This window comes from Mycobacterium sp. SMC-13 (assembly GCF_045311035.1).
In the GTDB taxonomy this organism is placed as follows: domain Bacteria; phylum Actinomycetota; class Actinomycetes; order Mycobacteriales; family Mycobacteriaceae; genus Mycobacterium.
In genome coordinates this window covers 171521-228050 of the sequence record NZ_JBJIAI010000005.1, presented here as the reverse complement: position 1 = coordinate 228050, position 56530 = coordinate 171521, and the positions used below count along the sequence as shown (strand labels likewise).

54 protein-coding genes and 1 tRNA gene (2 of these 55 cut by a window edge) are annotated in these 56530 nt (G+C 69.5%); 22 read left to right on the top strand and 33 right to left on the bottom strand.

Features of this window, described 5'->3' with window-relative positions:
• From ACJH6I_RS10120 to ftsH, 8 genes are all read right to left on the bottom strand, one after another.
• Window positions 1-304, bottom strand: partial view of a DUF2520 domain-containing protein gene (locus ACJH6I_RS10120; RefSeq protein WP_318985405.1) — the beginning only. Its footprint begins 623 nt before the window's first position; the window shows 304 of its 927 coding nt (coding positions 1-304); it begins with the start codon at window positions 302-304; its stop codon lies off the left edge, out of view.
• A gap of 80 nt (window positions 305-384) precedes the next feature.
• Entirely contained in the window at window positions 385-1464 is a 1080-nt protein-coding gene (locus tag ACJH6I_RS10115; protein ID WP_318985404.1) for a DUF6779 domain-containing protein, read from the bottom strand.
• Between the two features lie 67 nt (window positions 1465-1531).
• Window positions 1532-2008 (bottom strand): DUF3180 domain-containing protein, encoded by a 477-nt coding sequence (locus ACJH6I_RS10110; RefSeq protein WP_318985403.1) that lies wholly within the window; start codon window positions 2006-2008, stop codon window positions 1532-1534.
• Window positions 2008-2511: a 2-amino-4-hydroxy-6-hydroxymethyldihydropteridine diphosphokinase gene (gene folK, locus ACJH6I_RS10105; RefSeq protein ID WP_318985402.1), complete on the bottom strand. Its 504-nt coding sequence runs from the start codon at window positions 2509-2511 to the stop codon at window positions 2008-2010. Before folK ends, ACJH6I_RS10110 begins: the two co-directional genes overlap by 1 nt.
• Window positions 2508-2882, bottom strand: coding sequence for a dihydroneopterin aldolase (folB, locus tag ACJH6I_RS10100; RefSeq protein WP_135356456.1), 375 nt, complete (start codon window positions 2880-2882; stop codon window positions 2508-2510). The genes folK and folB overlap by 4 nt, the downstream gene beginning before the upstream one ends.
• Entirely contained in the window at window positions 2875-3669 is a 795-nt protein-coding gene (gene folP / locus ACJH6I_RS10095) for a dihydropteroate synthase (protein ID WP_406784047.1), read from the bottom strand. Before folP ends, folB begins: the two co-directional genes overlap by 8 nt.
• A gap of 20 nt (window positions 3670-3689) precedes the next feature.
• Window positions 3690-4298 carry a GTP cyclohydrolase I FolE gene (gene folE / locus ACJH6I_RS10090; protein WP_318985400.1) on the bottom strand — a complete coding sequence of 203 codons (609 nt, stop codon included), beginning with the start codon at window positions 4296-4298 and terminating at the stop codon, window positions 3690-3692.
• A gap of 8 nt (window positions 4299-4306) precedes the next feature.
• Window positions 4307-6565: an ATP-dependent zinc metalloprotease FtsH gene (gene ftsH / locus ACJH6I_RS10085; RefSeq protein WP_318985399.1), complete on the bottom strand. Its 2259-nt coding sequence runs from the start codon at window positions 6563-6565 to the stop codon at window positions 4307-4309.
• Window positions 6566-6697: 132 nt separating this feature from the next.
• Between ftsH and ACJH6I_RS10080 the strand changes: the two genes are divergently transcribed.
• The 3 genes from ACJH6I_RS10080 to ACJH6I_RS10070 are packed head-to-tail and all read left to right on the top strand — an operon-like array spanning window position 6698 to window position 9515.
• Window positions 6698-7618: an alpha/beta hydrolase gene (locus ACJH6I_RS10080; RefSeq protein WP_318985398.1), complete on the top strand. Its 921-nt coding sequence runs from the start codon at window positions 6698-6700 to the stop codon at window positions 7616-7618.
• Entirely contained in the window at window positions 7615-8799 is a 1185-nt protein-coding gene (locus ACJH6I_RS10075; protein ID WP_212807296.1) for an LLM class flavin-dependent oxidoreductase, read from the top strand. Before ACJH6I_RS10080 ends, ACJH6I_RS10075 begins: the two co-directional genes overlap by 4 nt.
• Window positions 8800-8804: 5 nt before the next feature.
• On the top strand, window positions 8805-9515 hold the full coding sequence (locus ACJH6I_RS10070; protein WP_318985397.1) for an SIMPL domain-containing protein: 711 nt from the start codon (window positions 8805-8807) through the stop codon (window positions 9513-9515).
• Here ACJH6I_RS10070 and ACJH6I_RS10065 read toward each other — a convergent pair.
• Genes ACJH6I_RS10065 through dacB form a run of 5 tightly spaced genes read right to left on the bottom strand, consistent with a single transcriptional unit; the run spans window position 9512 to window position 15721 of the window.
• Window positions 9512-11728, bottom strand: a complete 2217-nt coding sequence (locus ACJH6I_RS10065) for a molybdopterin-dependent oxidoreductase (protein ID WP_346415064.1) — start codon at window positions 11726-11728, stop codon at window positions 9512-9514. The two genes, ACJH6I_RS10070 and ACJH6I_RS10065, sit on opposite strands and share 4 nt — an antisense overlap.
• 19 nt (window positions 11729-11747) lie before the next feature.
• Window positions 11748-12347 carry a hypoxanthine phosphoribosyltransferase gene (gene hpt / locus ACJH6I_RS10060; protein WP_346415065.1) on the bottom strand — a complete coding sequence of 200 codons (600 nt, stop codon included), beginning with the start codon at window positions 12345-12347 and terminating at the stop codon, window positions 11748-11750.
• 22 nt (window positions 12348-12369) lie between these two features.
• Window positions 12370-13326, bottom strand: coding sequence for a tRNA lysidine(34) synthetase TilS (tilS, locus tag ACJH6I_RS10055; RefSeq protein ID WP_346415066.1), 957 nt, complete (start codon window positions 13324-13326; stop codon window positions 12370-12372).
• Entirely contained in the window at window positions 13305-14354 is a 1050-nt protein-coding gene (locus ACJH6I_RS10050) for a zinc-dependent metalloprotease (RefSeq protein WP_346415067.1), read from the bottom strand. Before ACJH6I_RS10050 ends, tilS begins: the two co-directional genes overlap by 22 nt.
• Window positions 14351-15721: a D-alanyl-D-alanine carboxypeptidase/D-alanyl-D-alanine-endopeptidase gene (dacB, locus tag ACJH6I_RS10045; RefSeq protein WP_346415068.1), complete on the bottom strand. Its 1371-nt coding sequence runs from the start codon at window positions 15719-15721 to the stop codon at window positions 14351-14353. The genes ACJH6I_RS10050 and dacB overlap by 4 nt, the downstream gene beginning before the upstream one ends.
• 89 nt (window positions 15722-15810) lie before the next feature.
• On the opposite strand from dacB, the gene ACJH6I_RS10040 reads away from it, so the two are divergent.
• Together ACJH6I_RS10040 and ACJH6I_RS10035 are read left to right on the top strand one after the other, a co-directional pair.
• A complete protein-coding gene (locus ACJH6I_RS10040) occupies window positions 15811-16299 on the top strand; it encodes an inorganic diphosphatase (RefSeq protein ID WP_135356445.1) in 489 nt (162 codons plus the stop codon).
• Between the two features lie 65 nt (window positions 16300-16364).
• On the top strand, window positions 16365-17771 hold the full coding sequence (locus ACJH6I_RS10035; RefSeq protein ID WP_346415069.1) for a lipase maturation factor family protein: 1407 nt from the start codon (window positions 16365-16367) through the stop codon (window positions 17769-17771).
• On the opposite strand, the gene ACJH6I_RS10030 is transcribed toward ACJH6I_RS10035, so the two are convergent.
• Window positions 17768-18322 (bottom strand): TetR/AcrR family transcriptional regulator, encoded by a 555-nt coding sequence (locus ACJH6I_RS10030; RefSeq protein WP_135356525.1) that lies wholly within the window; start codon window positions 18320-18322, stop codon window positions 17768-17770. The two genes, ACJH6I_RS10035 and ACJH6I_RS10030, sit on opposite strands and share 4 nt — an antisense overlap.
• Window positions 18323-18453: 131 nt before the next feature.
• On the opposite strand from ACJH6I_RS10030, the gene ACJH6I_RS10025 reads away from it, so the two are divergent.
• Genes ACJH6I_RS10025 through ACJH6I_RS10015 form a run of 3 tightly spaced genes read left to right on the top strand, consistent with a single transcriptional unit; the run spans window position 18454 to window position 21918 of the window.
• The gene (locus ACJH6I_RS10025; protein WP_346415070.1) at window positions 18454-19872 is read left to right on the top strand and encodes an AarF/ABC1/UbiB kinase family protein; all 1419 of its coding nucleotides are present in this window, start codon (window positions 18454-18456) and stop codon (window positions 19870-19872) included.
• A complete protein-coding gene (locus ACJH6I_RS10020; protein ID WP_346415071.1) occupies window positions 19859-21010 on the top strand; it encodes a cytochrome P450 in 1152 nt (383 codons plus the stop codon). Before ACJH6I_RS10025 ends, ACJH6I_RS10020 begins: the two co-directional genes overlap by 14 nt.
• Window positions 21010-21918, top strand: coding sequence for an NAD(P)-dependent oxidoreductase (locus ACJH6I_RS10015; protein WP_346415072.1), 909 nt, complete (start codon window positions 21010-21012; stop codon window positions 21916-21918). The genes ACJH6I_RS10020 and ACJH6I_RS10015 overlap by 1 nt, the downstream gene beginning before the upstream one ends.
• Here ACJH6I_RS10015 and ACJH6I_RS10010 read toward each other — a convergent pair.
• On the bottom strand, window positions 21910-22296 hold the full coding sequence (locus ACJH6I_RS10010) for a DUF393 domain-containing protein (RefSeq protein WP_346415073.1): 387 nt from the start codon (window positions 22294-22296) through the stop codon (window positions 21910-21912). The two genes, ACJH6I_RS10015 and ACJH6I_RS10010, sit on opposite strands and share 9 nt — an antisense overlap.
• A gap of 57 nt (window positions 22297-22353) precedes the next feature.
• Window positions 22354-23673 (bottom strand): DUF222 domain-containing protein, encoded by a 1320-nt coding sequence (locus tag ACJH6I_RS10005; RefSeq protein ID WP_406784035.1) that lies wholly within the window; start codon window positions 23671-23673, stop codon window positions 22354-22356.
• Between the two features lie 112 nt (window positions 23674-23785).
• On the opposite strand from ACJH6I_RS10005, the gene ACJH6I_RS10000 reads away from it, so the two are divergent.
• The 6 genes from ACJH6I_RS10000 (at window position 23786) to ACJH6I_RS09975 (ending at window position 31863) form a co-directional block, all read left to right on the top strand.
• On the top strand, window positions 23786-24307 hold the full coding sequence (locus tag ACJH6I_RS10000; protein ID WP_346415075.1) for a 2-oxo-4-hydroxy-4-carboxy-5-ureidoimidazoline decarboxylase: 522 nt from the start codon (window positions 23786-23788) through the stop codon (window positions 24305-24307).
• 62 nt (window positions 24308-24369) lie between these two features.
• Window positions 24370-28263, top strand: coding sequence for a Pls/PosA family non-ribosomal peptide synthetase (locus ACJH6I_RS09995; RefSeq protein WP_406784034.1), 3894 nt, complete (start codon window positions 24370-24372; stop codon window positions 28261-28263).
• Window positions 28260-29594 (top strand): M1 family metallopeptidase, encoded by a 1335-nt coding sequence (locus tag ACJH6I_RS09990; RefSeq protein WP_226519897.1) that lies wholly within the window; start codon window positions 28260-28262, stop codon window positions 29592-29594. The genes ACJH6I_RS09995 and ACJH6I_RS09990 overlap by 4 nt, the downstream gene beginning before the upstream one ends.
• Entirely contained in the window at window positions 29591-30799 is a 1209-nt protein-coding gene (locus ACJH6I_RS09985) for a hypothetical protein (protein ID WP_226519898.1), read from the top strand. The genes ACJH6I_RS09990 and ACJH6I_RS09985 overlap by 4 nt, the downstream gene beginning before the upstream one ends.
• Before the next feature lie 21 nt (window positions 30800-30820).
• Window positions 30821-31513: a glycosyltransferase family 2 protein gene (locus tag ACJH6I_RS09980; protein ID WP_133426347.1), complete on the top strand. Its 693-nt coding sequence runs from the start codon at window positions 30821-30823 to the stop codon at window positions 31511-31513.
• On the top strand, window positions 31510-31863 hold the full coding sequence (locus tag ACJH6I_RS09975; protein ID WP_133426346.1) for a DUF2304 domain-containing protein: 354 nt from the start codon (window positions 31510-31512) through the stop codon (window positions 31861-31863). The genes ACJH6I_RS09980 and ACJH6I_RS09975 overlap by 4 nt, the downstream gene beginning before the upstream one ends.
• On the opposite strand, the gene ACJH6I_RS09970 is transcribed toward ACJH6I_RS09975, so the two are convergent.
• The 3 genes from ACJH6I_RS09970 to ACJH6I_RS09960 are packed head-to-tail and all read right to left on the bottom strand — an operon-like array spanning window position 31854 to window position 35226.
• A complete protein-coding gene (locus ACJH6I_RS09970; protein WP_133426345.1) occupies window positions 31854-32450 on the bottom strand; it encodes a TetR/AcrR family transcriptional regulator in 597 nt (198 codons plus the stop codon). The two genes, ACJH6I_RS09975 and ACJH6I_RS09970, sit on opposite strands and share 10 nt — an antisense overlap.
• A 1-nt stretch (window position 32451) precedes the next feature.
• On the bottom strand, window positions 32452-34236 hold the full coding sequence (locus ACJH6I_RS09965) for an amidohydrolase family protein (RefSeq protein WP_135356437.1): 1785 nt from the start codon (window positions 34234-34236) through the stop codon (window positions 32452-32454).
• A gap of 57 nt (window positions 34237-34293) precedes the next feature.
• Entirely contained in the window at window positions 34294-35226 is a 933-nt protein-coding gene (locus tag ACJH6I_RS09960; RefSeq protein WP_226519899.1) for an NAD-dependent epimerase/dehydratase family protein, read from the bottom strand.
• Window positions 35227-35277: 51 nt separating this feature from the next.
• Here ACJH6I_RS09960 and ACJH6I_RS09955 point away from each other — a divergent pair, with 51 nt between their 5' ends.
• The 3 genes from ACJH6I_RS09955 (at window position 35278) to ACJH6I_RS09945 (ending at window position 37866) form a co-directional block, all read left to right on the top strand.
• Entirely contained in the window at window positions 35278-37023 is a 1746-nt protein-coding gene (locus ACJH6I_RS09955) for a hypothetical protein (protein WP_406784033.1), read from the top strand.
• Window positions 37024-37122: 99 nt separating this feature from the next.
• Complete coding sequence (locus ACJH6I_RS09950) at window positions 37123-37464, top strand: hypothetical protein (protein ID WP_318985389.1); 342 nt, start codon at window positions 37123-37125, stop codon at window positions 37462-37464.
• Window positions 37465-37509: 45 nt separating this feature from the next.
• A complete protein-coding gene (locus ACJH6I_RS09945; RefSeq protein ID WP_406784032.1) occupies window positions 37510-37866 on the top strand; it encodes a hypothetical protein in 357 nt (118 codons plus the stop codon).
• An 11-nt stretch (window positions 37867-37877) separates the two neighbouring features.
• Here the strand turns inward: ACJH6I_RS09945 and ACJH6I_RS09940 are convergent.
• Window positions 37878-37953, bottom strand: a tRNA-Thr gene (locus tag ACJH6I_RS09940).
• A 57-nt stretch (window positions 37954-38010) separates the two neighbouring features.
• On the bottom strand, window positions 38011-39243 hold the full coding sequence (locus tag ACJH6I_RS09935; RefSeq protein WP_406784031.1) for a DNA polymerase III subunit delta': 1233 nt from the start codon (window positions 39241-39243) through the stop codon (window positions 38011-38013).
• Window positions 39244-39326: 83 nt separating this feature from the next.
• On the opposite strand from ACJH6I_RS09935, the gene ACJH6I_RS09930 reads away from it, so the two are divergent.
• Window positions 39327-40922, top strand: coding sequence for an adenylate/guanylate cyclase domain-containing protein (locus tag ACJH6I_RS09930; RefSeq protein WP_318985386.1), 1596 nt, complete (start codon window positions 39327-39329; stop codon window positions 40920-40922).
• A gap of 58 nt (window positions 40923-40980) precedes the next feature.
• Here the strand turns inward: ACJH6I_RS09930 and topA are convergent, their stop codons facing one another.
• The 3 genes from topA to ACJH6I_RS09915 form a co-directional block, all read right to left on the bottom strand.
• Window positions 40981-43815 carry a type I DNA topoisomerase gene (gene topA, locus ACJH6I_RS09925; RefSeq protein ID WP_406784046.1) on the bottom strand — a complete coding sequence of 945 codons (2835 nt, stop codon included), beginning with the start codon at window positions 43813-43815 and terminating at the stop codon, window positions 40981-40983.
• A gap of 136 nt (window positions 43816-43951) precedes the next feature.
• Window positions 43952-44530 (bottom strand): hypothetical protein, encoded by a 579-nt coding sequence (locus tag ACJH6I_RS09920; protein ID WP_061000103.1) that lies wholly within the window; start codon window positions 44528-44530, stop codon window positions 43952-43954.
• Window positions 44531-44652: 122 nt separating this feature from the next.
• Window positions 44653-44856, bottom strand: a complete 204-nt coding sequence (locus ACJH6I_RS09915; RefSeq protein WP_020100960.1) for a cold-shock protein — start codon at window positions 44854-44856, stop codon at window positions 44653-44655.
• 181 nt (window positions 44857-45037) lie between these two features.
• Between ACJH6I_RS09915 and ACJH6I_RS09910 the strand changes: the two genes are divergently transcribed.
• Both ACJH6I_RS09910 and ACJH6I_RS09905 read left to right on the top strand, forming a co-directional pair.
• The gene (locus tag ACJH6I_RS09910) at window positions 45038-47380 is read left to right on the top strand and encodes a DEAD/DEAH box helicase (RefSeq protein WP_318985384.1); all 2343 of its coding nucleotides are present in this window, start codon (window positions 45038-45040) and stop codon (window positions 47378-47380) included.
• 57 nt (window positions 47381-47437) lie between these two features.
• Window positions 47438-48478 (top strand): PAS domain-containing protein, encoded by a 1041-nt coding sequence (locus ACJH6I_RS09905; protein WP_318985383.1) that lies wholly within the window; start codon window positions 47438-47440, stop codon window positions 48476-48478.
• A gap of 12 nt (window positions 48479-48490) precedes the next feature.
• On the opposite strand, the gene soxR is transcribed toward ACJH6I_RS09905, so the two are convergent.
• The 8 genes from soxR to ssd all read right to left on the bottom strand — a co-directional run bounded on the left by soxR (window position 48491) and on the right by ssd (window position 53545).
• A complete protein-coding gene (gene soxR / locus ACJH6I_RS09900; protein ID WP_082761821.1) occupies window positions 48491-48979 on the bottom strand; it encodes a redox-sensitive transcriptional activator SoxR in 489 nt (162 codons plus the stop codon).
• A 110-nt stretch (window positions 48980-49089) separates the two neighbouring features.
• Window positions 49090-49431, bottom strand: coding sequence for an Rv3654c family TadE-like protein (locus ACJH6I_RS09895; RefSeq protein ID WP_082761820.1), 342 nt, complete (start codon window positions 49429-49431; stop codon window positions 49090-49092).
• Window positions 49424-49765, bottom strand: coding sequence for a TadE family type IV pilus minor pilin (locus ACJH6I_RS09890; protein ID WP_061009668.1), 342 nt, complete (start codon window positions 49763-49765; stop codon window positions 49424-49426). The genes ACJH6I_RS09895 and ACJH6I_RS09890 overlap by 8 nt, the downstream gene beginning before the upstream one ends.
• Window positions 49743-49946, bottom strand: coding sequence for a DUF4244 domain-containing protein (locus tag ACJH6I_RS09885; protein ID WP_061009666.1), 204 nt, complete (start codon window positions 49944-49946; stop codon window positions 49743-49745). Before ACJH6I_RS09885 ends, ACJH6I_RS09890 begins: the two co-directional genes overlap by 23 nt.
• A 23-nt stretch (window positions 49947-49969) precedes the next feature.
• Window positions 49970-50539 carry a type II secretion system F family protein gene (locus ACJH6I_RS09880; protein ID WP_061009678.1) on the bottom strand — a complete coding sequence of 190 codons (570 nt, stop codon included), beginning with the start codon at window positions 50537-50539 and terminating at the stop codon, window positions 49970-49972.
• Entirely contained in the window at window positions 50536-51312 is a 777-nt protein-coding gene (locus ACJH6I_RS09875) for a type II secretion system F family protein (RefSeq protein WP_318985382.1), read from the bottom strand. The genes ACJH6I_RS09880 and ACJH6I_RS09875 overlap by 4 nt, the downstream gene beginning before the upstream one ends.
• Entirely contained in the window at window positions 51309-52475 is a 1167-nt protein-coding gene (locus ACJH6I_RS09870) for a TadA family conjugal transfer-associated ATPase (protein WP_267324260.1), read from the bottom strand. Before ACJH6I_RS09870 ends, ACJH6I_RS09875 begins: the two co-directional genes overlap by 4 nt.
• Entirely contained in the window at window positions 52472-53545 is a 1074-nt protein-coding gene (gene ssd, locus ACJH6I_RS09865) for a septum site-determining protein Ssd (protein ID WP_406784030.1), read from the bottom strand. The genes ACJH6I_RS09870 and ssd overlap by 4 nt, the downstream gene beginning before the upstream one ends.
• Before the next feature lie 506 nt (window positions 53546-54051).
• On the opposite strand from ssd, the gene ACJH6I_RS09860 reads away from it, so the two are divergent.
• The gene (locus ACJH6I_RS09860) at window positions 54052-54909 is read left to right on the top strand and encodes an HAD-IB family hydrolase (RefSeq protein WP_191260197.1); all 858 of its coding nucleotides are present in this window, start codon (window positions 54052-54054) and stop codon (window positions 54907-54909) included.
• Between the two features lie 448 nt (window positions 54910-55357).
• Here the strand turns inward: ACJH6I_RS09860 and ACJH6I_RS09855 are convergent, their stop codons facing one another.
• Entirely contained in the window at window positions 55358-56128 is a 771-nt protein-coding gene (locus ACJH6I_RS09855) for an oxidoreductase (RefSeq protein WP_133426327.1), read from the bottom strand.
• Window positions 56129-56227: 99 nt separating this feature from the next.
• On the opposite strand from ACJH6I_RS09855, the gene acs reads away from it, so the two are divergent.
• Window positions 56228-56530 carry the beginning of an acetate--CoA ligase gene (gene acs / locus ACJH6I_RS09850; protein ID WP_318985380.1) on the top strand. It continues 1644 nt past the right edge of the window, so only the first 303 of its 1947 coding nucleotides appear in the window; its start codon is at window positions 56228-56230; its stop codon lies beyond the right edge, outside the window.

Below are 56530 nucleotides of genomic sequence, written 5' to 3'. Positions count from 1 at the left end.
CGACGATGGTGCCGGGACGGACCGATCCGGTGGCCGCCAGGCCGGCGACGACGGACGTCAGCTCGGCGTCCGGCACGGCCAGCAGCAGGAGTTCGGCCTTGGCAGCGACGTCGTGCGCGGGCAGCACCTGGGTGTCGGGCAGCCGGCGCTCGGCACGACCGCGCGACGCATGGGAGATCGCGCTACACGCGACGACGACGTGGTCGGCGCGCTCCAGCGCAACACCCAGCGCACTGCCGACCCGCCCTGCGGAAATGATTCCGACAGTGAGCCGGGCCGGACGCAGTCCGTCGAGCTGCTTCATTGCAGCGACCTCACAATTGGTGGTTTCTCCTCGTTCCAGTCCTGCTCGGCAGGTACCGGACGGTCACCGCAGAGCGTAGCTCAGTCCTCGCGGCGACGTCGACGGCCGCCGCCGCTGGGATTGGCCTGCAGGCGCGCCAGCAATTCGGCCGCCGGCTGCCCGCCAACGTGCTGACCTGCGGGTTCGTCGTCCGGCTCGGCTCGGCGCCGACGGCCGGATGTGACAGGGGTCTCTGTCGCGGGCGGCGCAGTGGCCGGTTCCGCGGGGGCCCCGTGGCGGCCCCGGCGCGGCGGTTCGGGAGCCGGCTCGGGAGCGGGTGGGACGACCGGCAGCGTCATGGTCGGTTCGGGTCCGCGGTCCTGGACCGGCGGCGGCGGGGGCGGCGGCGGGGGCGGCGCCGGTTCCGGCGTCGCGGCGGCCCAGTTGCTGCCGGGCTGACCGGCCGGAATCCACTGGCCTTCGGCCGGCGTCGGCTGCCAGTCGGATGGGCCCGGCTCCGGCGGACGACGGTGCGCGCCACCGAACGGCGGCTGCGGCGGCGGGGGTGGTGGCGCCCACGGGTCCGGCGGCACATGCGGCTCGGCCGCCACGTCGATGATGGGGCTCTCTTCGGTGTTCGGCTCCGACATCAGGTCGGGCCGGTCCTCGGTGTCGATCCGGCTGGCGACGACGCGGCCGACCGGCGCGGCCTGCCCGGTGCGGTCGGTCTCGAGCGCCGGGCGGTGCGCGAGATCGGTGTCGAAGTAGAACTCGAGGTTGGCGCGCAGCGCGGCCAGCTCGGCACGCAGCGCCGCAACCTCGTCGGCCGACTGGGCGCGCAGTTCGGAGGCCAGCTCACGGCGCAGATGCGATTCCAGCGACAGTTCGTATTCGCGCCGCGCCGCGATCTCGCGGTCGAGCTGCAGGTCGTAGACGAGCTTGAGGTCGCGGGCCCGGGCCTGGTCCAGATCAGCCTGGCGCCGGTAGATGAACGAGGCGAACGCCGCCGCCACCGCGGCCCACAGGGCGATGACCACAGCGAGTTTCAGCAACTCGACCTGATCGGTGAACACCAGTGCGGAACTGGCGATGATCGCGAGCACCAGCAACGCCGTCAGCAGCAACCAACCCGGCCTGCGGTTCGCACGCCTGCCACGCGCAGCCCGGGTCGGATCGATCATGGGCTGACTGTACCGTTTTGCCTTCCCATCGCAGGTCGACCGACACCCCGTCCGGACGGATCGTTACCTATTCGGTTGCGCCGTCGGACTTCTCCGGCGGGTCCAGCGGCGCGCGGCAGCAATGCTGCAACCACAGACCCGCCACCACCAGGGCCAGCGCGCTCACCGCGGCGACCGTCACACCCGGGAAATCGGCCGCCGCGACGCGCAGGACGCCGCGCCGCGGGAGCACGTAACCGAGGACGCCGAGCCACCAGCCGAGGGCCAGCGCCCCGACCCAGGCCGACGCCTTGGCCACCACGACCGACCGCGCGACCGCCAGCGGGTGGATCCGGCCGGACCCCACACCGATGTCACCGCCCGAGATCTTGGCGCGCAGGAAGAATGCCCAGCCCGCCTCCGCGGCGGCAAAAACCAACAGCGACAACCCCGTCCACACCGTGATCGGCGGGAACCAGCGGTACACCAGGATCACCAGCAGGTACGCGACGACCGTGGCCAGCGCCGTGCCGATCGCCAGGTCCCGCTTCCGGGTCGGTCCCATCAGGGCACCAGCGCCAGGTCGGTGCGGCGCACGCCGTCGCGTTCGACGGCATCGAGCGCGGCCAGCAGCTCGGCGACCGGAACACCTCGCAGTTGGGCGCCGGGGTCGGCCGCCAGCCACGGCACCAGCACGAAGGCGCGTTGATGCGCCAGCGGGTGCGGCAGTGTCAGGACCGGATCGTCGGAGCGCACTTCGACGTCGCCGTCGTGGCAGCTGACGATATCGACATCGAGAGTGCGTGGCCCCCAACGCTGTTCGCGCACGCGGTCCGCCGCGTTCTCGAACTCATGGGCCCGCCGCAGCCACCCCGGGCCGTCGAGGCCGGGATCGTCGGCCAGCAGCACGGCATTCAGGAACGGCCCCTGCTCGACACCGCCCCAGGCCGCCGTCTCGTAAACCGGTGAGACCGCGCGGACCACAGCGCGCAGCCCCGAGACCACCGACTGCAGGTGAGCGAGCCGGTCACCCAGGTTGGAGCCGATGGACAGGACCACGGACGTCACCCTCGGCCGCCCCGCCTCGACCGGCGCGCCACGACCGCAACGTCCTTGAACGTCAACGGGATCGGCGCGCTGGGCTTGTGCAGCACCACCTCGACGGCGTGGACACGCTGGTCGGTCATCACCGAGTCGGCGATCTCGGCCGACACCGTCTCGATCAGATTGCGCGGCGGCCCGGCGATGATGTCGGCGGCCTGCTGCGCCAGCTTGCCGTAGTCCAGGGTGTCCGACAGCTCGTCGCTCAGCGCGGCGGCCGCCAGGTCGATCCACACCGTGATGTCGACGACGAAGTCCTGGCCGTCCTCGCGTTCATGGTCGAAGACGCCGTGATTCCCGCGAACGGTCAAGCCGCGCAATTCGATTCGATCAGCCATGCCAGGCCTGCACCACCTTCACCGCATCCACCGACGCCTGCACATCATGCACCCGCACTCCCCACGCGCCCTGCTGCGCCGCCAGCGCCGAGATCACCGCGGTGGCCGTCTCCCGGCCGTCGGGCTCGCGCGGCGTGCCGTCGGCATCCGCCAGCAGGGTGCCGAGGAACCGCTTGCGCGACGCCCCGACCAGCACCGGGACACCGGTGGCCACGAACTCGGGCAGCGCCCGCAGCAGCGCCCAATTGTGCTGCGCGGACTTGGCGAAGCCCAGGCCCGGATCGATGATCAGGTTGCCCGGCTCCACGCCGGCCGCCACCGCGTCGTCGACGGCGGTGAGCAGTTCGGCCCGGACATCGGCCACGACGTCGGGGTACTCCGGAATCCGGTGCGGCTGCGCGGCGTCGACCTCGCGCCAGTGCATCAGCACCCACGGCACCCGCGCGCCGGCCAGCAGCGGGGCCATGTTCGGGTCGGCCCGGCCCCCCGACACGTCGTTGACGATGTGCACGCCGCATTCCAGCGCGGCCTCGGCCACGTCGGCGTGCATGGTGTCGACGCTGACCGTGATGTCTTGTGCCACAAGCTCTCTGATCACCGGCAGGACGCGGCCGCGTTCGACCTCGGGATCCAGCCGCGCCGCGCCGGGCCGGGTGGATTCCCCGCCGACGTCGATGATCTGAGCTCCCTGCGCCGCCAGCTCCAGACCGTGCTCGATGGCGCGGTCGTGGTCGAGGAAGCGGCCGCCGTCGGAGAACGAGTCGGCGGTGACGTTGACCACGCCCATCACGCGCGTGCGGACGGGGTTCACTTCCGCAGGATCAGATCCAGCGCCTCGGCTCGCGACGACGCGCAGGTCTTGAACTGGCCGCGCACCGCCGAGGTGGTGGTCACCGCACCGGGCTTGCGGACGCCGCGCATCGCCATGCACAGGTGCTCCGCCTCGACCACCACGATGGCGCCCTGCGGGTTCAGCTTGCGCATCAGCGCGTCGGCGATCTGGCCGGTCAGCCGTTCCTGCACCTGGGGCCGCTTGGCGTACAGGTCGACGAGGCGGGCGATCTTGGACAGTCCCGTCACCCGGCCGTCCTCACCCGGGATGTAGCCGACATGCGCGACGCCGTGGAACGACACCAGGTGGTGCTCGCAGGTCGAATACATCGGGATGTCCTTGACCAGCACCAGCTCGTCGTGCCCCTCGTCGAACGTGGTGTCGAGCACCGAGTCGGGGTCGGTGTACAGCCCGCCGAAAATCTCCTCGAAGGCGCGCGCGACGCGGCCGGGAGTGTCCCGGAGCCCTTCCCGGTCCGGGTCCTCGCCCACGGCGAGCAGCAGCTCACGCACTGCTGCCTCGGCTCGATCGTGATCGAACTTCGGCGGGGTGAGCCTGGCCGAATGGATCTGCGACCGCGTCATCTATGCGCCTACTCGTCGTTGGGTTTGGCAGGCGGCGGCGCCGGCTGCTGCGGGTACGGCTGGTAGCCCTGCGACGGACCGGGTTGTCCCCAGCCCGGCTGCGGGTACCACTGGCCCGGCTGGGCGTGGTGGCCGTGGCCGTGCTGCGGCGGTCCCTGGGGCGGCCAGCCCGGGGCCTGCCAGCCCGCGGGTGCGCCGTAGTTCGGCTGGGTCTGTCCGTGCTGGGGCTGACCGTTCGGCGCGGCGTGCGCGCCGTTGGTGCCGTTCACGCCGGATCCGGCGGCGGCCTGGCTGGCCGCGGCGATGGCCGCCTTGAAGGCCGGCTCCTTGACGGGCGGGGGCCACGGCTCGCCGCGCTCGATGGCCAGCTCGCCCGGCGTCTTGATGGGCGGCTTCTCCGACGGAATCCGGCCACCGAAGTCGTCGAACAGCGTCAGGCGGGGCCGCTTCTCGACGTCGGCCAGGATGCGCTCCAGGTCGGGGCGGTGCAGCGTCTCCTTCTCGAGCAGCTCGCCGGCCAGGGCGTCCAGCTGGTCGCGGTACTGCGTCAGCACGTCCCACGCCTCGGTGTGCGCGGCCTCGATGAGCTTGCGCACCTCGTCGTCGATGTCGCGGGCGACCTCGTGGCCGAAGTCGGCCTGGGTGCCCATGGTGCGGCCCAGGAAGGGATCACCGTGCTCGGTGCCGTACCGGACGGCGCCCAGCTTGGCGCTCATGCCGAACTCGGTGACCATGGCGCGGGCGATCTTGGTGGCGTTCTCGATGTCGGAGACCGCGCCGGTCGTGGGCTCGCGGAAGATCAGCTCTTCGGCGGCACGGCCGCCGATCGCCATGACCAGGCGCGCGATCAACTCGGAGCGGGTCTGCATGCCCTTGTCGTCCTCGGGGACGGCGACGGCGTGCCCACCGGTGCGGCCGCGGGCCAGGATCGTCACCTTGTACACCGGGTCCAGGTGCGGCATGGCCCAGCCGGCCAGCGTGTGCCCGGCCTCGTGGTACGCGGTGATCTTCTTTTCCAGCTCGCTGATGATGCGGCCCTTGCGGCGCGGACCACCGACGACACGGTCGACGGCTTCCTCCAGCGCCGGGCCGGTGATCACGGTGGCGTTCTCGCGGGCGGTCAGCAGCGCGGCCTCGTTGATGACGTTGGCCAGGTCGGCGCCGGACATGCCGACGGTGCGCTTGGCCAGGCCGTCGAGGTCGGCGTCGGGGGCGATGGGCTTGCCGGCCGAGTGCACCCGCAGCACGGCCTTGCGGCCGGCCAGGTCGGGTGCCGAGACCGGGATCTGCCGGTCGAAGCGGCCGGGGCGCAGCAGGGCCGGGTCGAGGATGTCGGGCCGGTTGGTGGCGGCGATCAGGATGACGCCCTGGCGGTCACCGAAGCCGTCCATCTCGACCAGCAGCTGGTTCAGCGTCTGCTCGCGCTCGTCGTGGCCACCGCCCAGGCCGGCGCCGCGCTGACGGCCGACGGCGTCGATCTCGTCGACGAAGATGATGCACGGGCTGTTCTGCTTGGCCTGCTCGAACAGGTCACGCACGCGGGAGGCGCCGACACCGACGAACATCTCGACGAAGTCCGAACCGGAAATCGTGAAGAACGGAACCCCGGCCTCACCGGCGACCGCGCGGGCCAGCAGCGTCTTACCCGTTCCCGGCGGGCCGTACAGCAGCACGCCCTTGGGGATCTTGGCGCCGAGGGCCTGGTAACGGCTCGGGTTCTGCAGGAAGTCCTTGATCTCGTAGAGCTCTTCGACGGCCTCGTCCACGCCGGCGACGTCGGCGAACGTCGTCTTCGGCATGTCCTTGCCGAGCATCTTGGCGCGCGACTTGCCGAAGCCGAAGCCCATGCGGCCGCCGCCCTGCATGCGGGAGAACATGAAGAACAGGCCGACGAGCAGCAGCAGCGGCAGCAGGTAGATCAGCAGCGAGCTGAGGATGCTGCCCTGGTTGACGACGGTCTTGGTCTTGACGTTCTTGCCGTTGAGCGCATCGAACAGCGGCACCGCATAGCCCGTCGGGAACGACGTGATGATCTTGTTGCTGTTGTCGGTGTCGGCGCTGACGCTCTTCAGATCCAGCCGGACCTGCTGTTCGCGATCGTCGATCTGGGCGCCGGTGACGTTCCCGGCGTTGATCTGGGCGACCGCGACAGACGTGTCGACCTGGTGATAACCGCGCGTGTCATCACTGAAATAGAAGAAAGACCAACCCAGCAGCAACACGACCGCGACGACGGTCAGGGTGCGGATGACGTTTTTTCGCTTCATCGACATATTTCGGCCGGCGAATACTCGTCGGCCAGGTCCTTCCGATACACAGATGCGGGATAGTTCACAGGTTACCGCTATGCAAACGATCGGCAGTTCCCGGAGGGAAACCTGTGCTTTGGTGAAACGGTGATGACGTCCACCAAACGGTTAGTCGAGACCAATGGCGTGCAGCTGCAGGTCACCGAAGCCGGCGACCGCGGCGCACCAGTGGTGGTGCTGGCGCACGGCTTCCCCGAGCTCGCGCACTCCTGGCGGCACCAGATCCCGGCGCTCGCCGCGGCCGGCTACCACGTACTGGCCCCCGACCAACGCGGCTACGGCTGTTCGTCGCGCCCGGCAGCCATCGAGGACTACGACATCATCCACCTCACCGGGGACCTGGCCGGACTGCTCGACGAAGTCGGCGCCGAGCGCGCGGTGGTCGTCGGGCACGACTGGGGCTCGCCCGTGGTGTGCAACTTCGCGCTGCTGCACCCCGACCGGGTGCGGGCGGTCGCCGCGCTGAGTGTGCCGCCGGTGCCGCGGGCATCGGCGCCGCCGACCGAAATCTGGCGCCGGCGGGTCGGCGACAACTACTTCTACATCCTGTACTTCCAGGAGCCGGGCGTGGCCGACTCGGCACTGGGCCGCGATCCGCGCAGCACGATGCGCCGGATGGTCGCGGAGGAAGGCTTCGCCGCGCCGCCGGACTCGCTGGCGGACACCCCGCTGCCGCCGCTGCCGGACTGGCTCCCCGAAGACGAATTCGAGACGTACGTCAGGGCTTTCACCGAGAGCGGTTTCACCGGTCCGCTGAACTGGTACCGCAACTTCGACCGGAACTGGAAGCTGACGGAGACCACCCCCGCCGCGACCATCACGGTGCCGACACTGTTCGTGGGCGGCACTGCCGATCCGGTCCTGAGCTTCACGCCGCGCGACCGGGTGCGGGACGTCGTCACCGGCGACTACCGCGAGGTCATGATCGACGGCGCCGGGCACTGGCTGCAGCAGGAACGGCCCGACGAGGTCAACGCCATCCTCATCGACTTCATCGGAGGAGTGAAATGACGGGTCGCCCACTGGATTTCGGGGCCTTCATCACACCGTTCCACCCGGTCGGCCAATCTCCCACCACCGCACTGGAATACGACCTGGAACGCACCGTCCGGCTGGACCGGCTGGGCTACGACGAGGTCTGGTACGGCGAACACCATTCCGGCGGGTACGAATTGATCGCCTGCCCCGAGGTTTTCATCGCCACGGCCGCCGAACGCACCAAGAACATCCGATTCGGCACCGGCGTGGTGTCGCTGCCGTACCACCACCCGCTGATGGTCGCCGACCGCTGGGTACTGCTCGACCATCTGACCCGCGGCCGGGTGATGTTCGGGACCGGTCCGGGCGCGCTGCCGTCGGACGCCTACATGATGGGCATCGACCCCGTCGACCAGCGCCGCATGCAGCAGGAATCCCTCGAGGCCATCCTGGCCCTGTTCCGCGCCGCACCCGACGAGCGCATCACGCGGGAGACCGACTGGTTCACGCTGCGCGACGCCGCGCTGCACATCCGGCCGTACACTTGGCCGTATCCCGAGATATCCACGGCGGCAATGGTTTCCCCTTCCGGTCCGCGACTGGCCGGGCAGCTGGGCACGTCGCTGCTGTCGCTGTCGATGTCGGTGCCCGGCGGCTACGCCGCCCTCGAGACCACGTGGGACCTGGTGTGCGACCAGGCCGCGAAAGCCGGTCGGCCCGAGCCCGACCGGCGCAGCTGGCGGGTGCTGGGCGTCGTGCACCTGGCCGACACCCGGGAGCAGGCCATCGAGGACTGCACCTACGGTCTGGAGGATTTCTCGAACTACTTCGGCGCGGCCGGCTTCGTCCCGCTGGGCAGCCAGACCGGACCGGCGCCGACGTCCCGGCAGTTCGTCGAAGACTATGCGGCCAAAGGCAATTGCTGTATCGGCACGCCCGCCGACTGCATCGGCTACATCCAGGACATGCTGGACCGGTCCGGCGGCTTCGGCACGTTCCTGATGCTGGGCCACGACTGGGCGCCGCCTGCCGCCACCATGCACTCTTACGAACTGTTCGCCCGCGAGGTGATCCCCCATTTCAAGGGCCAGCTCACCGCGCCACGCGCCTCGCACGAATGGGCAAAAGGCCTGCGCGACCAGCTGTTCGGCCGGGTTGGCGAGGCCGTCGGCAACGCGATCGCCGAGCACAACAAAGACGCGTCGGTACGCTGACAACCATGCCATTTGCGACCCGACGTACTGCCGCCCTGACCCTCGCCGGACTTGCGATCGCCACCACCGTCGGCGTCGCCGGCTGCGGTTCCGACGACGCCAAGCCGGAGAGCCGCCAGGTCACAGTCGTCGGCAACGGCAAGGTCCAGGGCACGCCGGACACCCTGAACGTCACCGCGTCCATCGAGGCGACGGCGCCCGACGTCACCGCCGCCATGAACCAGACCAGCAGCCGTCAGCAGGCCGTGATCGATGCGCTGTCCGGGGCGGGCATCGACAACAAGGACATCGCCACCAAACAGGTCGAGCTGCAGCCCGACTACCGCGACGCCGTCATCACCGGATACCGGGCCAGCAACACCATCGACATCAAGGTCCGCAAGCTCGACACCGCGTCGCAGGTGCTGGCGAAGATCGTCACCGCGGGCGGTAATGCCACGCGGATCAGCAACGTCGCGTACTCGATCGACGACGACTCGCAGCTGGTGAAGGACGCCCGCACGCACGCCTTCGACGACGCCAAGGACCGCGCGCAGCAGTACGCGCAGCTGTCCGGGTTGAGCCTCGGCAAGGTGATCTCGATCTCCGAGGCCACCGGCGGCACCACCCCGACGCCGTTGCCGGCGCCGCGGATGGCGATGGCCGAAGCCGTGCCGCTGTCCCCCGGTCAGCAGACCGTCAGCTTCTCGGTGACGGTGATCTGGGAACTCGGTTAACCCGCCGCGGCGATCTCGACCGGAATGCCGTTCAGCACCGCGGTACCCGACAGCCGGTCCAGGTGGGTGCCGTCGTTGAGCTGGTTGACGTTGACGCCAGGATGGCTGCTCGCGAGCTGCTGACCGGTGCCACCGCGGTTGTGGCCCCAACCGTGCGGCAGCGACACCACGCCGCGCCGCATCACGTCCGTCACCTCGATCGGGGCCAGCAGTTCGCCGCCCGGGCCCTTGATGATCGCGACGTCGGTGAGGCCGAGGTCGGCGGCGTCGTCGGGGTGAATCTGCAGCGTGCAGCGGTTGGAGCCACCCGACAGCGCGGGCAGGTTGTGCATCCAGCTGTTGTTGGAGCGCAGGTGGCGGCGGCCGATGAGCAGGAAGCCGCCGGCCGAGCGGCTCAGCGCCTCGCGTAGCCGCGCCACGTCGGCGACGATCGGCTCCGGAGCGAGTTCGATTCTGCCACTGGGGGTTCGGAGCACCTCGGGGATTCTCGGCTGCATCGCGCCCAGGTCGATGCCGTGCGGATTGGCCTTGAGCTTCTCGAGGGTCAGCCCGCCGGGCTTGGCGCCGAAGGCGTCACCGTAGGGCCCGAGCCGCAGCATCATGTCGAGGCGGCGCTCATAGCCGGGGCCGGCGGGGAGCATGGCCGTCAGTTCGTCGACGTCGCGACCGGCGACCGGGGAATCCGGGTCGTGCGTCTCCTTGGCCAAGGTCAGCGCGATCACCTGCGCGTCGACCAGGGCGGGATCCGCTTGTGCCCCAAGACCGGTCAGGATCAACGCGATACGCGACAGGATTTCGGCCTCGCCCGGCCGGTCGGCCGGCGGCAGCACCGGCGGCGAGTAGCGCACGTTGTTGCGCACCGCGAGGTTGTTGAGCAGCACGTCGAAATGCGGACTCTGCGAAGGCGGGGGCGGCGGCAGGATGACGTCGGCGTGCCGCGTGGTCTCGTTGAGATACGGGTCGACCGACAGCATGAATTCGACACTGTCCAAGGCCTTGTCGAGCCGGTCGCCGTCCGGCGCGGACAGCACCGGGTTCCCGGCGATGGTGATCATCGCCTTTATCTGCCCCTCGCCCGCGGTGTCGATCTCCTCGGCGAGCGCGGTGGCCGGCAATTCGGACATCACCTCGGGGTAGCCAGAGACCCGACTGGCCCACCGGCCGGTCCGGAAGCCGCGGCCCGGCTTCGGTGGCCGCGGCGCCGGGACCGCCGCGCCGAGCGGGAACATCACCCCGCCGGGCCGGTCCAGGTTGCCGGTGAGGATGTTGATGACGTCGACGAGCCAACTGCCGATCGTGCCGAATTCGACTGTGGAGGTGCCGATCCGGCCGTACACCGCCGCCGTCGGCGCCGCCGCGAGCTCACGGGCCAGTTCGCGGATCTCGTCGGCGCCGACGCCGCAGGCCTGTTCGACAGCCTCGGGCGCGAAGTCGGCGGCCAGCGCGCGGACCTGCTCCACGCCGATGACGTGCTCGGCGTTCGCACCGAGATCGACCAGACCTTCGTCGAACAGCACATGCACGACGGCGAGCAGCAGCGCCGCGTCGGTCCCGGGCCGCGGCGCCAGATGCCGGTCGGCGAGCTTGGCGGTCTGGGTTCGCGCCGGGTCGATCACCACGAGCTTGCCGCCGCGCTTCTTCAGCGCCCGCAGCTTGCCGGGGAAGTCGGCCGCGGTGGTCACGCTGCCGTTGGACACCAGCGGATTCGCGCCGATGATCACGAGATGGTCGGTGCGGTCGAGGTCGGGCACGGTGAACGCGCCCGGGCTGCCGAACATCAGGCCCAGCGCAACGTGTTTGGGCATCTGGTCGAGCGTGCTGGCGCTGAACACCTGGCGGGTGCCCAGCGCTTTGAGGATCAGCGGGGCATACAGCGCGCCCGCGATCGTGTGCGCGTTCGGGTTGCCGAGGTAGACCCCGACCGATGCCCCACCGTGCCCGGCGATCACCGCGCCGAGCTGATCGGCGACGACGGCGTAGGCCTCGTCCCACGTGGCCTCGGTCAGTACGCCGTCACGACGGACGAGCGGGCGGGTCAGCCGGTCCGGATCGTTGTCGAGCTCACCGAAGCTGGCGCCCTTGGGGCAGATGAAGCCCGCGCTGAAGACGTCGTCGTGATCACCACGCGCGGCAGTGACACGGCCGTCGTCGATGGTGAGGGTCAGGCCGCAGGTGGCTTCACAGAAGGGGCAGATCCGGAGGGCGGTGTCCATGCTCCGGATTCTGCTCCGACTAGTGCTGTTCGTACACCTTCGGATCGAGCGTGCCGATGTACGGCAGGTCGCGGTAGCGCTCGTCGTAGTCCAGGCCGTAGCCGACGACGAACTCGTCGGGGATGTCGAAGCCGATGTGTGCGACGTCGATGTCGGCGCGCATGGCGTCGGGCTTGCGCAGCAGCGTGCACACCCGCAGCGAGCGCGGGCCCCGCGTCGCGAGGTTGCGCAGCAGCCACGACAGCGTCAGGCCCGAGTCGATGATGTCTTCGACGATCAGCACGTCACGGCCGCTGATGTCGCGGTCGAGGTCCTTGAGGATGCGCACGACGCCCGACGACGAGGTCGACGACCCGTACGAGCTGACCGCCATGAACTCGAGCTGCGTCGGCAGCGGGATCGCGCGGGCCAGGTCGGTGACGAACATGACCGCGCCCTTGAGCACCGTGATCAGCAGCAGATCCTGGTCGCCCGCGTCGGCGCGATAGTCCTCGGCGATCAGCGCGGCCATCTCGGCGATGCGCGCCTGAACCTGCTCCTGAGACAGGAGAACCGACTTGATGTCACCCGGATACAGATCCACGGCAACAGCGTGCCATGCCTCTGCGCCGAGTACCAAGACCGTCCCGCTCGGCGGTCGCTCACACGGGCCGGGCGGCGACTGTGAGCTGTCCGGCGCGGCGGGTCACGATCAATCGCTGGTACCGCAGCGGCGAGCTGACGGCGGCGCCGCCCTGCCCGTGCCAGTCCGCGACGAGCGCGTCGACGGCGCGCAGCTGGACGTCGGTGAGCGTGGTGGCGCCGACGCTCAGCAGCCAGGCGCGGATCACCCGGCGGCGCAGCGCGGCGGGGAGATCCTCGAGCCCGGCGACGGTGAGGCCCTCGCCGTCGCGCAGGGCAGCCAGGTGCCCGGCGGCCAGGGCGTCGAGGGCGTCGTTGTCCTCCCGCAGCGCGGCGGCGGTACGGGCCAGCGCCGGCGCGACGCCGCCGGCGAGCACGTCCTCCAGCAATGGCAGCACCTCGGTGCGCAGCCGGACCCGGGTGTAGCGCGGGTCGGTGTTGTGCGGGTCCCGCCAGGGCGTCAGTCCCAGTTCGGCGCAGACCGCTTCGGTGTCGGCGCGCCGCACCTCCAGCAGGGGCCGTCCCCACGGTGGGTCCCAAACCCGCATGCCGGCAATGGATCTCGGGCCCGATCCGCGCCCCAGGCCGAGCAACACCGTCTCGGCCTGGTCGTCGAGGGTGTGCGCGAGCAGCACCGGAGCCCCATCGCGGGCGGCGTCCAAGGCGGCGTAGCGCGCCGTGCGGGCCGCGGCTTCCGGTCCACCGTCGGTACCGACATCGACGGAGAGCACTTGCGCGTCAACGCAACCCAACTGCCGGGCCTGTGCCGCCGCAGTGGCGGCGACGTCGGCCGATCCGGTTTGCAGGCCGTGGTCGACGATCAGCGCGATGGTCGGTTTCAGGGCGGCGGCGACGGCGGTCAGTGCCAGCGAGTCGGCGCCACCGGAGAGCCCGACACACCACCGGTCGGCCGGGTGCCGGCGCGCGAAGGCGGTGACGGCCGCGCGCAGCGGGGTCAGAGCACTCGATCGATCCATCGCCGCGGCTCATCGATTTCGGTTGGCAGCGGCAGGGTTTCGGCATCGGTCCAGATCGCATTGAACCGCTTCATGCCGACGGTCGACACCACCTCGTCGACGAACTTCTTGCCGCGGGTGTACTGGGCGATCTTGGCGTCAACACCGAGCAGGGCGCGGACAATCCGTTGCAGCGGAGACTGTTTGCGGTGGCGGCGCTCGTCGAACCGGCTGCGGATGGTGGCGACCGACGGCACGACCGCCGGACCGACGGCGTCCATGACGTGATCGGCGTGCCCTTCCAGCAGCGTCCCCAGCACCAGCAGCTGATCCAGCGCACGCTGCTGCTCGTCGGACTGCATGATGCGCATGATGCCCAGGATGCCTTGCGAATTCGCGTCGGCGTCGCCGTCCCGCTGTGCCCGCACGTACTCCGCCAGCCGGCCGATGACGTCACCGGCATCCAGACCGGATTCGTCGGTCAGCACGGCGAGCGCCTGCGACATGTGTTCGGTGAGCCAGGGGTTCGCGCGGAACTGCACGCGGTGCGTCACCTCGTGCAGGCACACCCACAGCCGGAAGTCGGCGGGTTCGACCTTCAACTGCCGTTCGGCGGCAAGCACATTGGGCGCGACGAGAAGCAACTCGCCCCCGTTCGCCGCAAACGGGTCGTACTGCCCGAGGATGCCCGACGACACGAACGCCAGCACCGCGCCCGTCTGCGCCCCGGCGATCCGTCCGCCCAGCTTCGCGGCCAGGCCTGTGGGACTGGAGGTTTCGCCACCGGTCATCACCCGCATCGACTCGGCGGCAGCACGCACCCAGTCCTGCCGGTCGACGACGCGCGCTTCGGGCACTTCGGCGCCCTCGTTGAGGAGCGTCACCTCGCGCACCGGGAGCTCGGCCCGGCGCGCCGAATCGGCGAGCTGCGCGCGCACCTGGTTGCGGGTGTAGTCGGTGGTCGCCGGTTCCGGGCGGGTCAGCTTTGCCCCGACCGTGGCGGCGAAGCCCCAGTCGACGGCCCGGCCGACGGTCGGCTTCCGGCTCACGTGCCGCACCCGCAGGACCGGAACGCCGCGGCGAGGGCGTCCAGCGCGGTGCGTCCTTCCGGACCGGCGTTGTTGGAGATGAGCGCGAAGGTCAGGACCCGTCCGCTCTGGTCGGTGACGATGCCCGCCAGCGCGTTGGTGCCGGTCAGTGAACCGGTCTTCGCGCGCAGGTATCCGGCCGACGAGGTGTCGGCGTAGCGGTTCCACAGCGTGCCACTGCCGCCCGCGATCGGCAGGACGTCGAGCAGCGGGCGCAGGCGGGGCTCATTGGTGCCCGCGGCCGCGTTGACGACGTCGTCCAGGACCGTGGCAGTGAGCCGGTCGTTGACCGACAGGCCGCTGGCGTCGAACAGCGTCGCACCCGAGGTGGTCAGTCCGGCCTTCGCCAGCTGTCCGAGAACGGCACGTACCCCGCCGTCGAAACTCTGCGGCTGGTTCACCGCGGCGGCGACCTCGCGGCCGATCGACTCGGCCATCACGTTGTCGGAGGCGCCCATCATCTCGCGCAGGCGCTCGATCAGCGGCGGGGATTGCACCGCGGCGAGCTGCTGACCGCCGGCGGGGCTGGTGCGGAGGGTCACGTTGGCGGGGTCGACCCGCAGCGCCGCCGCCAGGGCGCGGCCGGCGTCGAGGGCCGGTGTCGTCGAGCGCTTGGACTCGACCGTGGTGGGCTGGACGCGACCGGCGTCGACCATCACCGACTGGATCGGCGCCCAGTCACCGCCCTCGATGTCGGCGACGTCCCAGCCCGGCGCCATGGTCGGGCCCGAGTAGAGGCTGGTGTCGACCTGAATGGCGCGGGGCGTGACGCCGGCCTTGCGGACCTGGTCGGCCAGATCGGAAATCCGGGCCGCGTCGCCGTACCAGGTGTCGGTGCCCGGCGGCGCCGCCGACAGCGTCGGGTCGCCGCCGCCCTTGAGCACCACGACGCCCGGGGTGTCGCCGGACACGACCGTGGTGGTCAGCCGCGCGTTGCGGTCGAGGGTCAGCAGGGCCGCGGCCGCCGTGAGGGTCTTGTTGGTGGATGCGGGCTGTAGCGGGACGTTCTCGCTCAGCCCCCACACCTGCGCGCCGGTGATGGCATCGGTGATCCGGCCCCCGAGAATGCCGAGATTCGGGTTGGCGGCCAGCGGCGCCAGCACGGCGGCGAGCTGCGCGGGCACCACTTGCGGCGCGTTGTCGGAGACCGGTTGCACGGCCGGTCGCGGCGAGACGAGCGCGGGCTGGGGCTTGACCGTCGCCCCGGCTGCCGGGACGGCATCATGCCGCGTCATCACCGCGGCGGCCGCCACCAGCGCGGCAACCAGCACGAGAACTGCCACGCCGATCACCACGTGGGTCGATCGGCGCCACCGGGTGGGCCGCATGTTGCTCCTGAACTCGTACGGGTCACTCAGCAGGGTATCGCTCGTCTAAGGTGTAGCCCGTTATCAGCACAGAGCTAAGGAGTCTCCCGGTGGAGCACGAAGTCGTCATCGAGATCCCCAAGGGTTCGCGCAACAAGTACGAAGTGGACCACGAGACCGGACGGGTGAAGCTCGACCGCTACCTGTTCACCCCCATGGGTTACCCCACCGACTACGGGTTCTTCGAGAACACCCTCGGCGAGGACGGCGACCCGCTGGACGCGCTGGTGCTGCTGACAGAGTCTGTCTTCCCGGGCTGCATCGTCGACGCTCGCCCGGTCGCCATGTTCAAGATGACCGACGAGGCCGGCGGCGACGACAAGCTGCTGTGCGTTCCCGCCGGTGACCCGCGTTGGGACCACATCCAGGACGTCAGCGACATCTCGGAGTTCGAGCTGGACGCCATCAAGCACTTCTTCGTCCACTACAAGGACCTGGAGCCGGGCAAGTTCGTCAAGGCCGCCGACTGGGTCGGCCGCAAGGAGGCCGAAGAAGAGCTGGCCCGCTCGATCGCCCGGTTCGAAGAGCAAGAGCACTAGTCTTTCGTTTTCACCGAGCCTGACCCGCCGTACGCTGGAAAGCGGCGGCGGGTCAGGAATCGGCGATGGATTGGTTCACAGCACCCGAATACTGGTTCAGCCGGCTGGTGCTGGAACGCGGCATCGCCGGCGTCTATCTGATTGCTTTCCTCTGCGCCGCAAGGCAATTCCGCGCCCTCCTCGGCGCGCAGGGCATGTTGCCCATTCCGCGATATCTGTCGGCGGTGTCGTTCCGGCAGGCGCCCAGCATCTTTCACTGGCATTACTCCGACACGTTCTTCGCGGCCGTCGCGTGGTCGGGCGCCGCGCTCAGTACCGCGCTGGTCGCGGGTGCCGGCGATCTCGTGCCGCTGTGGGCGGCGATGCTCCTGTGGCTGCTGCTGTGGGTGCTGTACCTGTCGATCGTCAACGTCGGGCAGCGGTGGTACGCCTTCGGCTGGGAGTCCCTGCTGCTGGAGGCGGGATTCCTCGCGGTGTTCCTCGGCAACGACTCCGTGGCGCCGCCCGTGCTGGTGATCTGGCTGGCGCGGTGGCTCGTCTTCCGCACCGAGTTCGGCGCCGGGCTGATCAAGCTGCGCGGTGACCGGTGCTGGCGCGATTTGACGTGCCTCTACTACCACCACGAGACGCAGCCGATGCCGGGCCCGCTGAGCTGGTTCTTCCATCACCTGCCCAAGCCGCTGCACCGGGTCGAGGTCGCGGTCAACCACTTCACGCAGCTGGTGGTTCCGTTCGGGTTGTTCGCACCGCAGCCTGTCGCCACCATCGCGGGCGCGATCGTGGTGGTCACGCAGCTCTGGCTGGTGATCTCCGGTAACTATGCGTGGCTGAACTGGTTGACGATGGTGTTGGCGTTCAGTGCGATCGCCGGGCCGGCGTCCGCCACACCCCTGCCCGCCGCAGCGCCGACGTGGTTCGTGGTGCTCGTCATCGGATTCAGTGTCCTGGTCATGGTGCTGAGCTACTGGCCGGTGCGCAACCTGCTGTCGCCGCAGCAGCGCATGAACGCATCGTTCGATCCGCTGCACCTGGTGAACACCTACGGCGCCTTCGGCTCGATCGGCCGTGTCCGGCGTGAGGTGGTGCTCGAGGGCACCGACGATGACGACATCACCGACGAAACCGTCTGGCACGAATACGAATTCAAGGGCAAGCCCGGCGCCGTCGGCCGGCTGCCGCGGCAGTGGGCGCCTTACCACCTGCGACTCGACTGGCTGATGTGGTTCGCCGCGATCTCGCCGACCTACGGGCGCCAGTGGTTCGCCGGCCTGCTGGAGCGATTGCTGCGCGGCGACGCGGACACACTGAAACTGTTGCGGCACAACCCGTTTCCGGATTCGCTACCCAAGTTCGTCCGCGCGCGGATCTTCCGCTACCGCTACGCCACTCCCCACGAACTGCGGCACGACCGGGTGTGGTGGCACCGGACGCCGGAAGGCGAGTACTTCCCGCCGGTCACGCTGCCCGACTAGTGCGCGGCTTCGATCCGGCCGGCCAGCATCGCGGTCCAGTCCGCGATGTACTCGTCATCGGGGATGTCCACCTGCGGGGCGTGGAAGACGACGCGCGTCGCCTGCTTGCCCAGCAGTGCGTTGACCCCGACCACGGCGATCCGCCGGGCGTCGGCCGGATCGAGGCGGGGCGCGCAACCCCTGATCCAGTCGGTCAGCTCGCTGTAGAGGCCGTCGACCAGAGCGGCATAGGCGGCGTTGACGCGGTCCGACTGGTCCGCCGGTGTGCGGGCTGCCACCTGCAGGAACTGGCTTTCCTGGTTCAGGACGCTCAGCACGTACCGGCCGAGCAGCGTGAGTTCGGTCCGCAGCTCGCCCTCGCCGGCGAACAGTGCGCTGATGTCGTGCATCGCGCGGCGCCGGTCCAGCTGCCTGTCGATCCCCGCGACGAGGACGGCCTCTTTTGTTTTGAAGTGGTTGTAGAGGGCGCCGCAGCCGGGCACCAGGCCGGCGGCCTTCTCAATCTGGGTGATGCTGGTGGCTTTGTAGCCCTGCTCGCTGAACAGCCGCATGGCCTCGGTGACCAGGCGTTCCTTGGTCCGTTCCCTTGTCGAGGTTTCCACCGCTGCCTCCCCACCATTGACCGGATATAAGAAGGGTCATATATTTCGTACTAGGTCACCATACAACGCTGGGAGGCGCAATGACCGGGAATGTGCCGCGCGGACGCATCCGCCGCACCATGCCGGTCGCCGGCTTCACCGCACGCGCCGCCGGTGGCCGGATGGTCGCGGCGCTGCGGGAGAAGGCCGGCAACACCGGCGCCGTCGAACGTTTCCATGAGCGCACCGCCGAGCAGTACGCCGAACTCCTCGGCCACTCCAAGGGCGTGTTGATGAAGGCCGGCCAACTGGTGTCGATGGTCGACGCCAATGCCATTGGCGGCGGCGAACTCTCGCCGTACCAGCGCGCACTGACGCGGCTACAGGCCGACGCGCCGCCGATGGATTCAGCGCTGGCCCGGCGGGTCGTCGAGGATGATCTCGGTCGCCCGATCTCCGCGGTCTTCGCCTCGTTCTCCGACGAACCGATGGCGGCGGCGTCCATCGGACAGGTCCACCGTGCGGTGCTGCACGACGGCCGCGACGTCGCGGTCAAGGTGCAGTATCCCGGTGTGGCACAAGCCATTCGCGATGACTTGTCGAACACCGAGCTGTTGGCGACGATGTTCCGGTTCGCGGCAGGCGCGGCGAGCACGCTCGGCACCGTCTTGCCCGATGTCACACCCATCGCCGCGGAGATTTCCGAACGCATCTCCGAGGAGATCGACTACCGCAGGGAAGCCGCGCACATCACCGCGTTCCATGAGCTGTACCGCGATCATCCGTTCATCCGGGTACCCGAGGTCGTTCGCGAGGCATCCGGCGACCGTGTCCTCACCATGACGTATCTGGACGGATTGGACTGGGCCGCAGCGCAAGACGTCGATCAGAACTTGAAGGACACCTGGGCCGAGGTGATCACCCGGTTCATCGCCGGAGCGTACCGGCACGGCAATCTGTTCCACGCCGACCCACACCCGGGCAACTACCGATTCGGCCTTGACGGCACGGTCGGATTCGTCGACTTCGGCTGCGTGAAGGTACTCACCGAGCATCAACGCGGCCAGATCGTGCACATGCTCCGCGCTGCGGTAGACGGCCAGCGAGACCAGCTTCGAGCAGCCATGGTCGAAGCTGGTTTCTTAACAGCCGATTCCGTACTCACTGCGGATGACGCTTACAGCTGGTACCAACAGATCATCTACGAATTGCTTGTCCCGCAACCGGTGACCTACACCGAAGAGACCTCGCGGCGTGCCATCGCCTCGATGCTGGACATCCGCGACTCCGACCATCCCATGCGGCACATCACGGTGCCCGCCGATTTTGTGTTCTTCTCCCGGCTCAACCTGTCCATGAACGCCATCTTCACCGCCTTGCACGCGACCTTCCACGCCCGTGCCGCGGTCGACGACATGGACGGCGTCGCCGAGCCGATCACAGAGTTGGGCCGACAGCACGTGGCCTGGGTTCGCGAGCGTGGCTTGCCTTTCGGGACAGACGATCATGAGCACCGCTGACGTCACGGCAGCCCGGCTGCCCTGGGACGCCGCCGATCCCTACCCCTTCTACGAAGCCCGGCGGCGCGACGGAGATGTCGTGTGGGACAACGCCGCACAAGGTTGGCTGGTGCTCGGCTACGACGCGGCCCGGCAGGTGCTGGGCGGCTCCGGCTGGACGAGCGACCCGCTGGCCAACCCGGTGGCACGCGCGTCGATGACCATGCTGGGGCCGGAATTCGCGAAGGCGTCGATGCTCTTCACCGACGGCGCCGACCACGACCGGCTGCGCGGCGCGGTCCGGGACGCGTTCACCCGCAGCACGATATCCGGGCTGACCGAAGGCGTGGAGACCATCGCCGCCGAGGTCATCGCGCAGGCACCCACCGGCGAGCCGTTCGATTTCATGTCGCGGATCGCCCTACCGTTGCCGATCGCGGTGGTGGGTGAATGGCTCGCGCTGGAACCCGGCCACGCGGCGTCGCTGCGCGAACTGTCGCCGTCGATCATCCGCATGCTCGGCACCCTGGCCGATCCCGTAGAGGTGGCCGAGGGCTTCGGCGCCGCCGCCGCACTCATGGCGGAGTTCCTGCCGCTCGCCGCCGATCGACGGGCCAATCCCGGCGATGACCTGTTCAGCTTCATCGCCACCGATCCCGAACTGTCGCTCGAAGACGTCGTGGTGACCGCCATCCTCATCGCGGTCGCCGGACACGAAACCACCGCGAATCTGCTTGGCGCTGGGCTGATTCGGCTGGTGACCGAACAGGTCGACACCGTCGACGGGGCCGTCATCACCGAGCTGCTGCGACTCGACGGCCCGGTGCAGTCGACGGTGCGCACCGCGACCGAGGACCAGACGGTGGGCGGCGTCGACATCGCCGCCGGCGACAGCGTCGTCGTCGTGGTGGCGGCCGCGAACCGCGACCCGGCGGTGTTCGACGAACCTGACCGCTTCCGCTTGGACCGCACCGGCCCCGCCCCCGTGGCCTTCGGGTACGGCGCGCACTACTGCCTGGGTTCGGCGCTGGCCCAGCTCGAGTTGACCGTCGCGTTGCGGGAAGTCCTTGCGCGCCAACCTGTTATCCGCGGCGCAGTCACGTGGCGCGATACGCCCGCCATTCGCGGACCGCAGACGTTGCCGGTGGCGTTCAGCTGATGCGGGTGTTCGTGACCGGCGGGACGGGCGCCATCGGCATCCACACCGTGCCCGCCCTTGTCGCGGCGGGGCACGCCGTCACGGCGCTGGCTCGCAGCGATGCGAAAGCCGCGTGGTTGCGGAGCCAGGGCGCTGAGCCGGTTTCGGTGCCGCTGTTCGACCGTCATGGGCTGGCCGACGCATTCACCGGCCACGACGCGGTGATCAATCTGGCGTCGGCGCTGCCGTCGACCACGGCGTTCATCCGCAAATCCGCCTGGGCGGAATGTGAGCGCGTGCGTTCGGAGGGGTCCGCGAACGTTGTTGATGCCGCGCGGGATGCGGGCATTCCGAACCTGATTCAAGAATCCGTGGTGATGATCTACCGCGACGGCGGCAGCGACTGGATCGACGAAGACCAGCCCGTCGACCACTACCCCATCACGCGCGGCAACCACGCCGCCGAAGCCAGCGCACGCCGGTTCGCAGCGGCCGGCGGGCAGGCGACGATCCTGCGGTTCGGCGTCTTCTACGGCCCGCATGCCGCGCACAGTGAACAGATCCTCGACATGGCCAAGTGGCACATCGGGTTCTCTCCCGGACGGCCCGGCACCTACCTGTCGTCGATCCACGTCGCGGATGCGGCGAGCGCCGTCGTCGCGGCACTCACGGCACCCGGCGGCACCTACAACATCGTCGACGACCGGCCACTCACCAAGCGCGAATACGCCGAGGCCTGCGCCGCCGCCGTCGGGCGCCGCATCTGGATCAGCGGGCCGGGACGGCTGGGGCTCCTGCTCGGTGACCGACTCACGTCGATGACGAGGTCACTTCGGGTGAGCAACAAGCGCTTTCGCGAGGCTGCGGGCTGGCGTCCCCGCTACCCCAGCGCACTCGAGGGTTACCGCGCGATGGCAGAGCTACGGTGAAACACATTCCGAGGGTGCGGATTCGCACCACGGTGTGACGCCGCGGAAGTGGTAGCGGTGGGTCGCGACCCAGCGGTAGATCCACTCTTGGAGCGCGCCGACGCCCGGGATGCCATAAACCCACAACGGCAACCGGGTGCCGATCGCCGCGGCCACGGCGGCGTTCGCCGCCTTGGCGCCACCGAGCACCTCGCCGGAGGAATCCAGCCACCACACCGATTCCATCAAGTGCTCCGGTGCCACTCCGAGTCGTTCGGCGGTACCGGGCTTCTGCAGTGGTTCGGTGCGCAGCCGGCCGGTGCGATTCATCCGCAACAACTGATTGCGGGCGCGGGTACACATCCCGCACTTGCCGTCGAAGAACAGCACACCGTCCATGACTTCATCATGCGCCGCCAGGCGCGGCCGGAAACCGTGAGTCGCCACACATCAGGGCTAGTTGCGCATGATTCGCGGGCGCGATCCCTCGTCGATGATCGCGAGATGGACCCTGCGGGTCAGGATTTGCAGTCCTGTCGGCATCGGCGGCGCGGCGGAGGTGTAGACCGCACCGGTAGGTGTGGTCAGTGTGACGGTGTGGCGGCCGTGCCGGTCGTAGGTTGTGGCCGCGTGCCAGCCGGGTTCTTCTTTGACGTAGTTGCAGTGCGCACATTGGCCTTGACCGTTGTGCACGCTGGTCGGGCCATGCTGCGCGCGCGGCCAGATGTGGTCGGTGTGCCGAATCCTGGCGTTGCAGTACGGGGTCCGGCAGATCTGATCCCGCAACGCGATGAACCGGGCCAGGGCTTTCGGGAACGCCCGGGATTTCGACTCCATCGCCACCAGCTTGTTGGTACCCGGCTGGGCGTACAGGCGCCGCACCGCGGCCGCGCCCTGCGCATCGAGCGCGCCGACCACGACGAGATCCCGCGCTATTTCGGCCGGGATCGGCCCGTACCCCTCCAGATGCGCCGGTTCTGAGCCACCGCCGAGCAGGGTCTCATCCGAGAGCACCAGGTTCGCCGTCACCGGCACCGGCGACTGCACCGGGTTGCGGCCCGTGACCCGCTGCACCATCACGTCGGCCATGATCTGGTCGTGGGTGCGGCCCAACCCGGCCGGTACCGTCCTGCCCGGCAGTGTCGAGGCCAGCGTGCTCGCCGCCTCATCGGACAGCGCGGTATGCATGGCGCGGCCTTCGGCAGCCGGCAGCCGCACGCTCACGGTGGCCATGCCGTCACCAGCAGGCCGGAACCGGACATGACGCCCGGCCGGCGCGCGGCGCACCCGCTGCACGATCGCCTCCTGATCGAGCCGGTAGGCGATCCGCTTGGCCTCGGCGGTGATCTCGGCATCACCCTTACCGTCGAGGGTGGCAGGGTCCGAGCACAATTCGGCATCCAGCAGCCGGCGACCCAACACCGACAGGCACTCGGCCTCTTTGGTGATCAGCTCGGCCCGGTGCTCGGAGAGGACACCCGACTCCAACGCGGCCAGCGTGCGCGGCATGTCCGCGACCAGGATGCGGGCCATCGCCATCAACCGCTCACCCCGATGCGGCGACTCGCGCCGCGCCAACCCGATCTCCGAACCCAGCGCGGCCCGCGACACCCGTGGCCCACCCGCCGCGGCCGCCGCCACCCGCCGCGCCTCAAGTGCGGCCGCCAGCCGCGCCTGCTGGGCCGCCGCACGCGCTTTGACCCGTTCGAGCTCCGCCATACGACCCGACAACGCCGCCTCATCGGCCTCAGGGTCCATCAACGGCGTTTCGAACATATGTGCGATTCTATCGGATACCTGTGATGCACGCCAGACCCCAGATAAATGAATTTGCCCCGCTGTAACACGAGGAAATCTGCCCGTACCCTGCAGATTCGATGATGTCTATGTGTTGATGCATCAGGGAATCGGTCTCGACGCGTTCAACGCCATGCCGAAGCAGCGGGCGGTGCACGCACTGTACGAATGCTGCTACAGCGTGCCCCTGGCCGGCAGCCTCGCCGACGGACGCGCCTACAAAGACCACGACCACCTGTTCCGGCGGGCGGACGACCTCCTCTTCGCGCTCGGCGACTCCTCGGTGGACGCGATCCTGCAGGCCTATCCGCAGCTCGGCCGCCGCCCCGGCAGCGCCCGCTCACAGTTCGAACAGTGCGCGGTGTGCGACCGCGACCCCGATCTCATGGCAACCCTGACCGCGCACGCCGCGACCTACCGTGACCACTTCGGCTTCGACTTCGTGATGTTCGTCGGCGCCATGAGCGCCAACGAAGTGCTGACCCACATGGCCGACCGCATGCACAACGACCACGAGACCGAGCGCAAGGTGGTCCGCAACGAGCTGGCCCGCATCAACCGGACGCGACTGGAGCGCATGCTCGGGCCTGAAGGCGGCTACAACAACTGGTAACGAAGCCGCCACGGCATGCCCGCCGCCAGGAAGCGTTCGCCAAGCCTTAGTAGTTTGTACCCGTGCATCAGGAGATCCCCCCGCAGTACGTGCGTTCGGCGAACGCACCGCAGGCCCGGACCCTCATCGACATCCTCTACGCCACGGCCGACCAATATCCCGATGCACCCGCCATCGACGACGGCACCGTCCAGCTCACCTATGCCGAGCTGATCGCCGACGTCGAGGAGAGCGTCGCCTGGCTGGCCGCGCGCGGCATCGGCCGAGGTGACCGCATCGGCATCCGCATGCCGTCGGGCAGCTACGCGCTGTACGTGTCGATCCTGGCGACCCTCGCCACCGGCGCCGCATACGTCCCCGTCGACGCCGACGATCCCGAGGAACGCGCCGCGCTGGTCTTCGGCGAGGCCGGCGTCGTCGGCATCATCACCGAGGCGGGCCTGGTCCGCGGGCCCGGCTCGACCCGCGGCTGGCAGGCCGGCCGCCCGCTGACCCGCGACGACGCCTGGATCATCTTCACCTCCGGCTCCACCGGCACCCCGAAGGGCGTCGCGGTGACGCACCGCAACGCCGCCGCGTTCGTCGACGCCGAGGCCGAAATCTTCCTGAAGGACAACCCGCTGGGCCCGGGCGACCGGGTGCTGGCCGGGCTGTCGGTGGCCTTCGACGCGTCCTGCGAAGAGATGTGGCTGGCCTGGCGCCACGGCGCCTGCCTCGTCCCGGCCCCGCGCTCGCTGGTGCGCAGCGGCATGGACCTGGGCCCGTGGCTGGTATCCCGCGACATCACCGTCGTCTCGACGGTCCCGACGCTGGCCTCGCTGTGGCCCGCCGAGGCCCTGGAGGCCGTGCGCCTGCTGATCTTCGGCGGCGAGGCCTGCCCACCCGAGCTCGCCGAGCGCCTGGCGGTCGAGGGCCGCGAGGTGTGGAACACCTACGGACCGACCGAGGCCACGGTCGTCGCGTGCCTCGCGCCACTCGGCGGCGGCCCGGTCAGCATCGGCCTGCCGCTGCCCGGCTGGGATCTGGCGGTCGTCGACAAGGACGGCCTGCAGGTCGGCTACGGCGACGTCGGCGAGCTGGTGATCGGCGGCGTCGGCCTGGCCCGCTACCTGGATCCGGAAAAGGACGCCGAGAAGTACGCGCCGATGGAGACCCTCGGTTGGGGCCGCGCGTACCGCAGCGGTGACCTGGTCCGGCTCGAGGCGGACGGCCTCTACTTCCAGGGCCGCGCCGACGATCAGGTCAAGGTCGGCGGCCGCCGCATCGAGCTCGGCGAGGTCGACGCCGCACTGGTCAACCTGCCCGGTGTCAGCGGTGGTGCCGCCGCGGTGCGCAAGACCGCCACCGGCACTCCCCTGCTGGTCGGCTACATCGCCAGCGCCGACCCCGAATTCGATATCACCAAGGCCCGCAAGACACTTGCCGAGTCGCTGCCCGCCGCGCTGGTGCCGCGCCTCGTCCTGGTCGACGAATTGCCCACGCGCACATCAGGAAAAGTCGACCGCAACGCACTGCCGTGGCCCATCGAAGGGGCGGGCGCGGCGGGCGACGACAGTCCCGACCTCGACGGCACCATGGGCTGGCTCGCCGGGCTGTGGCGCGACGTGCTGGCCTCCCCGATCGACGGACCCGGCGCCGACTTCTTCGCACTCGGCGGCGGCTCACTGTCCGCCGCGCAGCTCGTCTCGCTACTGCGGGAGAAGTACCCACAGGTCACCGTCGCCGACCTGTACGACCACCCGCGCCTGGGCTCTCTGGCCGGCTACCTCGATGAACTCGACCCGCCGCCGCTCGTCGAAACCCGAAGCGTCACACCGGTTCCGCTGACGACGCAGCTCATCCAGACCGCTGCCGCGATCCCGCTCGCGACGCTGGCCGGCATGCAGTGGGTCGTGTGGCTGGCACTGCTGAACAACGTCGCCGCCGCGCTGCACCTGCTGCCCTGGGCCCACACCGTGAACTGGTGGGTGATCCTGGTCGGGTTCCTCGTGTTCGTCACGCCGATCGGCCGCATGGGCATCGCCGTGTTCGCCGCGCGCGCCCTGCTGTCCGGTCTGGAACCGGGCACCTACAAACGCGGTGGCTCCGAGCACCTGCGGGTCTGGCTCGCCGAACGGCTCGGCGAGGCCAGCGGCGCCGAAAACCAGGCCGGCGCACCGTGGTTGGTGTACTACGCCCGCGCGCTGGGCAATCGGGTCGGCGACGGCGTCGACCTGCATTCCACGCCGCCGGTCACCGGCATGCTCACGCTCGGTGACCGCTGCTCGGTCGAGCCGGAGGTCGACCTCACCGGGCACTGGATCGACGGCGACCTGTTCCATGTCGGACCCATCAGCATCGGCAACGATGCCACCATCGGCGCCCGCACCACACTGCTGCCGGGTGCCGTGGTCGGCAAGAACGCCGACGTCGCACCGGGTTCCGGCGTGATCGGCAAGGTCAAGGCCGGGCAGTACTGGAAGGGTTCGCCGGCGGTGAAGTCCGGCAAGGCCCACCACCCGTGGCCGAAAGAGCGGCCGGGGCGCGCCCCGATCTGGGTGGGGATGTACGGGGTGACGTCGGTGTTGCTCGGCGGATTGCCGATCCTGGCTCTCGCCGCGGGGCTCGCAGTGCTGATTCTGCCGGTGCGCCATACCCATTCGCTGCCCGAGGCGGTCCTGCCCGTCGCGCTGTGGACGCCCGTGGCCGCCGTGGTGGCCATGGCGGTGTACGCCGCGCTGACCGTCATCGGGGTGCGCCTGCTGGCCCTCGGCCTGACCGAGGGCTACCACCCCGTGCGCAGCCGCGTCGGCTGGCAGCTCTGGGCCACCGAGCGGCTGATGGACGCCGCCCGCAATTACCTGTTCCCCATCTACGCGAGCCTGTTGACGCCATGGTGGCTGCGCATCCTGGGCGCGAAAGTCGGTAAGGACACCGAGATTTCGACGGCCCTGCTGACGCCGAAGTTCACCGAGGTACTCGACGGCGCATTCCTGGCCGACGACACCATGGTGGCGTCGTACGAACTCGGCGGCGGCTGGATTCACGTCGCCAAGGCGACCGTCGGGCGACGCGCGTTCCTCGGCAACTCCGGCATCACCCAGCCCGGCCGCCGGGTGCCCGACGACGGGCTGGTCGCGGTGCTGTCGGCGACCCCGCACAAGGCCAAGGCCGGCTCATCGTGGCTGGGCAGTCCGCCGATCCGGTTGCGCCGCCAGCCGACCGAAGCCGACGCGGTGCGCACCTTCCACCCGTCGCTGCGGTTGAAGGTGATGCGCTCGACGGTCGAGACGCTGCGGATCGTCCCGGTGATGGTGACATTCGGCATCGGCGTGGCGGTCCTCGGCGTCCTGCAGGCCCTCGCCGGCGAATTGGGCTGGCTGTGGGCGTCATTGGGCGCCGGTCTCGTGCTGCTGAACGCGGGCGCCATCGCCGGCGCCATCGCCGTCGTGGCGAAATGGCTGATGGTCGGGCGCATCCGGGCCGTCGAGCACCCGCTGTGGTCGCCGTTCGTGTGGCGCAACGAGGTGTCCGACACCTTCGTCGAGACCGTCGCCGGACCGTGGTTCGCCCGCGCCGCCAGCGGCACCCCGGTGATGAACCTGTGGCTGCGGGCCCTCGGCGCCGCGATCGGCCGCGGCGTGTGGTGCGAAACCTATTGGCTGCCAGAGGCCGACCTGGTGACACTCGGCCGCGGCGCGACGGTGAACCGGGGCTGCGTCGTGCAGACCCACCTGTTCCACGACCGCATCATGCAACTGGACACCGTGGTGCTGGACGAAGGCGCGACGCTGGGTACCCACTGCGTCGCGCTGCCGGCGGCGAGCATCGGCGCCGGAGCGACGGTCGGCCCGGCATCGCTGGTGATGCGCGGCGACGCGGTGCCGGCGTCGACCCGCTGGCAGGGCAACCCGATCGCCCCGTGGGTCGGCAAGAAGCGCAAGTCGGGCAACCGGCAGAAGGCGCAGGCCGCGTGACCCGGACCAACAAGAAAGACCGCAAAAGCGTTGCGCCGGTGATCGATCCGTACCTGCCGAACAACGGCAACTTCGGCTTCCGGGTGTCCCGCTACGAGCTGAGCCTCGAATACAAGGTGGAGAGCAACCGGCTGAGCGGTATCGCCAACATCACCGCCGTCACCCTGGCGTCGCTGAACTGGTTCACCCTGGATCTGTCCGACGACCTGTCGGTGGCCAAGGTCGAGGTCAACGGGCGACGCCCGGCGAAGTTCCGCACCGTCAACGGCAAGCTGCACATCACGCTGGCCGACCAGCTGCCCGCCGGTGCCGCGATGAAAGTGACGGTGCGCTACGGCGGCAACCCGCGCCCCATCAAATCAATCTGGGGCACAGTCGGTTTCGAGGAGCTGACGGAAGGCGCCCTGGTGGCCGGGCAGCCGAACGGCGCGGCGTCCTGGTTCCCGTGCGACGACCACCCGAGCAGCAAGGCCAGCTACCGCATCGCGGTCACGACCGACAGCCCGTACCGGGTGGTGGCCAACGGCGAGCTCGTGAGCCGCAAAACCCGTGCGGCACAGACGGCCTGGGTGTACGAGCTCGCCGAGCCGACGTCGACCTACCTGATCACGCTGCAGATCGGTCGCTACGAATCGGTGCGCCTGGCCAAGTCGCCGGTGCCGATGTCCGCGGCCCTGCCCCAGCGGCTGATCCGCAACTTCGAATACGACTTCGGCCGGCAGCCCCAGATGATGCAGCTGTTCACCCGGCTGTTCGGGCCGTACCCGTTGTCGACCGGTTACACCGTCGTCGTCACCGACGACGAGCTGGAAATCCCGCTTGAAGCACAGGGCATTTCGATCTTCGGGGCCAACCATTGCGACGGCCGCCGCGGCGCCGAACGGCTGATCGCGCACGAGATGGCCCACCAGTGGTTCGGCAACTCGGTGACGGTACGACGGTGGCGCGACATCTGGCTGCATGAGGGATTTGCCTGTTACGCCGAATGGCTGTGGGCCGAGGAGTCGGGCTGGCGCACCGCCGACCAACTGGCCACCCACAATCTGCAGAAACTCCGCGGCCTGCCGCAGAACCTGTTGCTCGCCGATCCTGGACCCGAGGACATGTTCGACGACCGCGTCTACAAGCGCGGCGCGCTGACCCTGCATGCTCTGCGACGCACGATCGGTGACACGAATTTCTTTGCGCTGCTGCGGAATTGGACCACCCGGTACCGGCACTCGACCGCACTGACCGATGACTTCACCGGCCTGGCCGCGCACTACACCGACCAGTCCCTGCGCGGACTGTGGACGGCGTGGCTCTACACGACGGAGCTACCGACACTGTGAAACCCAGCGGTGTGGCGCGGGTCGCGGTCGCGACGGTGCTCAGCGCGCTGTGCGGCTACGCGATCCTGTACCTCGCCGCGCGCGACCTGGCTCCCGCCGGGTTCTCGGTGTTCAGCGTCTTCTGGGGCGCGTTCGGGTTGTTCACCGGCGCGGCCAACGGGCTGCTGCAGGAGGCCACCCGCGAGGTCCGCATCGCGCGCATTGCCGAGCCCCAACCCGGGCCGCACCTGCAGCCTCTGCGCGTCGCCGCACTGGTGGCCGTCGCCGCGGGCCTGCTGATCGCCGGCACCGCCCCGCTGTGGGCGGCCCACGTATTCGTCGAATCCACGCCGCTGAGCGTGACGCTGCTGAGCGTCGGCCTGGCCGGCTTCTGCTTGCACGCCACCCTCCTCGGCGTGCTGGCCGGGGCGGACGGCTGGACCCAGTACGGCACATTGATGGTGACCGACGCGGGTATCCGGGTCGCCGTCGCGGTCGCCGCGTTCGTCCTGGGCTGGGGCCTGGACGGCTACCTGTGGGCCACCGTCGCCGGTTCGATGTCGTGGCTGATCCTGCTGCTGGCCTCCCGTGTGGCCCGGTCCGCGGCCGCCATCCACACGCCCGGCACCCCGCGGACCTTCCTGACGGGGTCGGCGCACTCGATCGCCGCCGCGGGCGCCAGCGCCGTCCTGGTGATGGGCTTCCCGGTGCTGCTGCAGGCCACGTCACGGGACCTGGGCGCCACCGGCGGCGTCATCATCCTGGCGGTGACGCTGACCCGCGCCCCGCTGCTGGTTCCGCTCACCGCGATGCAGGGCAATCTGATCGCGCATTTCGTCGACAACCGCAGGCTGCGCGCCCTGCTCACGCCGGCCCTGGTGCTCGCCGGCCTGGGCACGCTGGCGGTGCTGGCGGCCGGGCTGCTCGGACCGTGGCTGCTGCGCACGCTGTTCGGGCCGGAGTACACCGCGAGTGGTGCGCTGCTGGCGTGGCTGACGGCAGGCGCCGTCGCCATCGCCTTCCTGACCCTCACCGGCGCCGCCACGGTGGCCGCCGCGCTGCACCGGGCCTACGCGGTGGGCTGGGTGAGTGCCACGGTGGCGGCGGCACTGTTGTTGCTGCTGCCACTGGACCTCCAGACCCGCACGATCGTGGCTCTGATGTGCGGACCGCTGGTCGGAATCGTCGTTCACCTGGCCGCGCTGAGCGCGATCAGGCGCCGCTGAGCGTGTAGTTTCGGCAGCAACATGTCCCCTTATCGCGACGTCTGGATCGTCATCCCCGCGTACAACGAGGCGAGCGTCATTGCTGACGTCGTCGCCGATGTGCGCGCCGTCTTCCCCAATGTCGTCTGCGTCGACGACGGCGGCCGGGACGACACCGGCGACCGCGCCTTCGCCGCCGGCGCCCACGTGGTGCGTCATCCGGTGAACCTCGGTCAGGGCGCGGCCATCCAGACCGGCGTCGAATACGCGCGGGCGCGCCCCGGGGCACAGTTCTTCGCCACGTTCGACGCGGACGGACAGCACCAGGTCAAGGACGTCGTGCGGATGCTCGACCGGTTGCAGGCCGAGGATCTGGACATCGTGATCGGCACCCGGTTCGCCGACCGGCCGCCCGACCGCATGCCGATGCTCAAGCGGCTGCTGCTGCCCATCGTCGCGAAACTCAGCCGGTCCAGCCGCCAGCTGCACCTGACCGACGCGCACAACGGGCTGCGGGTGTTCAACAAGACGGTCGCCGATGGCCTGAACCTCACCATGAACGGCATGAGTCACGCCAGCGAATTCGTGGCCCTGATCGTCGAGAACAACTGGCGGATCGCCGAACAGCCGGTGCAGATCCTGTACACCGACTATTCGATGTCGAAGGGTCAGCCGCTGGTGAACGGCGTCAACATCATCGTCGACGGACTGCTGCGCGGGAGGTTGCGCCGATGATCTGGACCAAGGCTTTGCTCATCGGCGCGGTGGTCCTGCTGCTGGCCTACCTGTTCTCGTCGCGCCGCAACGCGCAGTCGCGGGCGTGGGTCAAGGTCGGCTATGTGTTCTTCGTGCTGGGCGCCATCTACGCGATCCTGCGGCCCAACGACACCACGGTGGTGGCGCATTGGCTCGGCATCGGCCGCGGCGCCGATCTGCTGTTGTACGCGCTGGTCATCGCGTTCCTGTTCACGACCATCAGCGCCTACATGCGGTTCAAGGACCTGGAACTGCGGTACGCCCAGCTGGCCCGCGCGGTCGCGCTGGAAGGCGCCCGGGTACCCGAGGACGACACCCGTCAGGTCTGAACGCCCAGGCTCCCGAGCATCGTGGCCAGCAGCTGGATGCGGCCGTCCTCGAGTTCGGGCTGCGGCAGCACGGCGCGGATCAGCGCCGCGCCGTCGAAGGTGTTGACCATCACGGCGACGATCAGCATGAGCAGTTCCGGCGGCAACTGATCGGCGCCGGGCATCTCCTGCGCCGTCTCGTAGATGTTGCGGCCGTATTCGACGAGCGCGCCCTGCAGCGTCGCCCGCAGCTTCTCGTCGGTGCGCGCCGCCACCATCAGCTCGTACATCACGGCGTTGGTGGCGTTGCCACTGATGTCGCGCAGCGCGATCAAGGCGCCTTCCAGAGCCGGCCGGTCCGAAGGGATTTCGGCGACCTGCTTGCTGAACTGCTCCAGTTGCCGGCGCATGACCTCCAGCGCCGTGGCCGCCATGAAATCGCCCATGGTGGCGAAATGCTTGAACAGCGCGCCGTCGGAGACCTCGGCCCGGCGCGCGATCACCGCCGCCGAGGCACGGGCATAGCCGACCTCGACGATGGTCTCGATCGCGGCATCGAGAAGCCGGGCCCGGGTCTCCTCCCGGCGCTGCTGTTGGGTTCTGGCCATGTCAGACCGCTTGCGCCACCGGCAGTTTCGCGCCGCGCGCCGGCAGGTAGTGGCCGGACTTCACGGTCTGCCCGTAGCCCTCGACGAAGTCGCCGTCGCGGAACACCACCTGGCCACCCACACCGGTCGCCACGACGGCGGCGTCGCTGCGGTTGACCATGCGGCTCAGGCCGCCGTAAAACTCGACCGAATCCTCGTGGTACGCCTCGAGTTCGGCGTCGAGCCCGGCCGGATCGATCACCACGAAGTCGGCGCGCTCACCCTGACGCAGGGTGCCGGCCTCCAGGCCGAACCAGTCGGCGACCTCACCGGTGAGCCGGTGCACGGCGTGCTCGGTGGTCATGAACGGGCGGCCGGCCTTGTCGGCGTCCTGCACGCGGCGCAGCATCCGCAGCGCGTAGTTGTAGAACGCCATATTCCGAAGGTGCGCACCGGCATCCGAGAAGCCCATGTGGACCGACGGCTCCGTCGCCAGCTTGTCGAGCTGCTTGGGCCGGTGGTTGGCCACGATGGTGGTCCAGCGGGTGTTGCGTTCCCCGTGCTCGACCAGGACGTCGAGGAAGGCGTCGAGCGGGTGGCTGCCACGCTCGTCGGCGATCTGGCCAAAGCTCTTGCCAATCAACGACTTGTCGGGGCATTCGACGATGGTCGAGTCGTGGAAGTCGCGGTGCCACAGGGTCGGGCCCAGCACCTTCTTGTCGAACGACTTGCGGAACCGGCGCCGGTACTCCGGGTCGGCCATCAGCTTGTTGCGCTCCAACTGGTCCCGCAGATGCAGCGCGGCGGTGCCCGCACCGAACTCCTCGAAAACCGGGAGATCGATTCCGTCCGAATACAATTCGAACGGCACCGGCAGGTGCTGGAAGCGGACCTTCGAGTTCAGGACCTTGTTGGCCAGGCGGGTCACCGGACCCAGCAGGTACACCGCGCCGGGCGACGACTTGGCGTCAGCAGCTACCAGCAGGCTCATGCGCACGCCGGCACGACGGCCGAACCAGCCGCTGCTCTCGAGGAAGAAGTTCAGTGCCTCTTGCAGTTTCGCGACATTGGGAGCGCTCTGCAGGATACGGCCGCGCTTGCGCAGGACCTTGATCAGGCGGCGGCGCTCCCGCCAGGTGGCGAACGTCGACGGCAGGGCGCGGGAGCGGAAACGATCACCGTCGAGCTTGTCGATCGCGGCGTCCATGCCCGACATGCCGAGCATGCCGGCGTCCAGAGCCGCCTCGAGCCGCGCGGCCATGGTCTCGAGTTCGGCGTTGGTCGGGGTGACGTTCGGGGTCGTCGCGCGGTCGAGGCCCAGCACCGAGGTGCGCAGATCAGAGTGGCCCAGCAGCGAGCTGACATTGGGGCCGAGCGGCAGCGCTTCGAGCGCCTGCACGTACTCCGCCGGTCCGGACCACGACCGGTTCTGCTCGAGCGCGCCGACGACGAACTTGCGCGGCACCGCCTCGACGCGGCTGAACAGGTCGGCGGCGTCGTCGTTCTCGGCGTAGACCGTCGACAGCGAACACATACCCAGCAGCACGGTCGTCACGCCGTGGCGGACGGACTCGCGCAGGCCCGGATCGAGGAGCACCTCGGCGTCGTAGTGGGTGTGGACGTCGATGAAGCCCGGCGTCACCCACTTGCCCTTGGCGTCGATGACGTCCGGGCAGCCCGTCTCATCGAGCGGTTGTGCCGACACCGTCGCGACGACGCCGTCGCGGATACCCAGATTGCGCAGCTGCGGCGTACGGCCGGTGCCGTCGAACCACAAACCGTCTTTGACAATCACGTCGTAGGTCATGACGTGACGCTAACCCAGAAAGTGAGTACTTACAATCTTTTTCTGCATACTCGCAGGTCAGGCGCGGAAGAAGTCCACCGTTCGGGCCACGCCCTCGGCCAGCGCAACCTTGGGGCTCCACCCCAGCACCGCACTCGCCCGGCTGATGTCCAGGCAGGACTTGCGCAGGTCACCGAGACGCGGCGGGTGGAACTCCGGAGCATCCGGCACGCCGACGGCTGCGGCGATCGCGGTGTGCAGCTGCGCCACCGACGTCTCCACCCCGGTGCCGACGTTGAACCGCTGCCCGCCACCGGCTTCGCCGCCGGCCCGCACGAAGGCGTCGACGACGTCGTCGACGAACACGTAGTCGCGGGTATCGGTGCCGTCACCGAAAATCTTGGTGGGCCGGCCGGCCAGCAGCGCCTGGCTGAAGATCGCGACCACACCGGCTTCGCCGTGCGGATCCTGGCGCGGGCCGTAGACGTTGGCCGGCGCGATGTGCGAGCAGTCCAGCCCGTACAGGTTGCGGAACATGTTGAGGTAGACCTCGCCGCACACCTTGCTGGCGGCATACGGGGACGACGGATCGACCGGCATGTCCTCGTTGGTCGGGTAGCCCGGCGGGACGCCGTAGATGGACCCGCCCGACGAGGTGTGCACGACCTTGCGCACGCCGTTGCTGCGCGCGGCCTCGGCCAGCCGCACGGTGCCGACGACGTTGACCCCGGCGTCGAACGGCGCGTCGGTCACCGACCGCGCGACGGAGATCTGCGCGGCCAGGTGGAAGATCACCTCGGGCTGCTCTTCGGCCACGATCGCGTGCAGATCAGCGTCGACGATGTCGGCCTTCACGAACTCGAATCGCTCGTTCTGCTCGGCTTGGGCGAGGTTGTCGACCTTGCCGCTGCTCAGGTCGTCGAGCCCGACGACGTCGTGTCCTTCCGACAGGAGCCGGTCGACAAGCGTCGACCCGATGAAGCCGGCAGCACCAGTGACAAGTGTTCGCACGGCGCAACCATACCGACGGTTGCTGCGTGACGCCCCGTACAGTCGACAAGAGTGAACTGGGTCGCCCGAACCGCCGCCGCGCTGGTGGTGCTGCAGCTGATACTGCGGGCGGTCCTGGCATTCGGCGGCTACTTCTACTGGGACGACCTGATCCTGATCGGCCAGGCCGGAACCCATTCCCTGCTGTCGTCCGACTTCCTCTTCAACGACCACGACGGACACGTCATGCCTGCCGGGTTCCTGCTCGCCGGGGTGCTGACGCGGCTGGCGCCGCTGCAGTGGTTCTGGCCGGCACTGAGCCTGGTGCTGCTGCAACTCGTCGCGTCGCTGGCACTGGTGCGCGCCCTGCGGGTGATCCTCGGGTGGCGGCCGGTACTGCTGGTGCCACTGACCTTCGCGCTGTTCACGCCCCTGGGCGTGCCGGCCTTCGCGTGGTGGTCGGCGGGGCTCAACGCGCTGCCGATGGCCGCGGCCATGGCCTGGGTCTGCGCCGACGCCATCCTGCTGGTCCGCACCGGAAATCCGCGGTACGTGTGGACCGGCTGCCTGGCCTACCTGGGCGGGCTGCTGTTCTTCGAGAAGTCCGCGGTGATCCCGTTCACCGCGTTCGCGGTGTGCTGGCTGCTGATGTATGTGACGGGCGCCGGAGTCTCGGTGTGGCGCCGGGGCCTGCGGCTGTGGCTGGGGCTGCTGACCATCACCATCGGTTGGGTCGGGGTCTACCTGCTGGTGGTCAACCAGAAGCGCTGGACGCTGGACCTGGCGATGACGTGGGAACTGCTGGCGCGGTCCGTCACGCACGGCCTGGTGCCCACGCTGGCCGGTGGTCCGTGGGACTGGCAGCGCTGGGCGCCGGCGTCCCCGTGGGCGACGCCCGGCCCGGCCGTCATGGTCCTCGGCTGGCTGGTTCTCGCCGCCGTGGTTGCGGTGTCGCTGCTGCGGAAGCGGCGACTGGGCCCGGTGTGGCTGGCGGCCGTGGGCTACGTGGTGGCGTGCCAGGTGCCGATCTATCTGATGCGGTCGTCGAAGTTCACCGCCCTCGAGCTGGCACAGACGTTGCGTTATCTGTCCGATCTCGTCGTGGTACTGGCGCTGCTGGCCGCAGTCGCGTTCTGCGCACCCAACCGGAGTGCGCGGTTCGACGACTCCCCGCGGCGCCGCGTCGTTGTTGCTTGTGCCGCAACGGCATTCGTGGCCAGCAGCCTGTACTCGTGGGCGACGTTCCTGCCCAGCTGGCGCGACAACCCGACGCGCGCCTACCTCGTCAACGCCGAGGCAGCGCTGGCCCATGCGCCCCGCGGCGTGCCACTGCTGGACCAGGAGGTCGATCCCCTGGTGCTGCAACGCGTGGCGTGGCCGCAGAACCTGGCCAGCCACATGTTCGCCCTGCTGCGTGACCGCCCCGAATTCGCTTCCAGCACAACCTCGTTACAGATGCTCACCGCGACCGGCCAGTTGGTGCCGGCCCAGGTGACCTGGACCCGCACGATCGCCCCGGGACCGGCACCGAACTGCGGCTACCTGGTGCAGACCGACGCGCCGGTCACCATGCCGCTCGACGGCCCGCTGCTGCCGGCCGACTGGACCGCCGAGATCAACTACCTCGCCAACAGCGACGGCTCCCTGACCATGTCGCTGCCGGAGGGCCGGGAGGCCCGAGTGCCGGTACACCCCGGCCTGAACCGGGTGTTCGTGCGCCTGCCCGGCGCGGGGGCCGCGATCCAGGTGAAGGCCAACACGTCGGCGCTGTCGGTGTGTGTCGCCTCCGGGCCGGTGGGGTTCCTGGCGCCGCGCTAGGTATTTCCGAAAAAACTGTCCCCTTCCGGGGCGGTGCCCACTCCTACCTGTGTCAGCAAGTCCGCCCGGGCCTGCGACCACCGGAAAAGGAGACCTCCCATGACCATCACCGGCACCGCAAACGGCAAGCGCATCGCACTGGCCACCCTGATCGGCACGGCTGCGCTGTACGTGGCCCCGCTGGCGCTGACGACGCCCCTCGCCGGTGCAGAGTCTTTGGCGACCCGCTGTGGAAAAGGCGGTGGCACCTTCGCCATCGGCACTCGATCGAACGGCTCGATCATCGAGAGCTGCACGACGACCGACAAAGAAGGCGTCAAGACCCAGTGCACCGAGGTCGATCACAAGCCGCAGGGCTGCATCACCGTGCCGAGGACGGCCGTGAAAGGCACCCACATCCCGACCGGTGACCTCGTCCCGGTTCAGGTCGAACGCTCCTGAATCCCCGCCCAGCCATCCACAGCCACCCGAAAAGGAAATCCAGCAATGACCACGAACTCGATGATCAAGCCGACATTCGCCGCCCTGCTGAGTGCTGCCGCGCTGTATGCCGTTCCGGCGATCTTGACCGCGCCAGGCGCCAACGCCACGGTCGGCAGCGACTGCATGGGTTCGAACCAGACCTATGAAACCAAGGTCGGGAACGGACACCTGTACGGGGCCTGCACGACGACCGACAAGAACGGCGACAAGACGAAATGCTCGTACGTCGACGGCAAGGCTCAGGGCTGCATCGCGGTCCCGTTGCGGAAGCCGAGGTTCAACGTGGACCCGAGCGTGGTGGCGCCGGTTGCCGAAACGCCGTCCGCGGGGCCGCACGCGCAGCCAGAACTGCGTCGATAGCGCGAAAGTTGTGGAGCCACCCAGGGGAATCGAACCCCTGACCTATTCATTACGAGTGAATTGCTCTACCGACTGAGCTAGGGTGGCGCGCCCCACCGAGGCGGGGCGGGACGAGTCTACGGGACACGTCCGGCGCAGCCAAAGTCAGTTCCGTTGTCCGGCGCGCAGGGCCTGACCCATGGTCGCCACCATGGCGTCGACCGCGAACTTCGGCTTGACGTTGGTGGCCAGCGCCTCGCGGCAGGCCAGCACCGCCTCGATGCACCGCAGCAGCTGGTCGGCGGGCACGTGCGCAGCCATCGCGGCGGCCTTGTCGGCCATATCCGGATGGTTGGGCGAAGCAGCGCCCGAGGCACCCGACGACACCAGCAGCGCGTCGCGGAAATACGTGGCCAGGTCGATCAGCGCCCGGTCCAGCGCGTCCCGCGAGGCCCGGGTCTGCCGCGACTTCTGCCGCTTCTCCAGGTCCTTCAGAGCGCCCGCGGCGCCCCGCAACGCCCCCGCCGCGCCCTTGCCGGTGCCGCCGGCGCCCAGCGCCGTCTTGAGTTCCTCGGTCTCGGCCTCGTTGCGGCCGGCCGTCAGGGCCACCGCTTCGGCTTCAGCCGAGGCGACGAGCTCTTCGACGGCCGCATACGCCCGCGCCGGCGTCGCCGCGTCCCGGGCCAGGCCCAGGGCCCGCTCCCGGCGCGACCGCGCCTGCTCGTCGGTCGCGAGCCGGCGGGCCCGGCCCACATGTCCCCCGCTGACCGACGCCGCCCAGCGCGCGTCGGCCTCGGACAGGCCGTCGTTCTCGACCAGGACCTGCGCGATGGCGTCGGCCCGCGGCGTCGTCAACGCCACGTGCCGGCACCGCGACCGCAGCGTCACCGCGATGTCCTCGGGATCCACCGACGGCGCGCACAGCAGGAACACCGTCGACGGCGGCGGCTCCTCGACGACCTTCAGCAGCGCGTTGGCGGCGCCCTCGGTGAGCCGGTCGGCGTCTTCGACGACGACGATCTGCCAGCGGCCGGTTCCGGGCCGCCGGGACGCGGTCTGCACGATGGCGCGCATCTCGTCGACACCGATCGACAGCCCCTCGGGAATCACGCGCCGGACGTCGGCGTGCGTGCCCGCCATGGTCGTCGTACACGCGCGGCAGGCGCCGCACCCCGGACCGCCCTCGGCGGCCTCCGCAGTGCACTGCAGCGCCGCCGCAAAGCACACCGCGGCGATGGACCGGCCCGAACCGGGCGGCCCCGTGATCAACCACGCATGCGTCATGCTGCCGGTTGTGAGCCCGCTGTGAGCCGAATCACCCCGGGCCGCCCGCGCTGCGGCCACCAACTCGGCTTCCACGGCATCCTGGCCGACCAAACGCGAGAAAACTCCGCTCATCGCGCCCCACAGTAACCGGCGCGGACGACACGAACCTGCGCGCAGCGGCAATATCCGTCGCCCTGGCCGGATACGGTTAGCGGGTGGCCACCGATGTAGAGCGCATCGGGCGAATCAGGGGGTTCGTCCGATGGGTGGCGCGCACCCCGTGGCCGGTGTTCACGCTGAGCCTGTTGCAGGCCGACATCATCGGCGCCCTGTTCGTTCTGGGCTTCCTGCGGTTCGGTCTGCCGGCCGAGGATCGCATCCAGCTGCAGGACCTGCCGGCGGTGAACCTGGCGGTGTTCCTGGCCGTCCTGTTCGTCTCGTTCGTCGTGGCGGCCTGGCTGAGTCTGCGGCTGCTGATCCCCGTGATCCGCTGGCAACGGCGCGACACGCTGCACGGCGACGCCGACGACCCCGCATTCACCGAGCTGGCCCGCACCCGGGCGCTCAAGATGCCGTACTACCGGACGCTGATCAGCGTCGGGAACTGGTTCCTCGGCTCGGTGGTGTTCATCATCGCCAGCTGGCCGGTGGCGAGCCGCTCGGCGCCGTTCGTCGCCGTGGCCAGCGCGCTCGGCGCCACCGCCACCGCGATCATCGGCTACCTGCAGTCCGAGCGCGTGCTGCGCCCCGTCGCGGTCGCGGCGCTGCGCGACGGCGTGCCCGAGAACTTCCGGGCCCCCGGCGTCATCCAGCGCCAGGTGCTGACCTGGGTGCTGTCGACGGGCGTGCCGCTACTGGCCATCATCGTGGCCCGGCTGGCCGGGCAGTACACGACCTTCATCGCCCAGAACGACCAGCTCAACACCCCCATCCTGCTGCTGGCGATCACCGCGCTGGCCGTCGGCCTGGCCGGCAACGTCCTGGTCGCCATGTCCATCGCCGACCCGCTGCGCCAGCTGCGGTGGGCCCTGGGCGAGGTGCAGCGCGGTAACTACAACGCGCACATGCAGATCTACGACGCCAGCGAGCTGGGCCTGCTGCAGGCCGGGTTCAACGACATGGTGCGCGACCTGTCCGAGCGGCAGCGCCTGCGCGACCTGTTCGGCCGCTACGTCGGCGAGGACGTCGCGCGCCGCGCCCTGGAGCGCGGCACCGAGCTGGGCGGCCAGGAACGCGACGTCGCGGTGCTGTTCATCGACCTGATCGGGTCGACGCAGCTGGCGTCGACGCGGCCCGCCGCCGAGGTGGTGTCGATCCTCAACGAGTTCTTCCGGATCATCGTCGACACCGTGAACCGGCACGGCGGGTTCGTCAACAAGTTCCAGGGTGACGCGGCGCTGGCCATCTTCGGCGCCCCCATCGAGCACCCGGACGCCTCCGGTGCCGCGCTGGCCGCCTCCCGTGATCTGCACGACGAACTGGTGACGGTGCTGGGCACCACGGAATTCGGCATCGGCGTATCGGCGGGCCGCGCCATCGCCGGCCACATCGGCGCGCTGGCCCGCTTCGAGTACACCGTGATCGGCGACCCCGTGAACGAGGCCGCCCGCCTGACCGAGCTCGCCAAGCTCGAAGAGGGCCACGTGTTGGCCTCCGCCATCGCGGTCAGCGGTGCGCTGGACGCCGAGGCACTGTGCTGGGACGTCGGCGAGACCGTCGAACTGCGCGGCCGGTCCGCGCCCACACAGCTGGCGCGGCCGCTGTCGCTGGCGTCGCCGCGGCCGGCTTCCGAAACCGAAGCTGCCAGCTAGGCCGGACGCCGATCAAGCAGCGAGGTACGAGCTGCGTTGAGAAGTCCGGCAAATGTGCCTAGGCCTTCTTCGCGGCGGCCTTCTTCGCCGGCGCCTTCTTGGCGGCGGTCTTCTTGGCCGCCGCCTTCTTCGCGGCGGTCTTCTTGGCAGCCTTCTTCACCGGGCCACGAGCGCGCCTGTCGGACAACAACTCCGAGGCCCGCTCGTCGGTGATCGACATGACGTCGTCGCCCTTGCGCAGACTCGCGTTGGTCTCGCCGTCGGTGACATAAGGGCCGAAGCGGCCGTCCTTGATCACCATCGGCTTGCCCGACACCGGATCGGTGCCCAGCTCACGCAGCGGCGGCGTGGCAGCCCCTTGGCGCCCACGACGTTTCGGCTCGGCGTAGATCTTCAGCGCCTCTTCGAGCGTGACGGTGAACATCTGCTCTTCGGTGGCCAGCGAACGAGAGTCGGTGCCGCGCTTGAGGTATGGGCCGTAACGGCCGTTCTGCGCGGTGATCTCTTCTTTGCTCTCCGGGTCGACACCGACGACGCGCGGCAATGACAGCAGCTTGAGTGCGTCATCGAGCGTCACGGTCTCGAGATCCATTGAGCGCAGCAGAGATCCGGTCCGCGGCTTGGGGCCGACGGGCTTCTTGGTCTTCTTCGCGCCGGTGCCGGCGTCCGGCTCCTCCGGCGGCGCCGGCAGCACCTCGGTGACGTACGGCCCGTACCGCCCGTCCTTGGCGACGATCTCGTGCCCGGTCTCCGGGTCGACACCCAGCACCCGGCCCTCTTGCGGTGTGGCGAAGAGCTTTTCGGCCAGTTCGAGGGTCAGCTCGTCGGGCGTCAGATCGTCATTGAGGTTGGCGCGCTGCGGTTTCAGCTCACCCGGATTCTCGTCATCGGCGATCATCCGCTCCAGGTACGGCCCGTTACGTCCGACGCGGACGTTGATGGCGCGGCCTTCGGCGTCGTCGAACAGCTTGATGGAGTTGACTTCTCGCGCGTCGATGCCCTCGAGGTTGACGCCGACGAGCTTCTTGAGGCCACCCTCGCGGGCCACCGAACCCTCGACGCCGTGGTCGCCACCGAAGTAGAAGTTGGTCAGCCAGTTGGTGCGCTGCTCGTTGCCGGCGGCGATCTCGTCGAGTTCGTCCTCCATGGCGGCGGTGAAGTCGTAGTCGACCAGGCGCCCGAAGTGCTGCTCCAGCAGACCGACGACGGCGAACGCCACCCAGGCCGGCACCAGGGCGCTGCCCTTCTTGTAGATGTAGCCGCGGTCCTGGATGGTCTTGATGATCGACGAGTACGTCGACGGGCGGCCGATGCCCAGATCTTCCAGCGCCTTGATCAGCGAGGCCTCGGTGTACCGGGCCGGCGGATTGGTGGTGTGCCCATCGGCGGTGAGCTCGGCGGCGTCCACGCGCTGGCCCTGCGCGAGGTTCGGCAGGCGGCTCTCGGCGTCGTCGGCCTCGCCGCCGGCCTGCTCGTCGAGGCTCTCGACGTAGGCCTTGAGGAAGCCGGCGAACGTGATGGTGCGGCCGGAGGCGCTGAAGACGACCTGCTCGCCCGTCCGGGCCTGGCCGGAGATACGGAGCGACAGCGTGGTGCCGCGGGCGTCGGCCATCTGGGAGGCGACGGTGCGCTGCCAGATGAGCTCGTAGAGCCGGAACTCGTCGGTGTCCAGGGCGCCGTGGAGCTGGCCCGGGGTCTGGAACACGTCACCCGCGGGGCGGATGGCCTCGTGTGCCTCCTGGGCGTTCTTGACCTTGCGGGTGTACTGCCGCGGCGTCGGATGGACGTACTCCGGCCCGTACAGCTGCCCGGCCTGCGTGCGCGCGGCGTTGATGGCCGACTCCGACAGCGTCGTGGAGTCGGTACGCATGTAGGTGATGTAGCCGTTCTCGTACAGCCGCTGCGCGATGCTCATGGTGCGCTCGGAGGAGAACCGCAGCTTGCGGCCGGCTTCCTGCTGCAGCGTCGACGTCATGAACGGGGCGTAAGGCTTGCGCGTGTACGGCTTCTGCTCCACCGAGCTGACGGTCAGCGACTCGCCGCGCAGCCCGGCGGCCAGTGCGCCCGCAGCGGCCTCGTCGAGGACCAGCACCTCGTCGGGCTTCTTGACGGCGCCGAGGGAGTCGAAATCGCGGCCGGAGGCCACGCGTCGGCCGTCGACGGTGTTGAGCTTGGCGGTGAACTTCGGCGGGGACGCTTTGGCATCGGAGACGCTGGCGTCCAGCTCAGCGGTGACGTCCCAGTAGCCGGCGCTGCGGAACGCCATGCGTTCGCGCTCGCGCTGCACGATGATCCGGGTGGCGACGGACTGCACGCGGCCCGCCGACAGCTTCGGCGCGACCTTTTTCCACAGCACCGGGCTGACTTCGTAGCCGTAGAGCCGGTCGAGAATGCGCCGGGTCTCCTGCGCGTCGACCAGGGCGATGTCCAGGTCACGCGGATTCTGCGCGGCGGCAAGGATCGCGGGCTCGGTGATCTCGTGGAACACCATGCGCCGGACCGGCACCTTGGGCTTGAGCGTCTCGAGGAGGTGCCACGCGATGGCCTCACCCTCGCGGTCACCGTCCGTCGCGAGGTAGAGCTCGTCGACACCCTTGAGCAGGTCCTTGAGTTCGGTGACGGTGCTCTTCTTGTCGGGGCTGACGATGTAGAGCGGCTCGAAGTTGTCGTCGACGTTCACGCCGAGGCGCGCCCAGGCCTCACCTTTATATTTGGCCGGCACGTCCGCGGCGTTGCGCGGGAGGTCGCGAATGTGCCCGCGCGACGATTCGACGACATAGTTGGAGCCGAGGTAACCGGCAATCTTGCGCGCCTTGGTAGGCGACTCGACTATGACGAGTCGCCGGACCCGGCTGCCGCTACCGGCACCATCGAGGTCAGCCACCGTATCTATACGCTCCACTTCTTGGTCGGCACTAGGACACCGAATGAATGCCTAACGGTCATCCGGTTCCAAGGCAAGTCACAATTTGACACTCCGCGCGAGCCTACGCAAACCGGATGCGGCCAAAATATACGGGCTGCACCCGCTAAATCCGGGGCCATTGGAGAAACGCCTCCGTGAACCCGGGCGGCTCGCCCACGTTCTCTACCAGGCGCAACAGCCTCCGACGGCCGCTGATCCGCAGCGCCGGATGATGTCCCCTGGTGCCGATCAAGGTCGGCGCGATCCCGACTCGCATAAGTGCCGACGCCAGTGTCGAATGAGTATCCGGTGCGTGGGGATCCAAACCCAGCAGGTAGCCGTTCGGTTCCGCGGTACCGGAGGCCAGCACCCAGGCGCGCAGCTCGCGGGGACCCGGCAACCACCCGTCGGGCACGGTCTTGACCGCGCCGCGGGTCCAGTCCTGGGCCATCCGGGCCAGTCTGGCGTCGGCCTCGGTGCGCACCAGCGGGGTCTTCTCGTCGGTGTGGGTGATCTCGGGCTTCAGGCCCGCCTCGGCGATCATCTCGGCCAGCGCCTCGGCCCGCCACAACGCGTCGACGACGACGGACAGCCGCACATCGCCGCCCACCCGAACCACCTGTCCTGGTGCGGCGAGCAACCCGGTCAGGTCGGCGACCGCAGGCGGCACCGACTCGGCCGAGAAGAAGGACAGCTGACTCACCCTGCCGACAGTAGGCCAGCCCAGACCAAAAGGCCGGGAGGCCGGGCGCGACCACCCACCGATACGAAACGCCCCCACTTCGTCGCGGACGATGCGGGGGCGTTCTACGGAGTCTGTGAACCTCAGACGGTGCGGACGTTCAGAGCCTGCGGACCCTTCGGGCTCTGCTCGATCTCGAAGTCGACCTTCTGATTCTCCTCAAGGGTGCGGAACCCATTGGATTGAATCTGCTTGTAGTGGACGAAGACGTCGCCTCCGCCGCCTTCCTGCTCAATGAAGCCGTAACCCTTCTCCGGGTTGAACCACTTCACAGTCCCCTGTGGCATTTGTCCTTCATTTCCTTCTGTTACTGCGGGTGCGGGCCACCGAGTCTTCCGGTGTACCGGGAACGCAGACGACGTTCCCGGGTGTTGACACACGAACACAGAAGCTGCGACCAAGATCAGTCAACCATGTTCCACGCGGTCGCAACAGTCACACAGCGATCTGTGGTTAACAATTCATCTTGTGACGCAGGGAGAGTCGAACTTCGGGCGCGAGCTACTCGCGGCCGCGCTGGACGGCACCCCGGCCGACGAGCAGCCGCTGCGGCACGTCACCGACCTGGCGCCGCGCCAGGCGCGCCGAATGCCCTGGCCCACTTGGGTTGGCGCCGACGTGACACAGGCCTTCACGGATCGTGGTGTGGCGCAGCCGTGGTCGCATCAGGTGTCCGCGGCCGAGCTGGCGCATGCCGGGCGGCATGTGGTGATCGCGACGGGCACCGCATCCGGTAAATCCCTGGCCTACCAACTGCCGATCCTGCACGCGCTGCAAACCGACGTACACGCCCGCGCTCTGTACCTGTCCCCCACCAAGGCGCTGGGCCACGACCAGCTGCGGGCCGCGCAGTCGCTGTGTGCCACGATTCCCGGCCTCGACAACACCGCGCCGTCCGCCTATGACGGCGACAGTTCCACCGAGGCAAGGCAATTCGCCCGGGAGCGCTCCCGGTGGATCTTCTCGAATCCCGACATGGTGCACCTGTCGCTGCTGCGCAACCATGCGCGGTGGGCGGTGTTCCTGCGACAGCTGAAGTTCGTGGTGATCGACGAATGCCACTACTACCGAGGCATTTTCGGCTCGAACGTGGCGATGGTACTGCGTCGGCTGCTGCGCCTGTGCGAGCGCTACGGGTCGGCACCCACAGTGGTGTTCGCCAGCGCGACCACGGCCGCCCCGGCGCAGACGGCGTCCGAACTGCTCGGCCAGACCGTCACCGCCGTCACCGAGGACGGCTCGCCGCACGGCGGCCGCACGGTGGCGTTGTGGGAACCCGCGCTGCTCACCGATCTGATCGGCGAGAACGGCGCCCCGGTCCGGCGCGCCGCCGGCACCGAGGCCTCCCGGGTGATGGCCGACCTGATCGCCGAAGGCGCCCGCACCCTGACGTTCGTCCGCTCCCGGATCGGCGCCGAGCTGACCGCGCTCGGCGCCCGGGCCCGGCTCGAGAACGTCGCACCCGAGCTCGCCGAGCTGGTGGCGTCGTACCGCGCCGGGTATCTCGCCGAGGACCGCCGGGCGCTGGAACATGCTCTCACAGAAGGCGAATTGCGTGGCCTGGCGACCACCAACGCCCTGGAACTCGGTGTCGACATCGCCGGACTCGACGCGGTGGTGCTGGCCGGGTTCCCCGGCACCGTGGCCTCGTTCTGGCAGCAGGCCGGGCGGGCCGGACGCCGCGGGCAGAGCGCGCTCATCGTGCTGATCGCCCGCGACGACCCGCTCGACACCTACCTGGTGCACCATCCCGCCGCGCTACTCGACAAACCCATCGAGCGGATCGTCATCGATCCCGCCAACCCCTACGTGCTGTCACCGCAGTTGTTGTGCGCGGCAACCGAACTCCCACTGACACCGGCCGAGGTGCGGATGTGGGACGCCGAAGCGGTGGCCGAAGCCCTCGTCGACGACGGCCTGCTGCGCAAGCGGCCCGCCGGCTATTTCCCGGCGCCCGGTGTGGATCCGCATCCCGCGGTGGACATCCGGGGCTCGTCCGGCGGGCAGATCGCCATCCTCGAGTCCGGCACCGGGCGCATGCTGGGCAGCACCGGCGCCGGGCAGGCGCCGGCCTCGGTGCATCCGGGCGCCGTCCATCTGCACCAGGGCGAGACGTACCTGGTGGACGCGCTCGACTTCGAGGCCGGCGTGGCCTTCGTGCACGCCGAGAATCCCGGCTACACGACGTCGGCCCGCGAGGTCACCGATATCAGCGTGCGTGGTACCGGCGAAATCCACCGATTCGGGTCCGTCGCCATCGGCCTCGTCCCGGTGTCGGTGTCCAACACCGTGGTGGGTTTCCTGCGCCGGGCCATGGACGGCACGGTGCTCGATTTCGTCGACCTGGACATGCCGACCCGCACACTGGACACCATGGCGGTCATGTGCACCGTGACACCGGAGATATTGCTGGACAACGGGATTGACCAGCTGCGCGTACCCGGTTCGCTGCACGCCGCCGAGCATGCCGCGATCGGTCTACTGCCACTGGTGGCCAGTTGCGACCGGGGCGACATCGGCGGGGTGTCCACCGCATCCGGCCCGGCCCCCGGCGACTTGTCCGGTCTGCCAACAATTTTCGTTTACGACGGCTATCCCGGTGGTGCCGGGTTCGCCGACCGCGGGTTCCGGCAGCTGTCCACCTGGTGGTCCGCCACGGCCGCGGCGATCGAGGCATGTGAGTGCCGTCACGGTTGCCCCTCCTGTGTGCAATCGCCCAAGTGCGGCAACGCGAACGATCCCCTCGACAAAGCCGGCGCTGTCCAGGTACTTCGCCTGGTAGTCGACACTTTGGCGGCCCACGGGAAGTAGGCCCGCCGGCCGACGCCGGGCAGAGCAAAGCGCGCCGAAACGGATAAACTTACGGCCATGACGGACGACTGGCTCCTCGTCGAGACCCTCGGCGCCGAACCTGCCGTCGTCGCGGTGGGGCAGCAAACCCAGGACATGGTTCCCATCAGCACTTTCCTGCGGCGCAACGCGAGCCTGATGGCCATCCAGTCGGCCATCGGGGAAACCGTGCGCGCCGGTCTGCCGCTGACGAGCATCACGCCCAAGAGCGACCGGGTGATCCGGACCGAAGTGGTGCAGATGACCGACGGCCGCATCCACGGCGTCCACGTCTGGGTCGGCGCGCCCGACGCCGACCCGCCGGACCGGATGATCCCCGGCCCGCTGAAGTGGGATCTGACCAACGGCATCGCGACCGACACCATGGAGTCGCTGGCCAACAGCGGCCTCAACCCGGCGGCCGAGGCCACCCACGGCCGCGCGTTCGCCGACGATCTGCAGACCCGCAAGCTCAACCCGAACGAGGCGCGGGTCATCTCCGCCGTGCTCAAACCCGAGCCCGGCCAAACCTTCACCAGCACTTGGGAAATGACCGACTTCCGGGGCCGCCCCATCAGCGTCGGATTCGCCGCGCGGGTACTGAACGAGCCCGACGAGGACGACCGGGATCGGCTGATCTGCCGGGCCATGAACTGGCGCGGTGTCCGCGAGAATTCGGCGGCCACCCCGCTCGACCGGGCACAGCAGATCGCGGGCGGGCCGACCGTGCCGGGCGTGTACCGGGCATTGGTGGACCTGAACACCTGGAAGCTCATCAAGTGGGTCGACGAGCCCTGTCCGCTCTTCGACTGGAGCGCCGACGCGACGTCCGAGACGGTGGTGCACCCGAACGAGATCGCCGAGATGGCGGTCATGACGGTCGAATTCGGCAGCGGACCGACGTCGCGGGTGCTCCGGTTGCGCGCCAATGACGGTGGGTGGGTGCCGATTCACGTCACCGCGCACCGGCTCCAGGTCGCCGACGACACGTTCGCCGGCCTGCTGTCGCTGCGACTGCCGACCTATGGCGAGCTCGTGGCGGCCGGGGACCGGCTGAACGACGACCTCCCGGAATCCTGACCGCGACGAGTCCTATTCGGCGCCAGCCGGATTCGCGCCGTCGAACGGCAGCAGTCGCCGCGCACCCGGCCCTTCGGCGGCCAGCGTGTCGCCGGGATTGATGACCAGACAGTGGTTGAGCGAGATGCACCCGCACCCGATGCACTGGTCCATCTCCGACTGCAGCCGCTCCAACTCGCGCTGCCGTTCGCGCAATTGCGCCCGCCACCGCTTGTTGAGCCTGGTCCAGTCGCGCAGTGACGGCATCCGGTCGTCGGGCAGCGTCTCGAAGTGTTCGGCCACCTCGCTGAGCGGAATGCCGAGCCGCTTCGCCACCTGGATGACGGCGATGCGACGCTCCAGGTGACGTGGGTACAGCCGCGTCCCGCCCGACGTGCGCTCGGGATGGATCAGCCCTTTTCGCTCATAGAAGTGCAACGCGGACGCAGAGACTCCCGTCCGCTTCACGATCTCCCCGATGGTCAGGAGGTCGGTCGGACCCATACGCTTGATCTCAACCATAGTTGAGATTCTACGGTAGTGACATGGCAAGCGACACAACGACCGATCGGCCCGGGTGGGGTGATCTGTTCTTCTGCGGCCTCCTGATCGTTGTCGCCACCGCGCTGCCGTCAGCCTGGCCCGGCGCGGGCCCGGCCGTGCGCGTCGCCCAGGTGCCAGCGCCCGAATCGCACCGGCACCTCCACGTCGACCACCACATCCAGCCGCTCCACCGAGCAGTGACCAACCCGGCTGTCCATGGCTTCGGCGACGGCAGCCGCCCGGCTACAGGACTGGCCCGGTCCGGCCACCAGTGCGCCCGCGGCGGCGAGTGCGGCCAGGTCGGCCGCTGACTGCGCGCGATGCCGGCCGATCACCGCCGCGCCGATCGCGGCTGCGCCGGCCAGGAACCCGATGAGCACCACGATGAGCGCGACCGCGAGCACCGTCGCGGCGCCGCGCTCGTCACGCACCAGGTTCGGGTGCCGCCACCGCCTCGGCCCCCACCGTGACGCCGGGCAGCAGCGGTGCCCGGACGCGGACCCGCGCGACGATCCGCCCGCCGTCGCGCCGCACCTCGACCGAGGCCCCGTCGGGTCCGGTGCGACGGGCCGTGTCGACGGCGGCACCGTCGTCGCCGCGGGCCGCGAGCCGTGCCGCTTCCCTGGCCGCGTCGATGCAGCGCACCTGCGCCGAGACCGCGGCCAACCCACCGACACCGAGGACGACGACCGCGACGAGCGCGGCAACCGCGAATGCCGCCTCGACCGTGACGCCACCACGGTCATCCCCTGGTGGTGAGAGCACGCGAGATGATGTTGGTCAGCGCACTGACGATCGAGTCCCCCGTGACCACCGTGTAGAGAATGGCGCCGAACGCCGCGGCAGCCACGGTGCCGATGGCGTATTCGACGGTCGACATCCCGCTCTCATCGGTCAGCAGCATGGTCGCCCGGGCCTCGAGCGCGCGAAAGCTGGTCATTTTCATGGTTTTTCCTCCCCTTGTTGTGATCAGAACACCCCGGACCGGAACACGTCACCGGCCAGGCCGGCGACCACCGGCACGATGCCGAGACAGACGAATGCCGGCAGGTAGCAGAGCCCCAGCGGACCGGCGATCAACACATTGGCCCGTTCGGCGGCCGCGTCCGCCGCATCCCCGGCGTCGGCCCTGGCCTGCTCGGCCAGTTCGGCGACGCCCTGAGCCATCGCGGCGCCCGATGACGCCGACCGCCGCGCCAGCCGCAGCAGCGCGATCACGTGTGGGTCGGTACCGCGAGCCGGCTCCGCCCAGGCCGTCGCCGGACCCGCACCCAGGGCCAGGAGTTCGGCAGCGCGACGCAGCACGCTCGCCAGAGCGGCCGGTGCCGACGGCACCGCCGCCGCGGCCGCCGCGCCGGTCGCCATGCCTGCCGAGAGGCACGCCGCCAGCACATCCAGGCTCGACGGCACCGCCAGTGGATCGTCCGGCGCCGCGGGCGGCGCGGACCGGTCCGGCAGGCGGGGCCGGATGCGGTGTACCGCCGCGCCGGGGATCAGCAGGACCGCCACTGCGAGCAGGAGAATCGGCACCGCGCTCATCGCTGTGCCCGCGCGATGATCCGGTCCGACCACAGCAGCCCGAGGCAGCACAGCACCACACCGATCGCCAGCACCGCCGCGCCGTCACCCAGCAGGAAGCGCACGGGATGCGCACCGATCAACTGTCCCAAGACAATTCCGAGCGCGGGCAGCCCGGACAGCACGGCCGCCGTCGTTCGGGCTCCGGCCATCCCCGCCCTGATCCGCGAGGAGAAGCGTTCGCGCGCGACGACATCACGTTCGGCGGCGCGCATCAGTGGGGCGATGGCCAAGCCATGGTCGAGCGCCAGTTGCCAGTACACGGCCAGCCGCTGCCAATGGGCGGGCAGCGCCGACGATCCCGCGACGGCGCGCAGACCGGCAGAGACATCGGCACCCAGCCGGGCCCGCGCCGCGACCTCCCCCAACGCCGCGGAAACGGGTCCGCCGACCTCATGCGCCGCGGCATCGAACGCCGCCACCGGATGCGCCCCGGCACGCAGTTCCCCGACCAGGATGCCGAGTGCGCCCTGCAGCGTCTGCGCTTCCCGGGCGCGCTGCGCGGCGTGCCGCGAGCGCCGCCACCGGAGACCCGCGGTGCCGGCCACGGCCGAGCCGGCCAGCATCACCGGCATCGGCAGGACGACGAGCGCCACCACGGCGGCCACTGCCGCCACCGGCCAGAGCAGGCGAGGTCCAGATCGCACCAACCGTTTTCTGTGCCCGAGGCGCCCGGCGCCGCCCGCCGGTGGCGCGACCAGCACGGCCAGTGCCAGCAGCAGCGCGGGACTCACGACCGGCCCCGCGCAGTCAGCAGCTCACCCAGCGCGGGCAGGCCAGGGCCCGCGCCGCGGTCGACGTGCCACGCGGTCACGACCGTCACGGTCCCGTCCGGGGCGCGGCGCAGCACCGCGATCTCACCCAGGTGCCGACGCCCGTCGCGGGCCCGCGCGGTGTGCAGTACCACCTGGCACGCGGCCGACAGTTGCGAATGCAGCGCTGCCCGGTCCAATCCGCCGACCGCCGCCAACGCCTCCATGCGGGCGGGCACCTCGGCGGGACTGTTCGCATGCACCGTCCCGGCCCCGCCCTCGTGACCGGTGTTGAGCGCGGCGAGCAGATCCACGACTTCCGCACCGCGCACCTCGCCGACGACGATCCGGTCAGGACGCATCCGCAGCGCCTGCCGAACCAGGTCACGCACCGTCACCTCGCCCACGCCCTCGACGTTGGCGCCGCGCGCAACCAGCCGGACCAGGTGCGGATGTTGCGGCGCCAGCTCGGCGGCGTCCTCGACGCAGACGATGCGCTCCGCGGGATCGACGGCCCCGAGGAGCGCGGACAACATGGTGGTCTTCCCGGCACCGGTGCCGCCGGAGACCAGGAACGCCAGCCGCGCCGCGACGATGTCGGTGATCAGCGGGACGGCAGGCGGCGCGATGGCCCCGGATGCGACGAGTCCGGCCAGGTCCTGCGTCGCGGGCCGCAGCACCCGCAGCGAGAGGCAGGTACCTGCGGCGGCGATCGGCGGCAGCACGGCATGCAACCGCACGGTCAAGCCACCGCCGATACCGCCGAGGTGGCCGTCGACCCAGGGTTGCGAATCGTCGAGCCGGCGCCCGATCGCCAGCGCGAGCCGTTGCGCCAGGCGCTGCACCGCGTCCTCATCCGGAAATCTGATCGTGCTGCGGCGCAACCCGTTTCCGTCGTCGACCCACACCTCGTCGGGCGCGCTGACCAGCACGTCGGTGGTGCCCGGTGCCCGCAGCAGCGGTTCCAGAATCCCGGCACCGGTCAGCTCGGTCTGCAGCAGCCGCATGCCGGCCAGTACGTCGCTGTCGGCGAGTACGCCGCCGGACTCGGCGCGGATGGCCGCAGCCACCGCGTTGGGGTGCAGGGCCCCGCTCGTCTGCGCGGCCAGCCGTTCCCGGACCCGATCCACCAACGACGACGTCACGCCGCCTCCCCGGGCTGTCGGCCCAGCACCGTGAGTACGCGGCGGGCGGCCACGGCCAGCGGTGACCGGCTCCGCAGACTTCGACCGAGACCGCCCCGCTCGAGCGCGCCGTCGAGGTTGCTCTCGGCCCGCATGGCCGCCAGCAGCGGCAGCCCGAGGATCGTCGCCATCTCCACCGCGCGCAGCCCGCCGGGCGCAGGACCCCGCACCACCAGACCGACGTTCGGGTTGACGGCCGTCACCCAGTCGGCCACGACCCGGGTCGCGGCACAGGCCCGCACCTCTGCCGGCGCCACCACGACCACCAGATCGGCTGCGGCCAGCACGGTCTCGGCGGCAGCGGACGACTGCCGTGGCACGTCGCAGATGACGGTCGCGCCGGCGCGACTCCCGGCCTCGACGACCGCCGCGAGCGCCGTCGGCCTCAGTTCGACGCCGGTGCGGCCCGTCGACAGCACCACCACCCCGCGCCGGCGCGGGAGCGCATCGCGCAGCGCCGGATAACTGAGCCGTCCCCCTGCCTCCGCCAAGTCAGGCCAGCGCAGGCCGGCATCGCACTCGGCACCGAGGGCGAGATCGATACCGCCGCTCCAGGCGTCGACGTCGACGAGCAGGCACTCGCGCTCCGGTTCACCCGCAGCCTGCGCCAAGGCGATCGCGAACACCGACGCGCCGCCACCGCCACGTCCGCCGATGACGGCGACCACGGCGCCGCGGCGCCCGTCGGATTCGCCGGCCGCGGCATCCGCCAGGACACCGACCAGTCCCGACTCCTGGCCGGGCAGAGTGATGACCTCCTGTGCACCGATCACCAGGGCGGCCTCGAACTCGCGGGAGCCGGGCGTATCGGTCGCGACCAAGAACACGGCGGGCCGTCGCGGCATCCCGAGCTCGCGGCAGCGCCGCGCGGCTGCGAAGTCGAGCAGCACCGCCGCGGCACCGACCCATGCCTTCCGGCCGGAGGGCTCCGTCGCGTACACCACCCTGATGCCCGCCGCCGCGGCGATGCGGTCGATCTCGTCACGCAGTCCGGCGTCGGCGATCAACGCCAGGGCCCCGTTCGTCGTCATGGTTCCACCGTGATCCGCGGCAGGCCACGGCACCAGAGCCCGCCCCCAGAATGTGGATGAATCGCAAACTGTGGACAACTTTATTGACGCGCTGGTGAGAATGTCGTTCCGCAACTTTTCACGGATGGGTCACGACTGCCGACGGGCCGGGCTCGCCAAGGCTCCGCCACAACGGGAACCGATGAATTCGGCGCTGGCGAAAATCTCGCCGAAGAGGCAACGCCTCGAGGAAAATGACCGCCCCCGAAAAAGGGACGACCCCCGCCAGGGGGGGAGGAGGCGGAGGTCGTCGTGGATCAGCCCCGGGGGGTCGGGCTGATGCACACCCGGCGCTGGCCGGGTAATGCCCACTATACACACGTCAACAGGGCTGTGCGCAACTGTTGATTGTCTGTGAAATGGGCGTGTCAGCACGTCAATCGCCACGATGGCCGACCCACCGGCGACCGACACGGCCACAGCGGCGCCCACCCGGCGCCGGGGTTCCGGAGCATATGCTTGGAGCCGTGACCGCATCCGATCCGGCCGCGCAGACCGCGGCCGCGCCGCGTCAGGAGGCCGGGTCGACCGGTCCGGTGCGCACCGCAGCCTTCTTCGATCTCGACAAAACGGTGATCGCCAAGTCCAGCACCCTCGCTTTTAGCAAACCTTTTTTCAACCAGGGACTGCTGAACCGGCAAGCTGTCCTCAAGTCCACCTATGCCCAGTTTCTGTTCCTGATGTCCGGTGCCGACCACGATCAGATGGACCGCATGCGGTCCTACCTGACGAACATGTGCACGGGCTGGGACGTCGAACAGGTCAAGTCGATCGTCGCCGAGACGCTGCACGACATCGTCGACCCACTGGTCTTCGCAGAAGCCGCCAACCTGATCGCCGACCACAAGCTGTGCGGCCGCGATGTCGTGGTGGTCTCGGCATCCGGTGAGGAGATCGTCGCGCCCATCGCCCGCGAACTCGGGGCCAATCATTCGATGGCCACACGCATGGTGGTCGCCGACGGCAAGTACACGGGCGACGTCGACTTCTACTGCTTCGCCGAAGGCAAGGTCCAGGCGATCGAGGAACTCGCGGCCCGCGAGGGCTACGCGCTGGAGCACTGCTACGCCTACTCGGACTCCATCACCGATCTGCCGATGCTCGCGGCCGTCGGTCACCCCGCAGTGGTCAACCCGGACCGCGCGCTGCGCAAGGAGGCCGTCGCCCGCGGCTGGCCGGTGCTGACCTTCACCCGTCCGGTCTCGCTGCGGGACCGGCTGCCGGCACCCTCGGGCGCCGCGGTGGCCACCACCCTGGCCGTCGGCGCCAGCGCCCTCGCGGCCGGCGCCGTGACGTACTCGCTGCTCCGTCGACTGAGCTTCTGAAAGCTACTGGCGAGTTGCTGAGCCCCCTGGAGTAACAATCACAAATCGCCGGTGATTGACCCTTGATGTGACTGCGGTCACGTAGTACAAAGGAAGCACGGAAGCCCCCCGAGGCCAAGACCGAACCGGAAGAGAAGGTTCGACCTCCCGAAGAGGGCATCCCAGCACGGAATACCGGCACCCACGCGGAGCACATACCGCGACAATGGTAAAAGCGTTGTGGGCCTGCGTAATTGCGAAAAGCGAACGGCTAAGAGAACTCCTTGGGTGGGGTTGTAGCCGCAGCGCATTGCAGGGACGCCGAGGCCACCCACACAACCCGACAAGCACGCTTGGTAACCGGGGTTCCGTGCTAGCGGGCGGCGAGCCGAGTCAGATGCCCTCTGACGACGGAGCGCCGCCCGCTTTTATGTGTGCGTGTTTGCTGGAGACGGCCGCGGACCGACCGCTACTTGGCCGAAGCCTGCGCAATCGACAGCGCCTCACGAGCTCCGGAATGCAGCGCACGACTGCTGCAGATCAACCACGCCGTCAGCCCGTCGGCCGTGCCCGACGCGAAGCCCCGTGCCGCGGCACGGTATTCGCCGACCTGACGCATCCAGTACATCTCGGGAACGCCGAGGCCGTGCGGGTCGAGACCACTCGACATGGTGATCAGCCGGGACACCGCGCGCGCCACCACACCGTCGGCCACCCCGAATGGCGCCAGGCTCAGGAGTTCGCCATGAGCGACGGCCGCGAGCACCGTCGCCGGCACCCGGCTCCCACCGCCCACGATCTCGCCGAGCAGCTCCAGGCGCCGGCCCACGTCCGGATCATCGGTGCGGGGCCGGCCGAGCTGGTCCGGATCCGTCAGATCCGCGGCCGCCAGGGAGTGCAGCCGGGCGATCGCCTGCAGCGGGGCCCGCTGCCAGACGCCGACGAGCGCCGTCGCGCCACCTTCGAGCGCCTCGGCCACGCGCAGCGCGCCGGCCAGCACCGCGTCGGCACGCTCACCTTTCGCCGGCGCCTCGCCGTCTTTACTGAAACTCAGGGATCCACCGTCGAGCACCGACGACGCGCGGGCGGCCCGCATCGACGCCTCGGCCGCGGTCGCCGGCCAACCCCGCAGGTTCACCTTGTGCCGGTGGGCCCTCCCGAGCGCTTCGCGAGCCTCGTCTCCGGCCTCGGCCACGCCGGGCAGTTCGGCCAAAGGAGCCAGCGGGTCAGGTGCAGCCACGTCCGCACACGGTAGTGCCACCGGGTGGCCACCACCAACGTCCCGGTGGCGGGTCACCTCCAACGTCATTGCAACGTGTCAGTGACTACGCTCACAGCCATGACACAAGACACCGCTGTGCCACAGGCTTACCCGCCGCCTGCCGAGTTCGCCGCGCAGGCCAATGCCACCGCCGCGCTGTATCAAGAGGCCGACGCCGACCGCCTGGATTTCTGGCGCCGCCAGGGCGAGCGGTTGTCCTGGGCCACCCCGTTCACCGAGGTGCTCGACTGGTCGAATGCACCCTTCGCCAAGTGGTTCGGCGACGGCAAGCTCAACGTCGCCTACAACTGCGTGGACCGCCACGTCGAGGCCGGCAACGGCGACCGCGTCGCGATCCACTGGGAAGGTGAGCCCGTCGGC

Coding starts and splice junctions, on each gene's coding strand:
- ACJH6I_RS10115 (WP_318985404.1), bottom strand. CDS start 1,464: ATGATCGATCCGACCCGGGCTGCGCGTGGCAGGCGTGCGAACCGCAGG.
- ACJH6I_RS10110 (WP_318985403.1), bottom strand. CDS start 2,008: ATGGGACCGACCCGGAAGCGGGACCTGGCGATCGGCACGGCGCTGGCC.
- folB (WP_135356456.1), bottom strand. CDS start 2,882: ATGGCTGATCGAATCGAATTGCGCGGCTTGACCGTTCGCGGGAATCAC.
- folP (WP_406784047.1), bottom strand. CDS start 3,669: ATGGGCGTGGTCAACGTCACCGCCGACTCGTTCTCCGACGGCGGCCGC.
- folE (WP_318985400.1), bottom strand. CDS start 4,298: ATGACGCGGTCGCAGATCCATTCGGCCAGGCTCACCCCGCCGAAGTTC.
- ftsH (WP_318985399.1), bottom strand. CDS start 6,565: ATGAAGCGAAAAAACGTCATCCGCACCCTGACCGTCGTCGCGGTCGTG.
- ACJH6I_RS10080 (WP_318985398.1), top strand. CDS start 6,698: ATGACGTCCACCAAACGGTTAGTCGAGACCAATGGCGTGCAGCTGCAG.
- ACJH6I_RS10075 (WP_212807296.1), top strand. CDS start 7,615: ATGACGGGTCGCCCACTGGATTTCGGGGCCTTCATCACACCGTTCCAC.
- ACJH6I_RS10070 (WP_318985397.1), top strand. CDS start 8,805: ATGCCATTTGCGACCCGACGTACTGCCGCCCTGACCCTCGCCGGACTT.
- ACJH6I_RS10065 (WP_346415064.1), bottom strand. CDS start 11,728: ATGGACACCGCCCTCCGGATCTGCCCCTTCTGTGAAGCCACCTGCGGC.
- tilS (WP_346415066.1), bottom strand. CDS start 13,326: ATGGATCGATCGAGTGCTCTGACCCCGCTGCGCGCGGCCGTCACCGCC.
- dacB (WP_346415068.1), bottom strand. CDS start 15,721: ATGCGGCCCACCCGGTGGCGCCGATCGACCCACGTGGTGATCGGCGTG.
- ACJH6I_RS10035 (WP_346415069.1), top strand. CDS start 16,365: ATGGATTGGTTCACAGCACCCGAATACTGGTTCAGCCGGCTGGTGCTG.
- ACJH6I_RS10030 (WP_135356525.1), bottom strand. CDS start 18,322: ATGCGGCTGTTCAGCGAGCAGGGCTACAAAGCCACCAGCATCACCCAG.
- ACJH6I_RS10025 (WP_346415070.1), top strand. CDS start 18,454: ATGACCGGGAATGTGCCGCGCGGACGCATCCGCCGCACCATGCCGGTC.
- ACJH6I_RS10020 (WP_346415071.1), top strand. CDS start 19,859: ATGAGCACCGCTGACGTCACGGCAGCCCGGCTGCCCTGGGACGCCGCC.
- ACJH6I_RS10015 (WP_346415072.1), top strand. CDS start 21,010: ATGCGGGTGTTCGTGACCGGCGGGACGGGCGCCATCGGCATCCACACC.
- ACJH6I_RS10010 (WP_346415073.1), bottom strand. CDS start 22,296: ATGGACGGTGTGCTGTTCTTCGACGGCAAGTGCGGGATGTGTACCCGC.
- ACJH6I_RS10005 (WP_406784035.1), bottom strand. CDS start 23,673: ATGTTCGAAACGCCGTTGATGGACCCTGAGGCCGATGAGGCGGCGTTG.
- ACJH6I_RS09980 (WP_133426347.1), top strand. CDS start 30,821: ATGTCCCCTTATCGCGACGTCTGGATCGTCATCCCCGCGTACAACGAG.
- ACJH6I_RS09975 (WP_133426346.1), top strand. CDS start 31,510: ATGATCTGGACCAAGGCTTTGCTCATCGGCGCGGTGGTCCTGCTGCTG.
- ACJH6I_RS09970 (WP_133426345.1), bottom strand. CDS start 32,450: ATGGCCAGAACCCAACAGCAGCGCCGGGAGGAGACCCGGGCCCGGCTT.
- ACJH6I_RS09965 (WP_135356437.1), bottom strand. CDS start 34,236: ATGACCTACGACGTGATTGTCAAAGACGGTTTGTGGTTCGACGGCACC.
- ACJH6I_RS09950 (WP_318985389.1), top strand. CDS start 37,123: ATGACCATCACCGGCACCGCAAACGGCAAGCGCATCGCACTGGCCACC.
- ACJH6I_RS09945 (WP_406784032.1), top strand. CDS start 37,510: ATGACCACGAACTCGATGATCAAGCCGACATTCGCCGCCCTGCTGAGT.
- ACJH6I_RS09935 (WP_406784031.1), bottom strand. CDS start 39,243: ATGAGCGGAGTTTTCTCGCGTTTGGTCGGCCAGGATGCCGTGGAAGCC.
- ACJH6I_RS09915 (WP_020100960.1), bottom strand. CDS start 44,856: ATGCCACAGGGGACTGTGAAGTGGTTCAACCCGGAGAAGGGTTACGGC.
- ACJH6I_RS09905 (WP_318985383.1), top strand. CDS start 47,438: ATGACGGACGACTGGCTCCTCGTCGAGACCCTCGGCGCCGAACCTGCC.
- soxR (WP_082761821.1), bottom strand. CDS start 48,979: ATGGTTGAGATCAAGCGTATGGGTCCGACCGACCTCCTGACCATCGGG.
- ACJH6I_RS09885 (WP_061009666.1), bottom strand. CDS start 49,946: ATGAAAATGACCAGCTTTCGCGCGCTCGAGGCCCGGGCGACCATGCTG.
- ACJH6I_RS09880 (WP_061009678.1), bottom strand. CDS start 50,539: ATGAGCGCGGTGCCGATTCTCCTGCTCGCAGTGGCGGTCCTGCTGATC.
- ssd (WP_406784030.1), bottom strand. CDS start 53,545: ATGACGACGAACGGGGCCCTGGCGTTGATCGCCGACGCCGGACTGCGT.